This window comes from Halomonas sp. TA22 (genome assembly GCF_013009075.1).
Classification (GTDB): domain Bacteria; phylum Pseudomonadota; class Gammaproteobacteria; order Pseudomonadales; family Halomonadaceae; genus TA22.
Map to the genome: position 1 here is coordinate 1 of NZ_CP053108.1, position 55135 is coordinate 55135.

Sequence of the window (55135 nt, forward strand, 5' to 3'; positions counted from 1 at the left end):
ACCCTCCTGGTCGAAACCGGCAACGCTCTTCAGGAATTCCTGCACTTCAGGGGTATCGAAAATCTTCACGGTCATGGCGATTTCCTCAATCGTTTTGTCGTTGTGTCCCGCCTGGGGCGAGAATTGGCGTGATGATGCAACTCAGGTGTCGTCCTCACGGATGGACGACGGATGGCGACACAGCGGCTTGACGCTGATCTCCATGTAGGGAAAAAGGGGCAGGTTGGAGATGATCTCCTGCAGCTCGGCGTTATCCTCGACGTCAAACACGCTGACGTTGGCGTAGCTGCCGGCGACCCGCCACAGGTGGCGCCACTTGCCGGCGCGCTGTAGCTCCTGGGAGTAGGCTTTCTCGGTCGCCTTGATCTTGGCGGCCTGCTCGGCCGGCATGTCTGGCGGCAGTTTGACGGTCATTTCCACCTGAAACAGCATGTGATGCTCCTCCTCGTTCGGGCATCAGTCCTTGCGGACGTAATGCGCCAGCTTGTCTTCATCCAAGGTGATGCCGAGCCCGGGACCTTTCGGCAGATCGACACCGAACTCGCGATAGTTGAGCGGCTGGGTGACGATGTCGTCCTTGAGCAGCAGCGGGCCGAACATCTCGGTGCCCCAGGTCATCTCGCCGAGGGTCGCCCAGGCGTGCAGCGAGGCGGCGGTGCCGATGGTCCCTTCCAGCAGGGTGCCGCCATAGAGTCCAATCCCTGCGGCCTGGGCCAGGTGGGCCAGCTCCAGCGCACCGTAGAGGCCTCCGGACTTGGCGATCTTCAGTGCATAGGCGCCGCTGAAGCCGCCCGCCGCCAGTTCGAAGCCATCGCGGGCATCCTGTACCGCCTCGTCGGCCAGCATCGGCACGTTGAAGCGGTTGGCCAGGCGGATCAGGCCATCATGCTCGCGAGCGGGAAGCGCCTGTTCGATCAAATCGATGCCGGCGTCCTGCAGGGCCTGGATGCCACGTACCGCGGTGGACTCGTCCCAAGCCTGGTTGACGTCGACGCGTACACTGGCCCGGTCACCCAAGGCTTCCTTGATGGCCGCCACGTGCTTGACGTCGTGGTCGACCGGGTTGGCACCGATCTTGAGCTTGAAGTCGCAGTGACGACGGTCACTCAGGCGCTGGAAGGCCTCGTCGATATCGCGCTGGGTATCGCCGCTGGCCAGGGTCCACAACACCGGCAAATGATCGTGGCGCGCCCCCCCCAGCAGCTCGGCGACCGGCAAGCCCAGACGCTTGCCCTGGGCATCCAGCAGCGCGGTTTCCAGCGCCGACTTGGCGATCGTGTTACCACGCGCATGGCGATTGAGTCGCGCCCTTAGGACGTTGACGTTGCTGGCCGGCTGGCCGATCAGTAGCGGCGCCAGGTAGGCATCGATATTGCGCTTGATGCTCTCGGGACTCTCAGGCCCGTAGGCCAGGCCACCGATGGTGGTACCCTCTCCCAAGCCCTCAACGCCGTCGCTGTCGCGCAGCCGCACGATGACCATGGTCTGACAGGCCATGGTGGTCATGGAGAGCTTGTGCGGGCGGATGGTCGGCAGGTCGACCAGCAGCGTGTCGATGGCGGCGATGACGGCGGACATGAGAGATGGCGCTCCAGCAATCGGTTGGCGGTGACTGAAGGGCAGTCTGATTGCGTCTGGCCTGTACAACCAATATCGTTTGAGTGCTCAGCCATACTCAGGAGGTATCATGGAGCTTCGCCACTTGCGCTACTTCTGCATCGTCGCCGAGGAGCTCAACCTCACCCGCGCAGCCGCCAAACTGCACATGGCGCAACCGCCTTTATCGCGTCAAATCAAGCAATTGGAGTCTGAATTAGGTGCCGACCTTTTTCATCGCAGCCCGCGCGGACTGCGCCTTACTGCGGCGGGTCAGTTCTTTTATGAGCATACCCTGCAGATACTGGAGAAGGTCGAGGTCACCACCGCCGCGACACGCCGCATGGCACGCAGCAAGCGCCGCCTGTTCGGCATCGGCTTCGTGCCCTCGGTGTTCTATGGCCAGCTGCCGCTGCTGGTGCGCGATTTACGACAAAAGGATGATGTCGAGCTGACCCTCGCCGAGCTGACTACCGTGCAGCAGATCCAGGCGCTCAAGGCGGGACGTATCGATATCGGCTTCGGTCGCCTGCGCATCGACGACCCCGACGTGGAGCAGGAAGTGCTGTTCGACGAGCCGCTGATGGCGGCATTGCCCAGCGACCACCCGCTGGCCAACATCCGCCCGACCCTTGCCGAGCTCGCCGACTACCCGCTGGTGCTGTTTCCGGCTAAACCACGCCCTAGCCTGGCCGACATCACCCTGGGGCTATTCCGCCGCCAGGGCCTCAAGGTCAGCGTGGCCCAGGAAGCCAACGAGCTGCAGACCGCGCTGAGCCTGGTGGCGTCGGAAATCGGTATCACTCTGGTGCCGGAGCAGGTCAAGCGCGTGCAGCGCGATGGCATCGTATTCACCTACCTCGACGACCGCAGCATCACCTCGCCGGTGATCTGCAGCCGGCGCAAAGGCGAGCAACCTTCGCCGATCATGCACCAGGCGAATGCCATCTTGGAGGTGCTGGTGGAGAATCGGCGAACGGGGCGTTATCCGTGAAGGGGCATTATCAGAGCTTCTTCAAGCTGTCGTTATAGAGTGTCTCTTTTCTAGCTTTCAATCCTTGTTAACTTTGAGATCATGAAATTTTTCACCTCATTTAAAACTCATCCCTGTTGAGTTCATTGGAAATTTCATGGCGGTGGTCGTTAGGAAGCGAAGCCTGATCATCCAGATCGGTAATGGCTGTGCATACACCGAGCAGTGGGATCAGCCGATAACCACGGCGCCTCCCTGTTTATTTAAGTAGGCGAATGGCATGATCTTCAACATACTCAGAAAGCCCCGCCTCCCCGAACTCACGCCCTATGCCGCTAAGTTTGATGCCGCCAAATGGCATTCGAAGGTCCAGGGACTCAAAGGAGTGGGTGTTGACAAAAGTGCTTCCTGCCTCGATGCGAGAGGCCAGCTTCATCCCACGCTCATGATTAGTCGTCCAGATAGACGATCCAAGGCCATAGTCAGTATCATTTGCCCACTCGACGACTTGATCCTCATTATCGTAAGGGATCACTGGAATGATAGGTCCAAACTGCTCACAGCAACTCACTTCGTCGCTATGGGACGCACCTATAACGACATGCGGGAGCACATAATAACCATCATTTTTATCTACCCCCTCTGCCAAGCGACCCAGTTCAACAACACGGGCACCCGACGCCTTGGTGGAATCAATCAGCTTGCAAACATTGCGGTATTGAGCCTCAGTTGCAAGCGGCCCGAACTTGACTCCCTCCATCAAGCCATGGCCGACCACAAATTCTTCGACCCGGCTGCATAGGGCGTCGACAAAGCGGTCATGCATCGACGCTGGCACATAAATTCTCTTGACCGCAAAGCAGATTTGCCCAGAACGTGTAAAGATACCCGGGATCATACGATCCAACGTATTTTCGATATCGGCATCGTCAAGCACAATTGCCGGATCATTTCCTCCCAATTCAAGAGTGACGTTCTTGATTGTGCCAGAGGCGCTAGCCATCACCGAACGAGCGGTTGTCGTCCCTCCCGTGAACCCAACTTTGCGTACCAGCGGATGAGTTGTCAGGGCCTCGCCTACTTCTGCATCACCATGGACAACATTGATGACACCCGGAGGAAACAGAGCCGCCATACGCTGCAAGGCAATAGTCAGCGCAGCAGACGCGAATGGCGATGGCTTGAGTACCAAAGTATTGCCAGTCGCCAACGCAGGCGCCAACTTCATCATGGTGAGAACTACCGGCATGTTCCAAGGCACTATGGCCGCCACAACCCCGCGTGGCTGTTTTTCGATACGAATTGTGCACTGTTCATCGTCGATATTGATAGGCTCAAGAAATTTCTCGGCAAGGCTAGCCGTGTGCTGTAACACTCCTTTTCCAAGAGCAAAGTCAGTCTGAGCTTCCCAAAGCAAGCCTCCATGCTCACGAACCAAAAGTGGAGCCAGTTCTTCAGCACAGTCACCGAGAACTTCACCTGCTTTCATCATAAGATCGACCCGAGTCTTTGGTTCAATCTTTCTCCATGAAAGGTAAGCTTGATGCGCTGCGTGGATGGCTCTATCAGCATCTTCGGCGGTACCCACAGCCACTTTAGCCACAACATCCGAGAGTTTTCCCGGATCTATATGGTCTCGATATTTGCTAGTCTCCACAACATCACCAGCAATTAAATGACCAATCTTCACAACATCATTTTTTACAGAAAGCATGTAAAACTCCTTAATTAGCATCAGACATCACAGTTTCGCATGCAAAAGCCGATATGCTGTGCCAGGCATTTTCAGTATCACCTAAGACAAATCACTGCCAGCATCACGTTAATATCCTCTACTTAAGCCTTACAATCGGCTTAATGACAGAGCCATCTTTAGAATCCTCGAAGCCTTTATTTATCTCATCAATAGAATAAAATTTGACAAGCTTATCAAAAGGAAATCTCCCCTGCTTCCACAGGCTCACCAAACGAGGAATAAACTCTTGAGGAATTGCGCTCCCTTGGACCACAGTTTTGAAAGTCCAGCCTTTTACAAGAGAGAGTCCTACTTCAAAGGGAACTTCTGTTCCGGGCGCCGCCGCTCCAACCATTACCAATGTTCCACGAATCCCCAATGCTTCAGCAGCTTTCTTGGTAACTTCAGGAATGGCTGTTGTATCGACAGCATACTTAACACCGTCTCCTCGCGTAATTTTTTTAATCTCCTCTACAACATCTAACCCACTGGAGTTTACTGTATGCGTGGCTCCAATTTCTCGCGCAACATTAAGCCGGGAGTCATGAATATCTACAGCAATGACTGTGGTACAGCCTGCAATCTTAGCAGCCATTATAGCCGCTGACCCTACTGCCCCAACACCAAACACCACTAGTGATGTACCCGCTTCTGGTCTAATTTCGTTAAGAACAGCACCAGCCCCAGTTTGAAAACCACATCCCAAAGGCCCCATCATTTCTAAAGGGACGTCTTTATCAATAACCACGACGCTCTCCTGCACTACATTGGCGTGCGTCGCAAATGATGACTGCCCAAAAAAGTGAGATGATATAGATTCGCCGTGACATGACAGTGATGTTGTGCCATCTCGACGCCGCCCCCCAAAGTCCTCCGCAAACAGGTTTTCGCAATATGCCATTTCCCCTGCTCTACATTGCTTGCATTTTCCACAGTATGCGGCCGATAGCACGACATGGTCGCCCACTTCAATGTTGCTTACCGTACGCCCTACTGCTGTAACGACACCGGCCCCTTCGTGGCCTAACACAGCCGGCAATGGGGTTGGATAAATACCATCTCTCACGACGGCATCAGTGTGGCAGATTCCTGTCGCCACCATTTCTACCCGAACTTCGTTATCTTGAAGAGCATCCAGCTCAAGCGTTTCGACAGAGAGAGGCGCGCCGGTATCACGGGCAACAGCTGCAGTAATTGTCATTGTCATGGGTATCGCTCCTTTCGTATTCTTCAGGAAAACATCGAATTATGGCTTAAATTACCGGCGTCAAGGTTATCGGCATTGATGACTCGGATGAAGTCACGAGGTTCGTTCGTGCGTCAAACCCTGGCGGTAGCGGCCAGCTGGCTGGCCTGGTCCTGCTCGTCTTCCTTGGCTCGCGGACGCACCCTCCTGGTCGAAACCGGCAACGCTCTTCAGGAATTCCTGCACTTCAGGGGTATCGAAAATTTTAATCGTCATTGCGTATATTCCATGGTGGGTTTTATTAGGAATAATCCTTCAGTGCTGTGAATTGCTGAAAGCTATCAGGCAAAAGCAGTGAGAGACGTAGACTCCCAGGCCAGCCGCACTTTCGCGGCGAGTACGTCATCTTGCGGATCGTGGTTCCACAGCCAGTCGAAGCGGGTCTCCAACTCGGAAGCTACTTTTTCTTCGTCATCGCCAATACCGGGGGCGCTGAGCTCATAGAGGTCCCCCGCTTCGTGGGAGGTGCGCTGTACCTTGCAGGTACGCTCATGACGAACCGCCTCGAAGGACGCCAAAACTTGCTGGGAGTTGTGCCGGGTGCAGGCTTGATCGGTGAGCAGACTAGCCAGTACGTAGGCGTCTTCTAGGGCTTGGCCGGCCCCCGCCCCTTGGTGGGGTACCATCGCATGGGCCGCATCCCCCACGATCAGCACTCGATCGCGGTGATAGCGAGGCAGTTCCGGCAGTTCATGCAGCGCCCAACGGGTAGGCTCGGGAATGCACTCCAAGATCGCCTGAGAGGCAGCGCCCCAACCCTCGAATACACCCAGCATCTCCTCTTGGCTCACAGGCTTGACCCACGCTTCGCCTTCAGGAAGCGTAGGGGTGGCGGTGGAGCGGTCTGTGATAAAAGCCACCACATTGATCAGCTCGGACTGCTTGACCGGGAAGGTCAGGATGTGGCGATCAGGACCAAGGTACATCTGCGGTACCAGAGCCAGGCGCTTGTCAGCGCCCTTGGCCGCCATGGCCGCCTCCAGCTGCTCGGTGGGAATCATCCCGCGATAGGCATAGGTGCCGCTCCACAACGGGCCGAGGTCACCGTACTGCGCCGGAGGCAGCACATGCTCCCGAGCCGCCGACTTGATGCCGTCGAAGCCAATCAGGATATCGCAGCGATGGCGGCTACCATCCTCGAAAGCCACCTCGACGCCGTCTGCATCCTGCTGGACCTCGATACAGCGCTTCCCGAACTGAGCAATCCCTTCAGGCAGGTTGGCTACGATAGCATCCAGGAAATCAGCTCGGTGCACCGAGGACTGACCGCAACCCGGCGCCAGCGAGGCAGTCAGATAGGCATCGTCATGCCAGCGACGCCACTCGAACCAGACGTCCTCGTAGGGGGGCGGGGAGGAATCGGCGATGTGGCGATATGAACGCTCCAGACCGAGCAGTTGAATAGCCCGAACGGCGTTAGGTCCGAAGGAGACACCGGCGCCAATCTCGGAAAAATGCGGTGCCGCTTCGAAAAGTTGCACATCGAGCCTCGGATCCCGAGAGAGGGCAACGGCGAAGGCCACGCCCCCAATGCCGCCGCCGATGATGCCGATAGAAAAGCGTTCTGGTTGAGGGTCGGATACCATGGTCGTGCTCCCGTGAACTGGCCGGAGGATGTGCCCTCACGCTAGGCACGCGACTTGTCGGCGACCACACAACTCCCTGCATTCACTGCATAAGCAGGGCTAATAAGATTACAAAACAATTATTTAAAGAGTTTCTCGCCTATCGACACTCGACCTATGTCCCATGTGCCGATGGGCGGGAAACACCCCAAACGGATAAGAATGCCATGATCAAACTCTCGGAGATCGACGTGAACCTGCTAGTGGTGTTCGACCTCCTCTATCAGGAGATGAACACCCAACGAGTGGCCCTCCGCCTCGGCCTCACTCAGCCCGCGGTCAGCCACTCTCTGAAGCGGTTACGCACCCTCCTTGGAGATGAACTATTCGAGCGCACCTCTCAAGGGCTGATGCCGACTCCTCTGGCCACTCGTCTCCATATTCCCGTACACCAGGCTCTCACGCAGCTACAGGAAACGCTTAACCAGGCCGAGGATTTTGAACCAACAACCAGTAACCGCACCTTCAATTTCGCCATGACCGACATCGGTGAGATCGTCTTCCTGCCCCGTCTGCTCGAGCGACTGGCCCAAGAGGCTCCAGGCATCTCGCTGAGCACGGTGCGCAATCACAACGAGAAACTGAAGCAGGAGATGGAGGAGGGCCGAATCGACCTGGCGATCGGTCTGATCCCTCAGCTCGGCGCCGGTTTCTACCAGCAGCGGCTGTTCGATCAACGCTATGTCTGCCTGATGCGCGAGGGGCACCCCTGCAGCCAAGTCTCCTTCACCCTGGAAGCGTTCCAAGCCGCTCGGCATGCAGTGGTAGTAGCCAAGGGAACGGGGCACGGCCAGGTCGAGACTTGGCTGTCCAAGGCTGGGGTGAGCCGCCCCGTGCGACTCGAAGTACCTAATTTCGCCGCCGTACCCTATCTCGTCGCCGATAGCGACTTGATCGTGACGGTGACGCACAAACTGGCCGAGGTGACCCGGGAGCGATTCGGGCTATGCATGCGTCCTCCCCCCCTGGAACTCCCTCAGGTGCCCATCAATCTTTTCTGGCATCGGCGTTTTCATCGCGACCCCGGCAACCAGTGGCTGCGCCGTCAGATTTTCGAGATGTTTGCCGAAGAGTGAGCCTCGCCCTCGTCCCCTTATGCAGTCTCGAGGTCATCCACTAGGAGAAACGCTCGGCCCCGCATTGACGAGGCCGAAAAATCCGCTGTCGTGATGACGATTCAGAAATCGAAGAATACCGTCTCGCCTTCACCCTGCAGGCGGATATCAAGACGGTAGCGTACCTTGCCGTCGGCCTCCTCGCGCTTGGCGATCAAGGTCTGTCGGCGCGCCGGCGATTCGACGCGCTTGAGTACCGGGCAGTCGGCGTTGGCCTGCGCTTCATCTTCGAAGTAGAGGCGTGTGTTGAGGTGGATGTTCACGCCACGGGCGAAGATCGTCAGGTTGATGTGCGGCGCCATGGCCTGGCCATCGGCGGTTTTGACCACGCCCGGCTTGACGGTCTTGAGCGTGAACTCGCTGCCGTGATCGAAGGTGGTAGCGGTACGCCCGAAGCTGTTGAACGGCTTGTGCAGATCGTACTCGAGCTGATACTCGCCGCGGCTGTCGGCCTGCCACGCCTCGATGAAGGCGTCGCGCACCAGGTCGCCGTTGCCGTCGATCACGGTGCCGACCACCTCGATGCGCTCACCCTCGGCGTCCGCCTTGGCCATCTCGTTCCAGATCTCCTCGTCGCGGGTCGGGTTGCCGGCGGCGGCCAGGGCCAGGCCGATGTGCACATAGGGGCCGGCGGTCTGGGAAGCGGTCTCGCGCAGGATCATCTCGCTCATGGGAACGGTGTTGGGCTGTTTCATCTTTATTCCCTCCTCACTGATTCTCGAACCCGCTTACTGGTTTTCAAAAAAGGTCTGCAGCTCGCCGCGCACCACCAGGTCGAAGCGGTAGGCCAGGCAATCCATGGAGTTGCTGCGCGCGATGTCCAGGCGACCGATCATGGTCTCGACGGCCTCGGGGTTGCGCAGCGTCTGGACGATCGGGCAGATCGGAATCAGCGGGTCGCCCTCGAAGTACATCTGGGTGATCAGGCGGGTGGAGATCGCCGGTCCCATCACCGAGACGTGGATATGCGCGGGACGCCAGCTGTTGACATCGTTGGGCCAGGGGTACGGGCCGGGCTTGATGGTGCGGAAGCGGTACCAGCCCTGCTCGTCTGTCAGGCAGCGGCCCACGCCACCGAAGTTGGGGTCGAGCGGCGCCAGGTAACTGTCGTTCTTGTGACGATAGCGGCCGCCGGCGTTGGCCTGCCACATCTCCACCAGGGTATGCGGCACGGGCTTGCCGAACTGGTCGATCACGCGGCCGAACATGATGATGCGCTCGCCGATCGGCAGGCTGACCCGCTCGGGATCGCCGCGGAAGTTGAGCAGCAGATCGTTATCGTGGGGGCCCATGCGCAAGTGGCTGAAATCCGGGCCGGTGAGCTCGGAGGCGCTGGGCTTCATCAGGCTGACCAGTGCCTGCTGAGGCGAGCGCGCCACGGTGGTCTTGTAGCCGGGAGCGTAGGCGGGGGGGTGCCAGTCACGGTCGCGCTGCACGAAGCGCTTGTTATCGTGTGTCATCGATGAGGTCTCTTGTCGCCAATAGGGAGCCTTCAGGTGCCCCGAGTGTGGCGAGTTGCCTCAGGCCCGCCAAGTGAAGAGTCGTCTATCTGGCATAACCAAATGGTTATACCTAATACGACGTTAGTCTAGCGCTCTGCGGCAACCTCGCGCAGGGACTCGCAGAAGGCCTCTAACGCCAGCGAGGGCTGCATGCTGGCGTTGGTACAGATGCCCACCGAGCCCCCCTGGGCTTCCAGTGGCAGGGAAAGCTCGACAAGCTCGCCACGCGCGAGGCCGTCGAGTGCCGCTTCGCGGGGAGCGAACCACAGCGCGTCGCTGTGCCGGGCATAGTGGAGGCTGATCGGCAGCGAGAGCGTCTCCAGCAAAGTGGTGGGCAGCGCCAGGGAGTGACGCACGCAGAAGCTGTCGACCTGTTGGCGCAGGGTGGTCTGGGGTGGTGGCAGTGCCCAGGGAAATGCCTCCATCCGTGCGGCAGCAAGCGGCGAGACGTTGGCCAGCGGGTGGCCTTTGCGCGCCACGATGACCAGCGGCTCATAATAGAGATGCTCGAAGTTGAGATCGCGGATCTCGCGAGCCTCGGTCATGCGCCCTACCACCAGATCGAGCTCCCCTGCGCGCAGCCGGGAGAGCAGGAAGGCGCTTGAGCCGGTCATCACGTTCACCCCCACGCCGGCCGCCGGCCAGGCATCCTGCCAGCGCCGAATCGATTCGGGCAGCAGCCGGCTCTCCACCGTGGAGAGCGCACCGATGCGCAGCCACTGCGCCCCCTGGTGGGCATCGCCCACCGCCATGATCCCCTCATCCAGCGCGCGAATCGCCGGCCCGGCATGACGCAGCAGTGTCAGCCCCGTCTGGGTCAGCGCCACCCCTTGCGGCATACGTTCGAACAGCGAAGTGCCCAAGGTCTCCTCGAGCTCACGAATGGTCTTGGACATGCCCGGCTGGGTAATCGCCAGGGCCTCGGCGGCGCGGGCAAAGCTGCGCCGCTTGGCGACCTCGAGAAAGGCCTGCAAGTGGCGCAGCTTGATTCTGGGATTGAGCATGGCGTTCGGTCGGCAGCGGGTTGGCTCTACCTTCGCTCATTGGCGGCCAAAACGGAACCGCTGCGCTAGCCTCGGCACTGCTCGCGCAGCGCAAGGGCGCGCTCGTACACCTCCCGGGCATTGTCGATGCCGCGTGCCTCGAGACGCGCCAGGTAGCGCTCGGTGCCCTCCCGCAATGGCGCCGACCAGGCGGGATCGTTCAGTGCATCCTCCACCTGGCGGATGGTGCCGCCCTGGGCCAGGGCCTCCTCGCGCCCCTCCCGGTCGAGCCGGTCGTAGACCTCGCCGGCACGCTGTGCCCAGGCCATGCCCGAGTGGGAATCGATCACCGCCTGCATCTCTTCGGAAAGACGCTCATAGGAGCGCCGGCTCATCACCGCCACCGCCACGCCGCTGTAGTAGGGCAGCTCGAGATGGTAGTTGGCCAGTTCGTTGATGCCGAAGACCTTCATCGCCTGCCAGGGGAAGCTCAGACCATCCATCACCCCACGCTGCAGCGAGGTATAGATATCGGGTGCCGGCATGCCCATCGGCTGGGCTCCCATGCTGGCGAGCATCTCCCCCGCCACGTCGCTGGGCCGGCGGATACGCAGGCCACGCAGGTCGTCCGGCGACTGCAGGTCGTGTTCGCGGGTATGCAGGTAGGCCGGGCCGGTGGCGAACAGATAGAGCACCTTGACGTCGTCATACTCGTGGCTGATGTGCCCTTCGTCGAACAGCGTCTGCAGGATGCAGGAGCCCTGCGGCGAGCTGCCCGAGACGCCGGGCAGCTGGACGATCTCGGAGAGCGGGAAGCGCCCCGAGGTGTAGCCCTGCATGGTGATGGCGATGTCGGAGATGCCATTGATCGCTCCTTGGTAGGCCTGGTCGGCCTTGCCGAGGGTCTCCGATGGGAAATTCTGCACATTGAGCTCGCCGCCGGAGGCCTCCTCCACGCTCTGGGCCCAGGCTTCGAAGATATCCTTGTTGTTGCTCGACCCCGCCGGCCAGAAGTGCGCCATGCGCAGGGTGGTCTCGGCCAGGGCCGAGAGGGGCAGGCTCGCTACACAGGCGGCGAGCATACAGCGAGAGATGGCGTGTTTCATGGGGGTGACCTCGTTGTCGTTATGTCATCTAGCATTGCTTGCGCTTCAGGTCTGCAGGGTGGGTACCTCGATCAGCAGCGGTCGATCACTCTCGAGGCCCTCGCGCAGGGCGGCCTCCAGGCGCTCGCGGGTATCGGCCAGTCGTGCCTCGACGCCATAGCCTTGGGCCAGGGCGCAGAAGTCCATGCCGGGCACATCGAGCCCCGGCGCGTCGTCCACCGCCATGTGACGGGCGAAGCCGCGCAGGGCACCATAGGTGCCGTTCTTGAGGATGATCAGGATCGCCGGGATACGGTACTGGGCGGCGCTCCACAGCGCAGTGATCGCATAGTTGGCCGAGCCGTCTCCGATCACCCCGATCACTTGGCGGCCGGGCTGCGCGAGCTGCACGCCGAGCGCCGCCGGCAGGCCGAAGCCGAGCCCGCCGGCGGCCGGAAAGAAGTAGCTGCCGGGATGACGCATCTCGACGCGCTCCCAGAAGATCTCCACGGTCGAAGTGGACTCCTTGACGTAGATGGCATCCTCCGGGGCCAGCGCATCGAGCGTCTCGAACACATTGGCCGGGGCCAGCATCCCCTCGCCATCCTCCACCGGACCGGGCCTCGGCGACGTCTCGGGCATCGCTCGGTCGCTCTGTGCGATCTGCGGCACCAGGGCGGCGAGCGTGGCGTGCACATCACCCACCAGGGCGTCGCCCATCGGCGCACGGGCCGCCTCGTTGGCATCGCCGGTGACGTGCACCAGGCGCGCCCCCGCCGGCAGGTAACGTCCCGGCGCATACTTGTGGTAGCGAAATACCGGTGCACCGATCACCACGATCAGGTCGTGCCCCTCGAGCTGCGCGGTGATTCCGGCGATCGCCGCCGGCAGCACGCCGCGAAAACAGGGGTGACGGTTGGGGAACGGGCAGCGCGAGGCCGAGGGCGCCACCCACACCGGCATGCGCAGCCGTTCGGCCAGCTCGACGGCAAGGGCGTTGGCACCGCGCGCATCGACCTCCGGCCCCAGCACCAATACCGGACTCGAGGCGCCGTTGAGGCGCTCGGCGAGTCGTTCGAGTTGCGCCGCTGAGGGGAGGCCAGCGTGCACGATCTCGCGCTCGATCACCAGTTCGGCATCCTCCCCGGCCTCGCGATCCCAGTCGTCATGCGGAATCGAGACATAGACCGGCCCCCGCGGCGGCAGGCTGGCGCTGTGGATCGCCTGGCTCAGCGCCCGCGGCACGTCCTCCGGGCAGGCCGGCTCATAGCTCCACTTGACCAAGGGCCTCGGCAGCTGCGGGGCATCGACATTGGCCAGCATCGATTCGACGCCGATCATCGAGCGCGCCTGCTGGCCGGCGGTGATCACCAGCGGCGAGTGGGAGTACCAGGCGTTGGTCAGCGCCCCCATGGCATTGCCGGTGCCCGCCGCGGCATGCAGGTTGACGAAGGCGGGGTGTCCCGTGGCCAGTGCATAACCGTCCGCCATACCCGCCACCACCCCCTCATGGAGGCCGAGGATGTAGCGGAAGTCCTCGGGGAACCCCTTAAGGAAAGGCAGCTCATTGGAGCCGGGGTTGCCGAAGATGGTGGTCATTCCCTGGCGGCGCAGGAGCGAATAGGTGACGGCGTGAACGCTGGCCATGCGGGTTCCTTGTGGTATCTGGTTAGCCCACACGCTAGTCGCCCCTGCTATAATCGATCAAATAAATACTATCTCTATAAAAAATAGATGAGGCTTATATGGCGCATGTCGACCTCAATCTGCTGCGCGCCTTCGTGCTGCTGTTCGAGACACGCAGCGTGACGCTGACCGCCGATCGCCTGTTCGTCACCCAGCCCTCGGTGAGCTACGCGTTGAGCAAGCTACGCGAGCTGTTCGACGATCGCCTGTTCGTGCGCTCCCGCCAGGGCATGGAGCCGACCATGACTGCGCGCCAGCTCTACCCGTCGCTTCGCGATGCGTTGCGGCAGCTGGAAGCTACCATCGAGAGCGGTCGCGACTTCGACCCGGCCAGCTGCCAGAGGCGTTTCCGCCTGGCCCTGACGGATCTCGGCGAGATGTCGCTGCTGCCGGCGATCCTACACCGGCTACATGCCCAGGCGCCGGGCCTCGAACTGGAAGTGGTGCCGCTCGAGATCGCCAGGGCGGAGGAGTGGTTGACCAGCGGCACGGTCAATGCAGTGATCTGCAGTCGTCCTATCGATACCCCGGGGATCGAGCGGCGCATCATTCTCAAGGACCGCTACGTCTGCCTGTTCGATCGCACACGTTTCGGTGACGGTAAATTGACCATGGAGCGCTTCACGGCAGGGCGGCACGCCATGGTCGCCTCATCGTCGGGTCACGGACTTGCAGAAGAGGTGCTCAATCGCCTCGAGGTGCCGCGTAAGATCAGCCTCGAGGTCTCGCACTTCTCGATCCTGCCGCGCATCCTTCACGGCAGCGACCTGCTGGCAATTCTGCCCTGGCAGATCACCACCGCCTTCGCCGAGGCACCCCTCGAGTGGTGCGAGCTGCCCTTCGCCGTGCCCGAGTTCGATGTCGCCCTCTACTGGCAGGCGCAGGCCTGCCGCTCGCCCTCCCAGCGCTGGTTCTGCGACACCATCATCGAGGCGGTGGCCACCGCCTAGCAGGACATACGCAGAAATGGCACACGCAAAACACCGGAGGGATCGGCCCCCGGTGTCATGCTCATCTCAATCGCGATATCGCGTGTCGCGTCAGATCGGTCAGTGGTGCGTTAAATGGGATAGTGGCGCGGCCCGGTCTGCAGCGTCATCCAGCGCAGCTCGGTGAACTCGTCGATCACCGCCTTGCCGCCGAAGCGCCCGTAGCCGCTATTCTTGACGCCGCCGAAGGGCATCTGCGGCTCGTCGTGCACGGTGGGGGCGTTGATATGGCAGATTCCCGCCTCGATACGCCCGGCCACGCGCAGGCCGCGCGCGCTGTCGCGGGTGAATACCGCCGAGGAGAGCCCGTATTCGCTGTCGTTGGCCACACGGATCGCCTCCTCCTCGCCGTTGACGCGAATCATCGCCACCACCGGTCCGAACGACTCCTCGCGGTAGAGGCGCATCTCCTCGGTCACGCCATCGATCAGAGTCGCCTGCATCACCATGCCATCGGCCTTGCCACCCGAGGCGAGCCGCGCCCCCTTGCTCAGCGCATCGTCGATCAGTGCACTGAGCTTCTCGCCGGATTCGCGATTGACCAGCGTGCCCAGCGCATTGTCCTGCTCGCGTGGGTTGCCGGCCTTGAGTGTGCTGGCCTTGACGGCGAGCTTCTCGGCGAACTCGTCAGCCACCGACGCATCGACGATCAGCCGCTCGGTGGACATGCAGATCTGGCCCTGGTTGAAGAAGGCGCCGAAGGCGGCCGCTTCTACTGCAGCGTCGATATCGGCATCGTCGAGCACCAGGAACGGTGCCTTGCCGCCGAGCTCGAGCAGCACCGGCTTGAGCTGCGTGGCGGCCTTCTCGGCGATGATCCGCCCTACCGTGGTGGAGCCGGTGAAGTTGATACGCCGTACCGCGGGATGCTCGACCAGCGCCGCCACTACCTCAGGGGCATTGTCGGGGCCGTTGTGGATCACATTGACGATGCCATCGCCAAGACCCGCCTCGATCAACACGCGGCCAATCAGGCCATGGGTGTTGGGACACATCTCCGAGGCCTTGAGAATCACACTATTGCCACATGCCAGCGGCCCGGCGATGGCTCGGGTGCCAAGGATGATCGGGGCGTTCCATGGGGCGATACCCACCACCACCCCGCACGGTACGCGCACCCCCATGGCCAGGCTGTGGGGTACGTTGGAGGGGATGATGTCGCCTTGGATCTGGGTCGTCAGCGACGCCGACTCGCGCAGCAGGCCGGCTGCCACCATCACGTTGAAGCCGGCCCAGCCCAGCGTGGCGCCGGTCTCGTCGACCATCGAGTCGATGAACTCCTGCTGACGCGACTCCATCAACTCGGCGGCCTTGAGCAGCTTGGCGCGACGCTCGCCCGGGCCGGTCTGCGACCAGGCGGCGAAGGCCTTGTGGGCGGCTTCGGCAGCCCGGTTGGCATCTTCAACGGTTGCCGCTGCCGCTTCGGTCACGGCCTCACCACTGAACGGGTTGTAGCGTATGGCCGTTGCATTGCCCGTCGCCGGGCACTCCTGCCCCCCGATCAATAACTGAACTGGCGTCATGACGATTTCCTCTCCTTGAGTGGCTTATTATTGATGTTGCGTTATTCAATCCATCCCAGAACGATCTTTCACTCTCCCCAGCCGAGCTTCTTGGCTAGTGCGAAGGCGTGATTGGCTGCGGGAACGCCTCCATAGATAGCAACATGCATCAGCACCTGACGCAATTCGGCCTCGGAAAGCCCGATGCGCTTGGCGGTCTTGAGGTGCAGCTCGAGCTCCTCGCGACCCAGCGCTGCCAGGACGGCGGTGGTGATCATGCTGCGCTCACGGCGAGTCAGGTCGTCGTTGCTCCACAGCTCGCCCCACGCCAGGCGGGTGATCATCTGCTGGAAGGGCGCATCCAGGCTGGTGGCAGACTTCGAGGCACGCTCGACATGCTCTTCGCCAAGTACCTGCTTGCGCGTCTCGAGGCCTTCGGCGTAGCTCACCCCTTGCTCGCCGACCGCCACTCCATCCTTGGTCATCCACAGCAGCAGGCGCTTGGCCAGCGCCTGGGGAGCTTCCACCGAGGGCACGTGGGCGATCCCCTCGAGAATCTCCAGCGGTGCGCCGTTGCACTCCTTGGCAAGGGCGGCCAGGGTATCCGGCGGCGTGGCCAGGTCCTCGCTGCCGCCCAGCAGGTGCACCTTGACGTCCGGGTGCTGAGCCAACGACGCCTTGAGCTTGCCGCAAAAATCGGTCGTGCCGAGCATCTCGCACAGCCGCGCGTAGGATTCTCCGTCGGTGCGCGCCATCTGCACCTTCCAGCCCGCCGCCAGCGCCGGCTGCGCCTCGATCAGCGCGGGGGCGAACCAGCGCGGCACGATCTCGCCGGCCATTGCCGCAAGCCCTTCGCTGCGCACGCGCCCGGCACGGGTCGTCCACAGATCGGCGTTGCCGATCACCGCCCCGGTATTGGTCAACGTCGCCGAGTAGAGGCGCTCGGCATGCTCGGCGATCAGGTGCTGGCCGACCACCCCGCCGATCGAGGTGCCGACGAAGTGAAAGCGCGACGCCCCGGCCTGATCGGCCAGTGCCAGCGCCTCATGGGCGAGTGTAGCGGGAGTGATCTCGCCGCCCTCCACTGGCCAGGCCTGGCTAGCGCCGTGGCCGGGCAGGTCCCAGGTCAGTACACGATAGCGCGGCAGCAGCGCCGACAGGATGTCGTCCCATACCGCCTGGGTCATACCCAAGGGATGGGCCAGCACGACCAGCGGCAACGCCTCGGCGCCCAGCAGACGATAGGCGACGCTGCGACCGTTGTATTCGATAAATGCCATAAAGCCCTCCGTCAGACGCGCTCGATCAGCGTCGCGATCCCCTGCCCCACGCCGATGCACATGGTGCACAGTGCGTAGCGCCCCTGCTTGATCTCGAGTTCATGCATGGCGCTGGTGATGATGCGCGCTCCGGACATGCCGAGCGGGTGCCCCAGCGCGATGGCGCCACCGTTGGGATTGACGCGCGGGTCGTCGTCCTTGATGCCGAGTTCGCGCAGGCAGGCCAGTGCCTGGGCAGCAAACGCCTCGTTGAGCTCGATATGGTCGAGCTGGTCAACGCTCATGCCAAGACGCTTTAGCAGCTTCTGCGAGGCCGGCACGGGGCCGATGCCCATGATGCGTGGCTCGACGCCGGCGGTGGCCATGCCGTGGATGCGTGCCATCGGGGTGAGGTTGTAGCGCTTCACCGCTGCTTCGCTTGCGACGATCATCGCCGCCCCACCGTCGTTGACGCCGGAGGCGTTGCCTGCGGTAACCGAGCCCATCACGCTGGAACCGGCGGCGCGGAACGGCGTGGGTAGGCTTGAGAGCTTCTCCAGAGTGGTCTCGCGGGGATGCTCGTCGATATCGAAGACCAGCGGCTCCTGCTTGCGGCGCGGAATCTCGATCGGCACGATCTCACGGGCCAGGCGGCCGCTCTGTTGAGCACGCTTGGTCTTGACCTGCGAGTCGTAGGCGAACTGGTCCTGATCCTCGCGGGAAATCTTGAACTGCTCGGCGACGTTCTCGGCGGTTTCCGGCATCGAGTCGACCCCGTAGCGCTCGCGCAATAGCGGGTTGATGAAGCGCCAGCCGATGGTGGTGTCTTCCATGGTCTGGGTGCGTGAAAACGCCGTGCCGGCCTTGCCCAGTACATAGGGTGCCCGCGACATCGACTCCACACCGCCGGCGATCATCAGCTCGGCTTCGCCTGCACGCACGGCACGCGCCGCCGTACCGATGGCGTCCATACTCGAGCCGCACAGGCGGTTGATGGTGGTGCCCGGCACGCTGGTCGGCAGGCCCGCCAGCAGCAGCGCCATGCGCGCCACGTTGCGGTTGTCCTCGCCGGCCTGGTTGGCGCAGCCCATGATCACGTCATCGATGGCCGCCGGGTCGAGATCCGGCGTGCGCGCCAGTAGCGCTTCGAAGATGCGCGCGGCGAGATCGTCGGGGCGCATGCTCGAGAGCGCACCGCCGAATTTGCCGATCGCCGAGCGGACCGGATGACACAGATAGACATCGTTCATTGCGCTTCTCCCTTATTCACCGGCGTGGTGGCGATCGGTGCGTGCTTTCAATTCACGCAGCACCTCAAGCTCCCGAGCGTTGGGCTCCGGCGTGCTTTCGAGCGACTCGGCAAAGCGGATCTCCCAGCCGGTGGCTTCCTGTACCTGCTCGAGGGTGACCCCCGGATGCAGCGAGGTCACGACGAGCTCCCGGGTCTCGGGATCGGGTTTCATCACGCACAGATCGGTGATCACCCGGGTCGGCCCGCGACCGATGTTGGGCACGCCATCGCGGCCCTTGCCGTCACGGCCGAAACCCAGAGTGGTGATGAAGTCGACATCCTTCACGAAGGTGCGCTTGGAGTGCTTGAGGGTGATGAACACCTCACCGGCATTGGTGGCGATCTCAGGCGCCCCGCCACCGCCCGGCAGGCGCACCTTGGGCGATTCGTAATCGCCGATCAGGGTGGTATTGAGGTTAGCGTAGCGGTCGATCTGGGCGGTGCCCAGGAATCCCACGCTGACCTTGCCGCCCTGTAGCCAGTAGCGAAACATCTCCGGAACCGAGACGGTGGTCAGCGCCGATTCGCACAGCTCGCCGTCGCCGATGGAGAGCGGCAGCACGTCGGGCTTGGTCTGCAGGGTGCCGGACTCGTAGATCAGCACTACCTCGGGGGCATGGGTCAGGCGCGCCAGGTTGGCGGCCTCCGAGGGCAGGCCGATGCCGACAAAGCAGGTCATGCCGTTCTCCAGCGCGCGGGCGGCGGTGACGGTCATCATCTCCGAGGAAGTGTAGTCGGTGCTCATCAGGCGGCGCCTCCTGCGTTGTAGACGTTCTTGTCGAGCCAGGCATTGAAGGCCTCGCGATCCCGGGCGATGGTGTCCCACTCCTTGTAGAAGCGGTTGCTGCGCGGGTAGTAGCCGTGCGTGTAGGAGGGGAAGGCGCCCTTCTCGGCCACCGCCACGGCGCTGATCGCCCAGCCGGGGATCACGCAGGCATTGGGGTGGTAGTCCTGCTGCGTGGTCAGGTCGTCGACGATCTCCTCGACGGTGACGATGCTGTGCCTGGCGGCCAGCACCGCCTCCTTCTGCACGCCCACGATGCCCTCCACCAGCACGTTGCCGGCGCGGTCGGCCTTCTGGGCGTGGATGATGCTGACATCGGGACGGATCGAGGGCACCGCAGCGAGACGCTCGCCGGTGAAGGGGCACTCGATGAACTTGATCTGATCGTTGACCTTGGGCAGGTCGCTGCCCACGTAGCCGCGCAGCACGGCCAGCGGCAGGCCGGCGGCACCGGCCTCGAAGGCGCAGGCCATGGTTGCGTGGCTGTGCTCGAGAATCTCGATCTTGTGCGGCCAGCCCTTCTCGACGGCATCGCGCAGGCGGTGCAGCGAACCCACGCCCGGGTTGCCGCCCCACGAGAAGATCAGCTTGCTGGCGCAGCCGGCGCCGATCATCTGGTCGTAGATCAAGTCAGGCGTCATGCGAATCAGCGTCAGGTCGCGCTTGCCCTGGCGGATCACTTCATGACCCGCCGCAAAGGGGATCAGGTGGGTAAAGCCTTCCATGGCCACGGTGGCGCCGTCTTCGACGTAGCGCGCCACTGCGTCATGCAGGCTGAGGAACTCGGCCATCGGTCTGCCTCTCCTGTTGCATGTGTCTTACCATTTGTTCGTCATGTGAACATAGGTTTGTGATACGAACAACAGTAATTCGCGCACAACGGCTCGTCAAACCAAGAAAAAAAGGAGCGCATTGCGCTCCCCTCTTGGCATACCAAAGACAGATTTTAATAACAATCACTTAGCCGCCTATCAGCCACGCCTCGGCACGCTCCACCTGCTGCCTGGCACTACCAATGTATAAGGCGGGCTCCGATGCCTGCTCCAATGCGCTGGGCTCGACTCTCCCCTTCAACTCCGCATGTCCCGCCAGTACTTCGGCATAGGGCCGACGCTCGAGGCGTGCCGTCTCGGCAGCCTCGGCGCTGATGCGCTTGGCGGCGTCCTGCCCGACGATGGGTGCCAGCAGCCGCGATACCGGCTCGGCCATGATCGCTCCGCCGGTGATGTCCAGGTTACGGCGCATGGCGTCGGGATTGACTTCAAGTCCCTCGAGCAGTACCGCCGCCTGCTCGAGCGCCCCCTCGAGCAGCAGGACGCTATCGACGAGCGGCGCCCACTCGGCATGCCATTCCCCCAGGCCACGCTCCAGCGGCTGGGCGGCGGCGTTGAGGATCACCGTGGTGTGGCCATGGATCTGGCGACAGGCGCCCCGGATCAGCGCGCAGCGCACCGGGTTACGTTTATGGGGCATCGAGGAGGACTCGCCCATGCCCTCGCCGCCGGGCTCGGCGACCTCACCGACCTCCGTCTGGGTCAGCAGCGAGAGGTCCAGCGCCAGTTTTTCAGTGGCACCAGCCATGGCGTCCAGCGCCGTCATCAGTGCATGGATGGGCTGCCGATCGGTGTGCCAGGGCAGCACTGGGGAGGCCAGCTCGAGACGTTCGGCCAGGTCGTCCATGAACTCGAGCCCCAGCTCGTCCCAACCAGAGTGCACCCCCACGGCGCCACCAAACTGTACCGGCAGGCCGGAGAGCTTGAGTGGCGCGAGACGTCGACGTGCCTGCTCGAGCCCCAACGCCCACTGCGCCACCTTGACGCCGAAGGTGGTCGGCAGCGCCTGCTGCATCAGGGTGCGCCCCACCATCACGGTGCCGGCGTGGGTCTGCATGAGAGTCACCGCCGCCTGGCGACAGCGTCCGGCCAGCGCGTCGAGCGTCGCCAGGCGCGGCTTGAGCAGCAGCATCAGCGCGCTGTCGACCACGTCCTGACTGGTCGCCCCCTGATGCCAGTAGCGCTTGAGCTCGTCGGGTAGCGCCGCACGGCCCTGCTTGACGAAGGGGATGGCGGCATTGCCGCCACTGGCGATGCCGTGCGCGATGGCATCGATATCGAACGCATGGCCACGCAGGTACTCGGCCATGCGCAGGCTGACGCCCTCAGGCAGCGCGCCGCGAGCTTCCTGTACCTCGGCAAGGCCCAACTCGAAATTCAGCATCGCCTCGACCATCGCTTCGGCGTTACATTCGGCAAGCCCCCCCTGGCTCATGAAGGGGTACTGGATAAGCTCGGCAGGCATCGCGGAATCTCCCTATGGCCGGTAAGGCCTTCGTCTTAAGTCGCACAATTGTTCGCACTTCGAACATTATGCTAGATTCTACGCATTCAGAGATGCAACTCGGCAAGGATAAAGACTCAATGGAAGTCCCCGTGCAGGAAGAGACACTGAGCCCGGATGATCGCGACTTCGTCACCGCCCTGGCGAGCGGCCTTGAGGTGATCCTGGCCTTCGATGGCGCCAACCCGCGCATGACGCTGAGCGAGGTAGCCACCCGTACCGGCATGAACCGCGCCCGGGCCAGGCGTTTTCTGCTGACGTTGCATGCCTTGGGCTATGTACGCAAGCAGAACCGCCACTTCGAGCTGGCCCCCAAGGTGCTGCAACTCGGTTACGCCTTCCTCTCGGCCAACAACTACCGCAGCGTGATCCAGCAGTATCTCGAGGACATCACTGCCGAGATCGGCGAATCCTCGTCGCTCGGCGTGCTCGATGGCGACGATGTGATCTATGTGGCGCGCTCGGCGGCGAGTCACCGGCTGATGGCGATCTCCCTATCGGTCGGCACCCGCCTGCCAGCGGCGCACACCTCCATGGGGCGGGTATTGCTGGCACAGCTCACCGATGCAGAACTCGACGCCTACCTCGAGCGCGTGGTTCTGGAGCGCTATACCGACAAGACCGTGGCCGACAAGCAGGCGCTGCACAAGTGCATCCTCAAGGTGCGCAAGCAGGGCTACGCGATCTCCGATCAGGAACTCGACTCCGGGCTGCGATCGCTGGCGGTGCCCGCCTTCGATGCCAACGGAAGGCTGCTTGGCGCGATCAATATCAGCACCAATGCCGCGCGTATCGACCTCGACACCCTGACCGGCAGCTTCCTGCCGCTGCTTCAGCAGAAGGCGCAGCTGATCCGCACGCATATCAGTTGACCTGGCCGGTGAGAAGACTCCTTGCCGGTGCGTCCTACCACTCTCAGCACAGGATTTTACCATGGCTCGCAGCTTGATCGAGCGCACTCTCGGCGTTCTGGAAGCGCTCTCCAGCGATGCCCGCGGGCTACCGCTGCAGAGCATCGCCGAGCGTCTGGAGATCCCCAAAAGTGCCGCACACCGTATCTGCAACGAGCTGATTCGCTTGGGTTACGTGCGTCAGGATCCCGCCAGTCACTACTATCTGCTCTCCACTCGGCTGATGGCCATGGGCTTTCACTACATGGCGATCAGCGGGACCAGCGACATCGTCCAGCCGATCCTCGACCACCTCGCAGCCGAAAGCGGCGAGATGGTCCGCCTGGGCGTCATCGAAGGTAACCGGCAGATCTGGATCGCCAAGGCACAGGGCGCGCGCAGCGGACTGCGCTACGACCCCGACATGGGGCGCGAGGCACCGCTCAACTACACCGCATCGGGCCATGCCTGGCTGGCAAGCCTAAGCGATGAAGAGGCCATCGACCTGGTCGAGGCGCAGGGTGTCGGCAATCCCGATGACTATGGGCCCAATGCCGTACGCAGCCATGCCGAGCTGCTCGAGCGTCTCGAGCAGGCCCGGACCAACGGCTACAGCTGGCAGGTGGACAATGCCGCGGCAGGCACCTCGGCGCTGGCGGCTGTCGTGCGCCATCCACGCGATGGGCATGTCATCGGTGTATTGAGCATCGCCGGCCCCAGCGTGCGCCTCACCAAGACGCAGATGCACACCCTGGCGCCGCTATTGCTCAATGCCGCGGCGGAACTCTCCCAGACCAGCCAGGCATCGAAGGTCTTCTCGTGAGTCGGCCATGATCGCTGCCCGCTACATCGCAAGGAGGCTCGGTTGCTAGAGATTCTCGGCATTACCACGCCAATCTTTCTGTTGATCGGCCTGGGCTACCTGGCGATGCGCCTGCGCCTCACCACCCGCGAGCAGCTGCAAGGCGTCGGCAGCTTCGTGATGTATTTCGCGCTCCCCGCCCTGGTCATACGCGCCCTGAGCGAGCACCCGCTGGATGAGGTCATGCACCTTGGCTATCTGCTCGCCTATGGCCTGGGCTCGCTGGCGGTCTTCCTGCTGGCCCTGGCCATCACTCGCTGGCAGCGCAAGCCACTCAATGCCGGCGCGCTGTATGCCCTGGGCATGGCCGCCTCCAATAGCGGCTTCGTCGGCTACCCGGTGGCCTTCATGGTGCTTGGCTCACCGGCGGCCATCTTCCTTGCCTTGAACATGCTGGTCGAGAACCTGTTGATCATTCCCGCCGCGCTGATCCTTGCCGAGCTTGGCAGTCAGCGCGGTGCCACACTGCGTGCCACGCTGCAGCAAACCGCCTCACGGCTGGCCAGGAACCCGATCATTCTCGGCCTGCTGGTCGGGGTAGGCCTGTCGTTGAGCGATCTGAGCCTGCCCGGGCCGATCGCCCAGACCATCGGCATGCTGGCCACCGCCGCGGCCCCGGCCGCGCTGTTCGTCATCGGTGGCTCGCTGTATGGCTTGAAGACACGCGGCATGGCAAGCGATGTCGGCTTGATCGTCATCGGTAAGCTGATCCTCCATCCGCTGGCCGTGCTTGCAATGCTGCTGATACTGCCGCCGATGGACCCGCTGCTGATGGCCGGTGCGCTGCTCTTCGCCTGCGCTCCGATGATCAGCGTCTATCCACTGTTCGGCCAGCGTTACGGCGTCGGTGAGATCAGCGCCGCCGCACTGATGGTCGCCACGCTGGGCTCCTTCTTTTCCCTGAGCCTGGCAATCTGGCTGATGAGCCTTGCCCGCCTGCTGCCAGGCTGAGCCCCGTTGCTTTCCTCGAATCCGGATTACTCCGGCAGCGCCTCTCGCCAGCGATCCCAGGGCGGAACAGGATCCAGCGACTCGAACAGGTAGTCGAGAAACGCGCGGACCTTGCGTGAGCGAAGACGCCGTTCGGTGGTCAGCACGTGGATGTCGCGGCGCCCCGGCATGACCTCGCAACGCCAGGATTCGAGCAGCGCGACCAGCGCGCCGGACTCAAGCTCGTCGGCAATCAGCCAGGTCGGAAACATCACCAGCCCCTGACCCAGCAGGGCGGCCTGGGCCAGGCTTAAGGCATCGTTGCTATAGAGATTGCCGGAGACCTCGAAAGGCGTGGCACTGGATTGATCCGGTGCCTGAAAGTACCAGCGCTGGCGGCCCATCTCGCCCTGATAGAGTAGACAGTTGTGATTGGCGAGCGCCTGCGGCGACTCGGGCTCGCCATGCGCCTGAAGATAGCTCGGCGCCGCGGCGGTGACGTAGTTCATCGGCGCCAGGCGGCGCGCAACCAGCGACGAATCCGGGAGATCCCCCACGCGGAAGGTGACGTCGTGCCCTTCGCGAACCGGATCGATCACGCGGTCGTCAAGCTGCAGTTCGGTCTTGAGCGAGGGATAGCGACACTGAAAGCGGTGCAGCAGTGGCACGATCTGGCGCTGGCCGAAAGCCACCGGCGCGTTGATGCGCAGCATGCCGCTGGGCTCGGCGTCTGGATGCGCCAGCGCCTCCGTGGCGAAGTCGAGCCGCTCCAGGATATCGCGGACCTCCTCGTAATAGCGCCAGCCCGCCTCGGTGAGCGTCACGGCACGGGTATGTCGATAGAGCAGCGGCTGGCCCACGGCCTCTTCCAACCCTCGAATCTGCCGGGAAATGGAGGAGACGGCGCGCTGGAAGTGGCGGCCGGCGGCAGTGAAGCTTCCCGTGGCGGCGACCCGCTCGAAGACGCGCAGGGCGTTGAGGTCCATCGAACTGATATCCCTTGAGTTGCGTTTCATGCAATAAAGATTTGCACTCTTTTCGATTGTAGCAATGAACGAGCGTGACCAGAATGCCTGCATCGGCTACTCGCTTTGGGAGCCAGACAGCACTCACGAAAGGAGACAGTACATGCGCAAAGGTACCGCACTGGTCGTCGGCGCCACCGGGATTACCGGTGGCAATCTGGCGTCCTACCTGGTGGCCAGTGGTTGGACGGTCTACGGGCTTTCTCGCCGCGCGACCGAGCAGAGCGGCGTGATGCCGGTTGCCGCGGATCTGCTTGACGAGTCGGCGACCCGAGAGGCGCTGGCCGGCCTGCCGATCACCCATGTCTTCTACTGCACCTGGATCCGTCGCGACAACGAGAAAGCCAACGTCGAGGCCAACAGCGCCATGATGCGCAATCTCTTCGCGGCGCTCAGTGACGCCGATCTGCAGCACGCCTCGCTGGTCACGGGAACCAAGCAGTATCTCGGTTCGTTCGAAGCCTACGGCAGCGGGCGCACCGAGACGCCGTTCCGTGAATCCGAGCCTCGCGTCCCCGGCGACAACTTCTACTATGCGCTGGAGGATGTCCTGTTCGAAACCGCTGAGCGTCAAGGCTTTGCCTGGAACGTGCATCGTCCGCATACGGTGATCGGCTACGCCCGCGGCAACGCCATGAACATGGGCACCACGCTTGCCGTCTACGCATCGATCTGCAAGGCGACCGGCAAGCCCTTCGTGTTCCCAGGCTCGCAGATTCAGTGGAACGCGCTGACCGATATGACCGACGCGCTGGTGCTGGCGCGCCAGATGGAGTGGGCCGCGACGACGCCGGGGGCGGCAAACCAGGCATTCAACACGGTCAACGGTGACGTCTTTCGCTGGCGCCGCATGTGGCGCGAGATCGGCGAATACTTCGGTCTCGACGTGGCGGACTGCCCCGACACGCCCCAGCCGCTGGAAACACAGATGTCCGGGGTCGACGTGACCTGGCGTGAAATTGCCGAGACGCATGATCTGGTCGAGCCGGACGTCGCCAAGCTCGCCTCCTGGTGGCACACCGATGCCGACCTGGGTCGCGACCAGGAGTGCGTCAACGACACCACCAAGTCACGCGATTTCGGTTTCGACCATTTCCGCGAGACCCGCGGTGCGTTCTTCGACCTGTTCGATCGCCTGCGTGCCGAGAAGCTCATTCCCTGATCGCGAAAGCTCGGCAAGAGCGGAAGCACTTAAGGCAAGACTCGGCGTCGACAGGCGCCGGGGCTTGTCGTTTAGGGTATCCGGCCGGTTTCACGTGCCGAGCCCTGCTCCCACGAACAGTGCCCAGATGGCGACGTCGCCACCCAGGGCAAGCGCCGGCAGGATGGCGAGGGCATAAGGCAGTAGATAGAGTCTTGCTAGGCGCACCGGGCCCAGCTGGTCCACCCAGCGCCCACCGAGCAGGGCGCCCGGCAGCTTGCAGAGTTGGGGCCGCTCGGCTATCACACAGCGGTCGAGGCTGCACTGCGCCTGATCGAAGAGAACGGTCAATTATAGTGCGAACTTCTGTACGGCTTGCAAACATGGCGCGACTGCCATAATTTATTAGAACAAAGTTCCAAAAATGAAATCAGCATGCCCTCACTCGCTATTGACGTGATCGGTGCCGGGGCAATGGACCACCAACTGGAGCATTTCATCGATGTCGCGCATGGCACCTCTGCCCCCAGAGTCAGCGCCCTGGATGCCGGGCGCACCCTGGCATTGGTCGATGCCGTGGCACGCGCAGCCGATAGCGGCCAATGCGTGACGCCTACTGCACTGGGAGACGCTTGGCATGACCACGCAGACATGCACTTTTGATTTGGTGGTAGTGGGCTCCGGCGCCGCCGGGCTTGCCGCCGCTGTCAGCGCCGCCCACCAGGGGCTAGAGGTCGCAGTGGTGGAGAAGGCCGAGACCCTGGGCGGTGCCACCGCTTGGTCCGGTGGCTGGATGTGGGCCCCGCTCAATCCCCTGGCCCGTGCCGCCGGCATCAAGGAGGACCCTGAGACGGTACGCACCTATCTGCGCCATGAGCTGGGCGAACGTTATGATCCGGCCAAGATCGACGCCTTCCTCGCCACCGCGCCGCAGATGGTCGCGTTCTTTCACGACAATACCGCCCTGCAGTTTGCCGACGGCAACGCCATCGCCGATATCCACGGCGACACCCCCGGCGCCGGCACCGGCGGGCGCTCGGTGATCGCCGCCCCCTTCGATGCCCGCGAGCTGGACCGCGCGACGCTGGCCAAGCTGCGCCGGACCATGCCCGAGACCGCCTGGATCGGCATGCCGATCCAGGCTGGGCCGGACCTTGCAGCGTTTCTCAACGTCAGCCGCTCGCTGAGTTCCTTCATCCATGTCGCCAGGCGCGTCAGCCGCCACCTGTATGACCTGGCCCGCTACGGCCGCGCCATGCAGCTAGTCAACGGCGTGGCGCTGATCGGCCGGCTAGCCAAATCCGCCGCCGCGCTGGGCGTAGAGCTGCGCGTGGCCTCGCCGGCGAAACGGCTGCTCCATGATGGCGAGCGGGTCAGCGGCGTGGTGGTGGAAGCCTCGGACGGCGAGCTGATCCTCAACGCCCGGCGTGGCGTGGTATTGGCCGCCGGCGGCTTCCCCTGGGACGTCGAGCGCCGCCGCGAGCTCTTCCCGCGCACGCCCACCGGTGAGGAGCACTGGCCGCTGCCGCCGAGCTCCGCCAGCGGCGACGGCCTGCGCCTGGGCGAAGCCGTCGGCGCCAGCGTCGATACCAGCCTCTACTCGCCAGTGGCCTGGGCACCGGTGTCACTGGTGCCGTGGCGTGATGGTCGGATCGGCCACTTCCCCCACATCATCGACCGCGGCAAGCCCGGCATCATCGGCGTGCTCAGCAACGGCCAGCGCTTCGTCAACGAGGCCAGCGGCTACTATGACTACATCGATGCCATGCTCAAGGCGGTGCCGGAAGATGAGGAGGTCTGCTCCTGGCTGATCTGCAGCCACCGCTTCCAGCGCCGCTACGGCCTCGGCATCAGCCGCCCGGCACCGCTGCCCTTCCGGCACTGGGTCCGCAAGGGCTATCTCAAGCGCGGCCGAACGCTTGCCGAGCTGGCCCAGGCATGCGGTATCGACCCCGCAGGACTCGAGCGGACCGTGGCGGCCTACAATGCATCAGCCCGACACGGCGAGGATCCCGAATTCGGCCGCGGCACGACCCCTTATAACCGCAAGCAGGGCGACCCGGCCCACGGCCCCAATCCCTGCGTGGCACCCCTTGAGCGCGGGCCGTTCTACGCCGTCAAGGTGGTGCCCGGCTGCTTCGGCACCTTCGCCGGCCTAAGGACCAACGAGCACGCCCAGGTGCTGGATGCCCAGGGCCAGCCGATCGTCGGCCTCTATGCGGCGGGCAGCGACATGGCCAGCATCATGGGCGGCCACTACCCGGCTGGCGGCATCAATCTCGGCCCGGCCATGACCTTCGGCTTTATCGCCGGGCGCCACGCCGCCCAGACATCCCTGTCAGCGAGGCCTGACCGATGACCCCGCCGTTTTCTCTCGCCGCTCTCACCGTGCTCGAGCTATCGCCCGTGGAGATGGTCGAGGTCGCCGCCCGTGTCGGCTATGACGGGGTGGGCCTGCGGCTGATCCCCGCCACGTCGGAGGAGCACCACTATCCGCTGGCCAGCGATGCCGGCCTGCTGCGCCGGACCCGCCAGCGCCTCAGCGACACCGGCCTCAAGGTGGTGGATATCGAGATTCTGCGCCTCACGCCGAATAGCGAGGTGACTCGCGACTTCCAGCGGGTGCTGGAGGTCGGCGCCGAGCTGGGCGCCAGCGAGGTTCTGGTGGCCGGCAACGATGACGATGCCGTACGCACCCTCGACAACTTCATGGCGCTGTGCGAGCTGGCCCGCCCGCTGGGTCTGCATCCGCACCTTGAGTTCATGCCCTGGACCGGCGTCAAGGACCTGCCCCAGGTCCAGCAGCTGGTCGCCGCAGCCCGCGAGGCGGGGCACGACAACGCCTGCCTGCTGGTCGATGCCTTCCACTTCAACCGCTCGCGCAGCCGCCTGGAAGACCTCACCGAGGTGCCCCACGCCTGGCTGCGCTACCTGCAGCTGTGCGACGTGGCGGGCCCGGTACCCGACGACATGGATGAGATCTTGCATCAGGCGCGCCAGGCCCGCTGCTTTCCCGGCCAGGGCGATATCGACCTCACCGCAATGCTGGCAGCAATGCCGCGCGACATTCCCCACAGCCTTGAGATCCCTACCCAGGCGCTGCGCGAGCGCGGCGTCAGTGCCCTGCAGCGGGCCAGCCGAGCGCTAGAGGCGGCACAGCGTCTGGTGGGAGTAGCGCATTAGTCGACATATCGTTAGTCTGCTAGGGTTAAACCTCACTTCCCTCACTTCTTAACCGGGAGCCTCATGGCGACACCCTCCAGCCTCAGCGCACCGCTGCCCGGCGACCGCCCGCTACATGGCATTGCCTTCATGCTGGCCGCCGGGATTCTGTTCGTGATGCTCGATACCGGCGTCAAGCTGCTTGGCCAGGGCTATTCGCCGGTGCAGGTGGTCTGGGCGCGCTATGCCGGGCACATGGTGCTGCTGGGGGGGTATCTTGCCACACTAGGGCTGCCGCGCTGTCGTGCGCTGATGGTAACGGAGTCGCTCGCCGGCCAGGTGCTGCGGGGCTTGCTGCTGTTCGCCGCCAGCACCTTCGCCTACCTGGCACTGCGCGACCTGCCGCTGCTGCAGGTCTATGTGGTCAATTTCAGTGCTCCCCTGCTGGTCACCCTGCTGGCCATTCCCCTGCTCAAGGAGCGGGTCAGCCCGGCCCGGGGCATGGCCGTGGCGATCGGTTTCGTCGGCGTCATCATCGCCGTGGGGCCGATCGACTGGCGAGCCCAGCCCGCCGCGTTGCTGCCGTTCGGCATGGCCCTGTGCTTCGCCCTCTACCAACTCTGCACGCGACGCTTCGGGCGTGCCGACCACCCGCTCACCTCGCTGTTCTACGCAGGCCTGGCCGGCGCTCTGGTGAGCTGCGCCGTCGTACCCTGGTTCTGGACGCCCATTGCCCTCGGCGATGCGCCACTGTTCCTGGCCGTGGGCGTGCTGGGCGCGGTCAGCCAACTGGCGCTGATCATGGCGATGCGCTGCGCGCCGGCCTCGCTGGTCTCGCCGTTTCTCTATCTGCAGATCGTCTGGGCGTCGGCCGCCGGCTACCTGGTGTTCGGCGATGCGCCGCAACTCACGACCTACCTGGGCGCCGTACTGATCATCGCTGCGGGAATCTTCCTGGCGACCCGCAAGCACGCCCCTTGAGCGGCTTCATGAACGACAAAGGCCCTCGCGAGGAGGGCCTTCGGATAGCGGACTGACGATTATCGGCTCGCCTTTATCACGGCATCCAGTGCGGCTTGGTAGCCTTGGCTGCCAAGCCCGGCGATCACGCCATCGGCACGCAGCGAGACGTAGGAGTGATGGCGAAAGCTCTCGCGCTTGTGCACGTTGGAGAGATGCACTTCTATCACCTTGCCCTCAAAGGCGTTGAGTGCGTCGAGGATCGCCACCGAGGTGTGGGTATAGGCCGCGGGGTTGATGATGATCGCCACGGTGCCGTCGAGACGCGCGGCATGAATGGCGTCGATCAGCTCACCCTCATGGTTGCTCTGCCGCGATGTGATGTCCCAGCCATTGATCGCCGCTTTCTCGTAGAGGCTGTTGTTGATGTCATTGAGCGTCTCGTAGCCGTAGATTTCCGGCTGGCGCGTGCCCAGCAGGTTGAGGTTGGGGCCATGCAGCACCAGCACCTTGCCTGAACTCATGCGTCGTTCTCCTTGAGCAGTTCGCGCTTGTAGTGGGCAAACAGCGTCGCCGACTGTTGCTCTGCCGCAGCGCGCTTGTCGGCATCCTCGCAGAACAGCTTGAAGGCGTCCACGCCCTGGAACACGAACAGGCTGACGCCGCTCATCACGCTCGCCCCTGCCGCCTTGGCGGCGGCGACGAACTCGGTCACTGCCGGCACGTAGACGGCATCGAATATCCAGTGGTGTGACTGGATCAGCGCCTTGGGCAGCGGACAGCCGGGGCTTTTCTCATGCCCGATCGGCGTGCAGTTGACCAGACCGTCGCACGTGGGAATGGTCTCGGCCAGTTGAGCGTGGGAAATGGCCGAGGCCTTGAACCCTTGCGCCTTGAGTTCATCGGCGAGCTGTCGCGACTTGGTCTCATCGAGATCCATCAGGATCACCTCGTCGGCCCCCAGCTTGCCGAGGCCAAAGGCTGCCGCCTTGCCCACGCCGCCGGTGCCGATCAGCAGCACACATCCGGGCTGGCGCTCGCCGAACGTGGCACGAAACCCACTCATGAAGCCGGTATAGTCGGTATTCTCGGCGACGATGCCATCACGTTCGAACACCAGGGTATTGGCGGCGCCAACCATGCGCGCCCCTTCGGAGGGACGATCGGCGAGCTTCACCGCCTCCTCCTTCCAGGGGAAGGTGACATTGACGCCGCGATACCCCTCACTGATCACTTTGCGCACCTGGCTTTCCAGTGACTCGATGGGCTGTTCGTTGGCATCGAACAAGTCGTAGGTGGCGGGAATGCCGGTGAGCTTGCCGAGCCGCACGTGCAGGTCGGGCGAGCTTGAGTTCATGATGGCCTTACCGATCAAGCCAAGACGCATGGGGTTCTCCTTGTCTGCTCTGTGCTGTCATGTCAGCAATGGCTAACGCTGGGTTGCTTGCGCAGCCAGGCGAATGCCGGCATTGGCGGCGCCGAACTGGTGGTAACCGCCACGTCTCTCGACGATCTCGAAGAAAAAGCGTCCCGAGAAGGTTTCGGTATAGGCGTGGAAGAATTCGCCCTCGTCGCTGCGGTCATACAGGATGTTACGCGTGCGCAGCGCCTCCAGCAGCGCCTCATCGAGCCCGTAGCGCGCCTCCAGATCGTCGTAGTAGTTGCGCGGAATCTTGAGCAGCGGCAGCCCGCGGGCCAGCAAGGTATCGACGGAGGCGAAGATATCATCGCTCTCGAAGGCAATCTGTTGCACGCCGCCCTGAAACTGGCTGAGGAAGCGTCCCGGCAGCGTCTCGCTGGCCTGGGAGATGGTCAGTGGAATGCGGATCGAGCCATCCGGGCTGGTCACCGCCTGGCTGACCATCAAGCCGCGTGGATCGACGATCTCGTGCTCCGCCTCGGCATCGAAGCCGAACACCGTGCGGTAAAAGAGCTGCCAGCCCAGCATCTGAGTCGCCGGCAGCACGTAGGAGAGATGGTCGACCCGCTTGAGCCCAGCCTCGTCGCGGCTCGCCTGATCGAACAGCTCGAAATCGGTGCGCCACTGCAGGTCGCTGGCGGCCTCCTTGTCGACCAGGTAGACCAGGCTGCCCTCGATACCACGCAGCGCCGGGATCTCCATCTCGCCCTCGCCGATCTGGCTGCGGAAGGTCTGGGCCTGAAAAGCCTTGGCACGCGCCAGGGAGGTCTGCAGATTGTCGACCTGGAAGCCCACCGCACACACCGAGGTGCCGTGCAGCAGACGAAAGGTGTGCGCGAAGCTGTCGGTCTCGAAGTTGAGCACCAGGTGGATGGCGCCCTGTTTCCACAGCTCGACATTCTTGGAGCGGTGACGGCCGACGTGGCGAAAGCCCAATGCCCCGATGAATTCGCCAAGCGGCGCGGCGCTCTCCTCGTCGAGGGTGAACTCGATGAAGTGGATGCCGGCATAGTGCGGCGGCGGGGGAATCTCGCCCGCCCAGCGGCCCTCCTCCACCAGATTCTCGAGCAGGATCAGCGAGCGCAGGCCGTCGCGAGCGGTGGCCTGGGCGGGCCCGGCGCGGAAGGCGTCGTTGAATATCTCGAGCGATAGCGGGCCGTCATAGCCGGTCTTGGAGAGCTCGGTCATGAAGGCCTTGAGCGGCAGGCGCCCCTGGCCCGGAAAGCAGCGGAAGTGCCTGCTCCACTGCAGAATATCCATGTCGAGTTGCGGCGCATCGGCAACCTGCACGAAGAACAGCTTCTCGCGCGGGATTTTGGCGATGGTGGAGAGATCGTGGCCACGCGAGAGGATATGGAAACTGTCGAGCACGATGCCCAAGGAGGGATGGTCGGCCCTGCGCACGACCTCCCAGGCGTCGCGGTAATCGGAAATATGCCGCCCCCAGGCCAGCGCCTCGAAACCGATGCGAATGCCGCGCTTGGCCGCGCGTTCGGCCAGTTCGCGCAGGTCCTCGGCGGCCCGGTCCAGGCTATCGATGCACTGTGGCGAGACGTTGCTGCACACTAGCAAGAAATCGGTGCCGAGCTCCTCCATCAGGTCGAACTTGCGCTCGGCACGTTGCATGTTGCGGCTGCGCTGGGGCTCCGGCATCGCTTCGAAATCGCGAAATGGCTGGAAGGCGATGATCGCCAGATTGAGTGACTTGCACAGCTCGCGCAGCTCCGCGGGGGGGCCACCGAAGGAGAGCAGGTCGTTCTCGAATATCTCCACGCCCTCGAAGCCGGCACGTGAAATGGCTTCCAACTTGGATCTCAGATCCCCACTCAGGGAGACGGTGGCAATGGCGCGCATATTGTTCTCCGCATGGAGCATGTTGATGAGGGGCGCCCTTGTCGAGACACCCAGCGTAGCGAGGCTGTTCTATTTATTTTGCCAACCCCGTCCCGGCCGACCCGCTTGGCAGCGTCGCTGCTGACGGTTACCACCTTGCGAGGCTCTCCTATTACACTAGCGCGTCCCGGCTAAGCCGTTGGAGTAGACCTCGGCTCTGCTCGAAGCCAATAGAGCCTTACTACCTTGGTCGCAACGGGACAATGATGCATTGACAGTTTTGGAAAGGAATTCTAGTTTGTTCGCTATCAGCACGCAAGTTCGTTAGCCGAACAGAATCACTGCACAATTCAATACCAAAAGGCGTCGACAATCGGTCAAGATCGGCTTAATCAGACAATAACCAGACGCCCCCGGAGGACACTATGCCAAGATTGACTCTTACCGGCCTGACGCTCGCCATCGCCTCGCTAGGCATGGCGGGCAGTGCCATGGCCGACTATCCGCAACGCAACATCCAAGGCACCATCCAGTGGGGTGCCGGTGGCGCCACCGACAACATCATCCGCAGCCTGACCCCGCATGTGGAGGAGGAACTCGGCACCACCCTGGTACTGACCAACCGCCCCGGTGGCACCGGCGTGATCGGCATGAATCACGTGATGCGCCAGCGGTCGGATGGCTACAACCTGCTGTTCGGCGCCGAGAATCCCCAGCTCTATCCGGTGATGGAGCTGGCCGATTTCACCTATGACGACATGCATACCGTCAATATCATCGGCCAGGGCCTGGTGGTGATCGCTACCCATCCGAACAGCCCCTTCGACACCTTTGCCGAGTTGCTCGAGTACGCCCATGAGAATCCGGGTGAGTTGCGCATGGGGGGTACCGGTGCCGGTGGCTTGCCAAGCACCATTCACGCCATGATCAACGCGGTGGACGAGCTCGACGTGCGTACCGTCACCTTCGGGGGCGATGGCCCAGGCGTTACCGCCATGCTCGGCGAGCATATCGACTTCATGCCACTGAGCCTCTCCGCTGTCGCCGAGCAGATCCGTGGTGGCCGCCTCAAGGGCCTGGCCGTGATCAATAGCGAGGAAATCGAGGAGCTGCCTGGCGTGGCGCCGATCACCGAGGCGCTGCCGGCGATCGAATCCTTTCTGCCCTGGGGGCCGTTCTGGGGCGTCTTCGTGCATCAGGACACGCCTGACGAGATCAAGACGCGCCTCGAGGAGGCCTACCAGAATGCCGTGGCGACAGACGAGTTCCAGTCGTTTCTCGATAACTTCGGCGCCGCGTCGCTGAACCTGCGCGGCGAAGAGGCGCAGGAGTATCTAAATAGCTGGCAGTCGGTGTCCGCCTGGTCGATGTTCGACGCAGGTGCCGTCGAGGTATCGCCGGAAGAGCTGGGCATTCCACGCCCCTAAGTCACTAATTGCCACAAGGCGCGAAGGGCATGCTGTCCCTCGCGCCTTGGAGTCTTGCATGAACAAGCGATTCGAACGAGTCCAGGCGGGTGAGAAGCTATTCGACTGGTTGCTCTGTCTCTTCAGTATCGGGGTGCTCATCGAGGCCTACCGTATCGATGGTGCCTTCAGGCTCAACTCCGGCGGCTCCTTTCCGACCGGGCTGGCCCTGATCATGCTGGCCGCCTCGGCGGTCATTCTGGTCAGCCACCGCCGCAAGCGGCGCGATCCCGAGATCACCTCGTTCACTCAGGAAACCAAGGTGTTCCTCAAGGAGCACTTCAAGCCACACATCGTGGTCTTCTCGCTCGTGTCGATGGCCTACCTGGCCGCCATCAACTGGTTCAGCTTCTTCGTCAGCACCTTCATCTTCCTGGCGGTGCTCTTCATCTACTACCGCGGTGGCAAGATACTCAGCTCGCTGGTCATCACCGGCGTGGCCATCGCGGTGATCTATGTGCTGTTCACCATGGTATTCCGCGTCTATCTTCCCTGACCTTCGAGGCACCCAATGAGTGATACGCTCTCCTATCTGCTCATGGCCTGGCTGGACCCGGGCCTGCTTGGCCTGACGGCACTCGGCGTCCTGGCCGGCATCTACATCGGTGCGATACCGGGTCTCTCCGTGACCATGGCCGTCTCGATCCTGATCTCCTTTACCTTCTCGTGGAACATCGACAGTGCCCTGGCGCTGATGGTGGGAATCTACGTGGGCGGGGTCTACGGCGGCTCGCGCACCGCCATCCTGCTCAACATTCCCGGTGCTCCATCGGCGGTGACCACGGCCTTCGACGGCTACCCCCTGGCCCTGCGTGGCGAAGCGGGTCGCGCCATCGGCCTGAGCACCATCATGTCGGTGATCGGCGGGCTGATCGGGGTGGCGGTACTCGCCGGCACCGCGCCCTACCTCTCGGATCTCGCGCTGCAGTTCGCCCCTCGTGACTACTTCCTGATCGCCATACTCGGCCTGCTGCTGGTCAGCTCGCTCTCCGGCAAGTCGTTGGCGCGCGGCATCTTCGCCGTGGCACTGGGTGCCATCATCGGCCTGGTGGGCATGGATCCGATCACCGCCCAAGGACGCCTGACGCTTGGCAACATGGAGCTGCTCGGCGGCATTCACTACGTGGTGGTGATGATCGGGCTGTTCGGGGTGGCCGAGGCGTTCTATCAGCTGCATAACATGACCAAGGTCCCGGTCAAGCAGAAGGTCAGCAAGATCCTGCCGCCGCTGAGCATGGTGCTGAAGTTCCTGCCGCTCTCGATTCGCACCTCATTGATCGGGGTCGTGGTCGGCGCGCTCCCTGGCACCGGCGGCGACATCGCCTCGCTGTTCGCCTACGACCACGCCAAGCGCACGGTCAAGAATCCCAGCAGTCCGTTCGGCGAAGGCGCCTACGAGGGGCTGGTGGCCCCGGAGACTGCCAACAATGCCGCGGTCGGCGGCGCCTACGTGCCGATGCTGACGCTAGGCATGCCGGGTGACGCCGTGACGGCGGTGATCATCGGGGCGCTGGTGATTCACGGCCTCAATCCCGGCCCGATGCTGATGATCGAGACGCCGCATATCTTCTGGTTCACCGTCGGCAACCTGGCGCTGGCCAACATCTTCCTGCTGGTCTTCGGCCTGACCGGCATCAAGATCTTTTCCAAGATCGTCGAGGTGCCCAAGGCGATACTGATCCCGCTGATCCTGGTGCTGTGTGTGGTGGGGACCTACTCGATCAACAGCAATATGATGGAAGTCTACTGGATGCTCGGCTTCGGCATACTCGGCTACTGGCTCAAGGTATTCGGTTTCCAGATGGGGCCGATCATCCTCGGTGTGATCCTTGGCCCGCTGCTGGACGAATCCTACCGCCAGGCGATGTCCTCGGTCGGCGACAATGCCACCAGTTTCCTCTCGGCATTGGTCACCAACCCCTTGTCGCTCATATTGACCAGCGTGATCGTGCTGGTGCTGCTCGGCAATACGCCACTCAAGGGGTGGATCAAGGCAAGAGTGGGACGCAGCTAACGGGAGAGCCTGCCCCTCCGCCATGGTGGGGCGAGGCATTATCTGGAGCCCTGATGTGACGGTCTTTCCCCCCTTTCATGCCTTGGTATTCGATTTCGACGGCGTGATCCTCGACTCGGCGAGCCTCAAGCGCGAGGCGTTCGCCGCGCTATACGATGATTACCCGAGCGCCGATCGGCAGGCGATTCGCGCCTATCTGGGCCGCCGTGGCGGCCAACCCCGCGAGGTCAAGTTCCGGCACATCGAAGGACATATCCTGGGACGAAGCGTGAGCGACAAGGATATCGCCGAGCTGTGCCGACGCTTCAAGCACTCCGTCGAGGCACGCATCCTCGAGGCACCCGAGATCGCCGGCGCCCGCGCGTTCCTGGAACGCTGGCATGGCCGCCTGCCGCTCTATCTGCTCTCCGCCACGCCCGAGGCGGAGCTGCGTGACATCGTCGAAAAACGTCAACTGGCCCCGCGCTTCGATGAGGTGATCGGCGCACCGCCGGACAAGGTGACCGGCATGCGCAACCTCCTGGCTCGCCGCGGCCACGCTGCGCGCCATACGGTGATGATCGGCGACTCCTACAACGACTACCGCACCGCCAGCGGCAATGGCACCCGCTTCGTGGGCATTGCCGCTGACCTAGCGATCTCCCCCTTCCCCGCCGATGTGATCACCAGCTGCGATCTTGACGGGCTGGAGCGTGCCCTGCACGCCCTGGCACAAGGGAGCGCGCAAGAACCGTAATTGCCGCCCGGTATCCACCTCTTCCTGCAACAGCTCGGCTGCGCCGTCCTGACGCACCAGCCCCGCCCCTACGGCAAACATCACTTTTCCGGCAAATGCTAATGGATAATTTTTAGCAGGCTAAATATTATCCATTCACAAGTGTGCTGCCTAGCTCCTGCCCCGGGTACGCCAGCTCAACCTCTGGCTGTGCGTCACCTTCGCGCTGGGCGCGGCCTTCATCGCCATGGAGCTCTACGAGCTCCATCACCTAATCGGCGAGGGCTTCGGCCCTCAGCGCAGCGCCTTCCTGTCGTCCTGCTCGCTCATTGCTCCTGTCAGCGCGACATCGCCTGGGGCAGGTAGAGCGCGATCTCCGGGAACCAGTACATCAGCGCAATCGAGAGCAGCATCAGCAGGAAGAACGGTAGCGTCGCCTTGGTGATGGTGAGGATATCCTTGCCGGTCAGCCCCTGGATGACGAACAGGTTGAAGCCCACCGGTGGCGTGATCTGCGACATCTCGACCACGATCACCAGATAGATACCGAACCAGATCAGGTCGAAGCCCGCAGCGCTAACCAGCGGCATGATGATCGCCGTGACCAGCAGGATCAGCGAAATCCCGTCGAGGAAGCAGCCCATCACCAGCAGCAGCAGGGTGAGCGCGACCAACAGCAGCATGGGCGACAGCCCCAGCTCGCCAATCGCCCGGGCGAGCTGCATCGGCACCTGGGTGAAGCCCATCGCCGAGGTCAGAAACGAGGCCCCGGCGATGATGAAAGCGATCATGCAGGCGGTGCGTACCGCCGCGAACAGCGATTCGCGGAAGATGGCGAGACCGAAGCTGCCGTTCCACCGGGCGATTGCCATCGACAGCACCACCCCCACCGCGGCGGCCTCGGTGGGCGAGGCCAGCCCGCCATAGATCGAGGTGATGATGCCGCCGATCAGCAGCAGGATCGGCACCAGCGCCAAGGTGTTGCGCAGCTTCTCGCCGATCGGCATCGAGGACTCGTCCTGGCCGGTGAGCCCATCGCGATTACCCTTGAGCAGCGCCCAGACGATCAGGTAGCTCATGAACAGCGCAAGGATCATCAGTCCCGGACCGATGCCGGCCATGAACAGGCGCGAGATCGACTGTTCGGTGACCACGCCGTAAACGATCAGCACGATCGACGGCGGAATCAGCAGCCCCAGAGTCGAGGCGCTGGCCAGGGTGCCGATCGCCATGTTGCTGTCGTAACCGCGCCGCTCGAGCTCCGGCAGGGTCATCTTGCCGACGGTGGCGCAAGTCGCGGCCGAGGAGCCGCAAACGGCGGCGAACATGCCGCTGCCGATGATGTTGGTGTGCAGCAGCCGCCCGGGAAGGCGGTTGAGCCAGGGCGAGAGGCCGCGGAACATGTTGTCGGCAAGTCCCGAGCGGAACAGGATCTCGCCCATCCAGATGAACATCGGCAGGGCAGTGAGATCCCAGCCGTAACTCGCGCTCCAGAAGTCCGAGGCGAGGATAGGCCCCGGCGAGAAGGGCGTGAAGAACTGCAGGGCGACCCAGGCGGTACCGATCAGCGCGAAGGCGATCCATACGCCGCTGCCGAGCAGCAGGGCCAGGGTAATGACGGTGGCCAGACTCAGTATCAGCACGTGAGTGTCTCCAAGAGGCGGTAGGGGCTGGAACAGGGCTCAGCGTGGCTCGGAATCGTCCACCGCCGCGGCTTCGCGGAAGCTCGATGGGTCGCGGATGGCGATGCGCAGGGTCATGAGCAGCGCTTCGACCAGCGCCAGGCACAGCAGAGCCACCCCGGTGGCCAACACGGTCTGGGGGATCCACAGCGGAATCGACAGAAATCCGGAGGAGACGTCGTTGTATTGCAGGCTCTCGCGAGCCAGCTCGATCAGGCCATAGCCGAGCAGCAGGCTGATCACCAGACCGATGAGCAGGGTGAACACCTCGAACCACGCCCGGATGGCCGAAGGCAGGCGCGAGATCAACAGCGTGACGCGGATATGGGCGTGGTGCACGAAGGTGTAGGCCAGGCCCAGAAAGGTGGCGCCCACCAGCAGATAGGCGGCGATTTCGGAGACCCCGGTGATGCTGAGGCCCAGGCGGCGCAGGCCGACCAGCACCAGCGCCGCATCCACCACGCGAAAGGTCACCTGCAGGGCGATCAGCGCGCAGATGATGATCATGCAGGCGGCCGCGCCCCAGGCGCCGAGGCGATAGAGCTTGTCGAATTTGAAGGTCATGACGCAGTCTCGCGGAGGGCTTGAGCGGGGAGGTGCGGTGGCTGACAGCCACCGCACCATCGGGTCACGGCAAGCGCGTCATGCCCTACTCGGCAGACGTCTGCGCGCGATACTCCTCCAGCACCTGCTTGGCCTCGTCACCGGCACGCTCTTGCCACTCCTCGTAGAGCGTATCGCCTGCGGCCTGCAGCGCTACGGCGACCTCCTCGTTGGACTCGGAGACGGTAATGCCGTTCTCCTCCAGCGCCTGGCGACTCGCCTCGCTGTCGTCGCGGCTCATCTGCCAGCCGCGCTCTTCGGCACGCGCGGCAGCGTCAAGCAGCGCCTCCTGGGTCGCCTCGTCGAGCCGGTCGAAGGAGCGCCGGTTGATGAAGATGATGTTCTTGGGTAGCCACAGGTTGGCATCGGTGAAGTGCGAAACGTAGTCCCAGGCGGTCATGGAGTTGCCGGTGGAGACGGAGGTGATCATGGCGTCCACGCGGCCGGTACTGAAGGCGGTGGGAATATCGGACTCCTCCGTCTCGGTGGGGTTGCCGCCGAGATTGCGCACGAAGCGCTGGGTATTGATGTTGGGCGCCCTGACTCGCAGTCCCTCGAACTGATCGGGGTCGCTCAGTTCGAAGTCGGTATAGATGCCCTGAGATGGCCAGGTCACCGCATACAGCGGCATCAAGCCCTCCGCGGCGAAAAGTTCGGTGATCAGTGGCTTGGTGGCCTGCCACAGCGCGAAGGCCTCCTCGTAGCTGCCCGCCACCCCTGGCAGGGTATCGACCTCGAAGATCGGATCGTCATTGGAGAGTACCGACATGAACACTTCGCCGGCGTCGATGGTGCCGCGACGCACGGAGGGCTTGATCTCGCCGTGCGCGACCAGCGAACCACCGCTATGCACATTGATGGTCAGCTCGCCATCTGTCGCCGCGGCGACATCCTCGGCAAACTGACGGGTATTCTGGGTGTGGAAGCTGGCATCGCCATAGGGAGTGGCCATGTTCCATTCGGCGGCCTGTGCCGTTGCCGCAGCGGCCAGAGAGCAGGCAGCGACCAGCAGCAGAGGAGAAAAGGGAGTGCGCATGGTGGTATTACCTCGTTATTGGTGTTGTAAGTTCAAACTGACATTACTCGGCGGAGGGTGAACCGCTCAGCCGGAACCAGGTGGCTTCAAGCTCAGCTACGGCCATCTGGACGGTACGTTCCTGCATGTAGTGTCTCGAACACTCCCTGGCGATGGCGGCCACGCCACGACAGAAGCGGGGGTGGTTGGCCACGCGCCATATCACGTCGTAGTGCATGGCCGGCAGTGGCCGTTCGAGCTCGATGCGCGAAAGCTCATGGCGACGCAATTCATCCGTTCGGCATGCACGAAGAACTCGCGGCCACGCATGGTCGGCTGTATCGGACGGGCTGAGCGCTCCAGGAGCAGCTCGCCCACCGTACTCTCCAGGCGCGAGATTCGCTCTGAAACCGACGGCTGGGTGAGGTGCAGGCGCACGGCGGCCTTGCGAAACGACCCCAACCGCACCGCCCACACGAAGGCCTCGAGTTCCTTGAAATCTAGCATGACGTCACGCCATGGCCCGCTCAGGCCATGGCTTGCAAGCCTTGGCCATCACTTCTTGAAGAGCTGCTCGTCCCGGTTCTTGAACGCCTTGAACTCCAGCGCATTGCCGGAGGGGTCGTAGAAGAACATGGTGGCCTGTTCGCCGGGCTCGCCCTTGAAGCGGATGTAAGGCTCGATCTCGAACGGCACATGGTGGGCGCGCAGCTTGTCGGCCAGCGCCTCCCAGGCCTCCATCTTGAGCACCACACCGAAATGGGGCACGGGAACCCCATGGCCATCGACCGGGTTCTTGTGATTCTCGACCGAGCTCTCTTTGAGCTTCGGATTCAAGTGACAAACGAACTGGTGACCGAAGAGGTTGAAATCTACCCAGCTTTCCGATGAACGCCCTTCAGGACAGCCAAGGAAATTGCCATAGAACTCTCGGGCTTCGTCGATATCTCTTACCTGAACGGCAAGATGGAACGGGTCGGATACGCTCATGGTCACTCCTTCGTTGAATTTATGTAAGACCATCTAAATAACTTGATAAGCCTCCCGCTTGTCACAGTCAACCGTTTTCCCGGTGCCTTTAGATTCGATCGGGCTGGCCGATTTTCAATATCGCCAAAAACGATTGGAACTTGCCGGAGCGCTTCTTATATTGTTAATCCACGATAAGAAAAACATGGCTTTGCCAAACAGGAGCAGCAATGTCCATTCCCCTATTGAATTGCGATATGGGCGAAAGCTTCGGCAACTGGACGATCGGCCTCGATGAAGCGGTCATGCCATTTGTCGATTGCGCCAATATCGCCTGCGGCTTCCACGCCTCTGACCCCCATGTGATGCGCCGCACCGTCGCGCTTGCTGTCGAACACCAAGTGAAAATCGGCGCTCACCCCGCCTACCCCGACCTGGTAGGCTTCGGCCGCCGCTCGATGGCCTGCTCCCCCGCCGAAGTCGAGGATATGGTGCTCTATCAGATCGGCGCGCTGGCCGGCATCTGCCAGGCCCAGGGATCCCAGCTGAGCTACGTCAAGCCGCATGGCGCGCTGTACAACGACATGGCCCGCGACCCACAGCTGCTCGAGGCGGTCATGCGTGCGGTCAGGCTCTACGACGCTTCGCTACCGCTGATGCTGATGTCCACCGCCGAACCCGAGCCGGTGCGACAACTAGCCGCCAGGGTGGGGATCGACATCTGGTTCGAGACGTTTGCCGACCGTGCCTACGATGCTGACGGCCATCTCGTCTCCCGCCGCTTGCCCGGTGCCGTGCACCACGACCAGAACGTGATCGTGGCGCAAGCCGTGAAGCTGGCCCGAGGCGAGCCGCTGCTGGCAAGCGACGGCAGCCTGCTGACCCTGCCTTCGGACAGCATCTGCGTGCATGGCGACAATGCCGAATCGGTGGCCTCGGTACAGGCGATCCGCCAGGCATTTGCCGAGCTCGACGGCGCGTGAAGGTACGCCTCGAAACCGCCGCCATGGATAACCTGATGGTACGGCTTTTCGATACCATCGACGAGGACAACATGCCGTGGATACTGGCCGCCGACAGCGCCTTGCGGGAGGCGCTCGGCGATACCCTGATCGATCTGGTGCCCTCTTACACTACGCTACTCGTCCATTACGACTGCCGGCAACTCTCTCATGGCGAGGCCAGGGCACGCATCGAACGCTCCCTCGAGGGGCTCACCCCTGCCGACACCAGCGAGGGGCAATGCCACGACGTACCGGTCTGGTACCACGAGAGCGTGGGGCCCGAGCTGCCCCGCCTGGCCAAGCGCATCGGGATCACCACCGATGAGCTGATCGCCCGCCACTGCGCTCACGACTACCATGTCTTCGCGCTGGGCTTCGCACCGGGCTACGCCTTCATGGGATTGGTCGAGGAGGCACTGGCCACTCCACGCCTCAAGACGCCACGCCAGAAGGTGGCCGCCGGCAGCGTGGGCATCGCCGACCGCCAGACGGCGATCTATCCGCTGCGCTCGCCGGGGGGGTGGAACATCCTCGGCCGCTCGCCGGTGGTGCTGTTCGATCGCACCCGGGGAGAGAGCCTGATGCGCCCCGGCGACCGGGTTCGCTTCACGGCCATTTCGCGCCACGAATTCGAAGCGCTGGGTGGCGACACCGCGCCGCTGGGAGAGCGCGGATGAGCGGCACTTCATTGATAGGCATGGTGGTCGAGCGCGCCGGCCCCCTCGCCCTGGTGCAGGATGGCGGCCGGCAAGGGGTTCGGCACATGGGCGTGACCCAAGGCGGCGCGGCCGACTGGATCTCGTTGGGCTGGGCCAACTGGCTGCTTGGCAACCCCGTCGGTAGCGCCGGGCTTGAGATCGTGCTCGGCGGCGGGCTGACCCTGCGCGTAGAGCGCCAAGCACGCCTGGCGCTTACCGGCGCGGACCTGGAAGCGACGCTGGATGACACCCCCCTCACCCCCGGCACCAGCTTCCAGGTGGTGCCGGGGCAGCGGCTCACCTTCCGCCAGCCGGTATTCGGGCTGCGCGCCTACCTGGCCTTTCCCGGCGGCCTTCACGCCCCCACGGTGCTGGACAGTGCATCCACCGTGGTACGTGAACAGCTGGGTGGCTTGCATGAGGATGGCAGCCCGCTGAAGGCGGGCGACGGCCTCGCCTGGCGAGGCGGCGAGACACCACAGCGCCACCTGCCAAGGGCCCCTTTCACCATGCCCTCACCAGGCGTGGCACTCTCTCTGGTACCTGGCTCGCAGATCGGCCGGTTCCCCGGTCACAGCCTGTTTCTGGCCTTCAACCGCACATGGCAGGTCGACAACCGCGCCGACCGCATGGGGGTCAGGCTGCTGGGCCCGATGCTGCGCAGCAAACAGCGCAGCATGGTCTCCGAAGGCATCCCGCTGGGGGCCGTTCAGGTGCCCCCCGACGGCCAGCCCATCGTGCTGCTCAACGACCGCCAGACGATCGGTGGCTACCCGCGGCTCGGTGCATTGACCCCCGAGGCCTGCGCCAGCCTGGCGCAATGCTTGCCAGGACATGAGGTAAGGCTACGCGCCATCACCCCTTCGCAGGCCCGCGAAAGGCATTTGCGCCTGCTGGCGGCCTGGCAATGACCGCGGGTTCGTGCTCGACGTTCAGTCACTCGCCGCGAGATACCTTGCGCTGCTTGTTGCGACGATAGAGCCGCACCAGGGCGATAGCCAGCGCCGATGCAATCATCAGTGCCAGTGTCATGCCCTGCCAGGGCCGGGCGGCATCGCCCAGCACGGTTTCCAGAGTAATGATCGCGATGAACCCCAGCGCCTGACTGGCAATGGCCAGGGCACGCAGCGTATCGAAGGCAGGCTTGGCCATGCAGGCTCCCCAACGTCTATGGCTTACGGCAGGCAATCAGGTGACAGCCCAAGGCCGTAACAGTAGGCTTGGAGCCTAGTGTAACGCGGCCAGCCTCGGCCGCCGAGCCCGTCACAGTGGAGCCCCGATACCCAATGGATGCGATTGCCCTCGGCCCGGTCCTGATTTCGCTACCTCGGCTGTATACCTTTGCCGCGGCCTTGACGCTGTTACTGGTAAGCCTCGCCCTGCTCGGCCTGCCGCGCAGTACCCATGCGCGCTGGTTCAACACCCTGCTGATCGTCTGGTTGCTGGGTGCACGTCTAGGCCACGTGTTCACCCATTTCGAGGCCTATGCCGCCGCACCACTGGATATCGTCAAGCTCTGGCAACCCGGTTACCACGGGCTGTGGGGGCTACTGGCGGCGCTGATCTGGACCGGCTGGGCGCTGCGCGAGCATCTGCTCAAGATGGTCAGCGCCATGGGCTTGCTGATCGGGGTCTCGGCGCTGTGGCTGGCCCTGGTCACCCTTGCCCCGCTGGGCAGCGGTGCCGCCCTGCAGGAGCTGCCCGACCTGACGCTTGAGAACCTCGACGGCGAATCGATCAACCTGCGCGAGCTGACCGGCGAGCGGGTACTGATCAACCTCTGGGCCACCTGGTGCCCGCCCTGCCTGCGCGAGATGCCGCTACTGGCCGAGGCCGACCAGCGTGACGACGTGGCCGTGGTGATCGTCAACCAGGGCGAGGATCTTCTCCAGGCGGCCCGTTACCTTGACGAGCAGGGTCTCGATTTTCGCTATGCGCTGCTCGATCCTCGCCAAGAGCTGATGGTGCTCACCGAGTCGCCCGGCCTGCCCACCACTCTGCTGTTCGACACCAACGGCCGGGTACTTGAGCAGCATGTCGGTGAGCTGTCGCGTGCCCAGCTCGACAGCTGGCTATCGAGACACTGACGGCAGCCCTCAATCTTCCGCCAGCGCCGGCAGCAGCACCTTGACCTTGCGGGTCAGGGTGTTGCGCCCCCAGCCCAGCAGCTCCGCCGCCTCGCCCTTGCGCCCCCCGGTGTGCTTCAGCGCCGTCTCGATCAGGATGCGTTCGAAATCCGGCACCGCCTCCTCCAGCAGGTGGGTATGGCCGGCCGCCAGGGCGCGATCGGCCCAGTCGCGGAAGGCCGCGCGCCAGTCACCGGAGGCACTCTCGGTGCCTTCGGTGCTGCGCAGCTCCGGCGGCAGGTCGTCGACCAGGATCTCGCGTCCGGAGGCCATCACCGTCAGCCAGCGGCAGGTATTCTCCAGCTGGCGCACGTTGCCCGGCCAGGGCATGCGGGTCAGGTGCTGTTCGGCCTCCTTGGTCAGCACCTTGCCTTCGGTGGAGAGCTCGCGGGCGGCCTCGGCCAGGAAGTGCTGGGCTAGGCGCGGAATGTCCTCGCGGCGCTCGGAGAGACGCGGCAGGTGGATACGGATCACGTTGAGGCGGTGGAAGAGGTCCTCGCGAAAGCGCCCATCCTGGACCAGCGACTCGAGGTTCTGGTGGGTGGCAGCGATGATACGCACGTCGGCTCTGACCGAGACATGTCCCCCCACACGGTAGAACTCGCCATCGGCCAGCACGCGCAGCAGGCGTGTCTGGGTATCCGGCGGCATGTCGCCGATCTCGTCGAGGAAAAGGGTTCCCCCATCGGCCTGCTCGAAACGTCCGCGGCGTTGGGCGGTGGCGCCAGTGAAGGCGCCCTTCTCGTGGCCGAACAGCTCGGACTCCATGAGATCCTTGGGGATCGCCGCCATGTTGAGCGCGATGAACGGCTTGCCGGAGCGCGGGCTGTGCTGATGCAGCGCCTGGGCCACCCGCTCCTTGCCGGTCCCCGACTCGCCGTTGATCAGCACGGTGATGTGCGACTGGGCCAGGCGCCCAATGGCGCGGAACACCTCCTGCATGGCCGGCGCCTCGCCGATGATCTCCGCCGACAGCCCCTCCGGTGCCACCGCCGGACTCTGCCGCTCGCGGGCATGGGCCACGGCGCGGCGCACCAGTGCCAGCGCCTCGTCGACATCGAATGGCTTGGGCAGGTATTCGAAGGCGCCGCCCTGATAGGAAGCCACCGCACTGTCGAGGTCCGAGTGCGCGGTCATCACGATCACCGGCAGGTCGGGATGCGCCTCGCGCACTTTGGCCATCAGGTCCAGGCCATCGAGCCCGGGCATGCGGATGTCGGTCACCAACACATCGGGAGGCCGCTTGATCAGGCTATCCAGCGCGCTGTCGGCGCGCTCGAAACTCTCCACCTCGAGATCCGGCTGCGCCAGGGCGCGCTCCAGTACCCAGCGAATGGCACGGTCGTCGTCGACGATAACGATACGCGCGGGATCAGTCATGCGGGCCTCCTGCGGGCGTCAAGATAGGTAATGGCGAGATAGCGAATGGCGCTGGACATCAGGTGACCTCCAGCGGCGTGAGCAGGCGAAATTCGGTACGCCCAGGTTCTGAGTCGCACTCGATCAATCCATGATGTTGATACAGTATCGACTGGGCGATGGAGAGTCCCAAACCGCTGCCTTCGGCGCGTCCAGAGACCATCGGATAGAACAGGGTCTCGCGCAGCGCAGGGGGAATACCCGGCCCGTTGTCGATGATTGCCACTTCGCAGACCAGCCGATGGCGATCGGCCCCCAGGGTGAACTGGCGACGGGCGCGGGTGCGAAACACCAGCTGCGGGGCCTCGGTGCCGCTCTCGGTCATCGCCTCGACCGCATTGCGCGCCACATTGAGCACCGCCTGGATCATGCGCGGCTCATCACCGATCAAGTCGGGCAGGCTGGGGTCGTAGTCGCGCACGATCTCGACACTGCTCTGCTCGGCGATCAACAGGGTGCGTACTCGCTCGAGCACACGGTGAACGTTGAGCGGTGCATGGCGCGCCACTTGATTGGGTCCAAGCATGCGATCGACCAGATCGCGCAGCCGGTCGGCCTCCTCGACGATGATGCGGGTGAACTCGACGAGCTGGGGGTTGGGCAGGTCGCGCTCAAGAAGTTGTGCCGCGCCTCGAATTCCCCCCAGGGGATTCTTGATTTCGTGGGCGAGTCCTCGGGTCAGGGTCTTGATCGTCTCCTGGCGCGCCACCAATGCCTCTTCGCGGGAGATTCGCAGCAGCCGGTCACGCGGCTCGATCTCGAGCAGCAGCTCATCGTCTGAAAGCGGCGTCACGGTAAAGTCGACGGTAATGGTCTCGCCCCCCGGCACCGGCAGCAGCGCCTCACGCTGGGTGAAGGGATGAAACTCGACACGCGCCTTGATCAGCACCTCAGCCACCGCGCCATCGATCCCCTCCAGCGTCTCCAGGCGCGTCCCCTGGACTCGGCCAAGACTCACCGCCAGCAGCGCCTCGGCGGCGGGGTTCATCCACCTCAAACGCAGGGTACCGTCGAGCAGCAGCACCGCCGTGGTCAGATGTTCCAGCAATCGTTGATACATGGTGCAGCCCACACTCGCGATTTTCACTATTCATGTGCAAGAAGCGCGCCAAGCGGCTCAATGCGTGGCACTGACGTTCCAGGGGGGTGCAGAAACCCTGAACGCACTATTTTGGTGCTTAAGCGGGGAGAAGGGCAATCATTGGAGTGCAAATGTGACTTCATCACCGTCATTACATCGCCGAGGTTCAGTGCCAAGAAGCGAGGTCAATGAAGTGGGCGAAGACAACAGGGGAGAGGCTAGTTGGGGTTATTGGGGTTATTGGGGTTCTGCGGCAGGTTGACGCTGGCACGCTGCACGTAGAGGGTCACGGGCGCACTGCGATGGCGCACCTGGCCGCGACCATCAAGTAGTTCAGCCTCGAGAATGTGCTCGCCACGATCCAGATTGGTGAGCATGAAGACATCGCTATGTAGTGCCGATTGGCTCACCTGATCGTTCACCAGCAGCCGGATCTGATGATCGTCGCGTAGCGCAGGCTCGATACCCACTTGCACCTGGACGTTACCAGCATGCCCGGTCTGCAGCGTCTCTTCGTTGCGGGGAGTCACGATACGAAAGCTGGAGTATGGCATGAATGGGGCCGATACCGCGCCCTGCCGAGAGGCGGCGGGCGCCTGTAGCTGTGCCGGCGCTGGACGCAATTCCGGCTGGCGTGTCGGGATCACCGTCAGCGGATTGAGCTCGATGCGCTCGCCACCTTGCCTGGGCTGGTCGCTGAAGATCACGTTACCCTGGGCATCGGTGGAGCGATAGATGGACGTCGCCTGAGATACCACCGGGCAGATCAGCATCACGAGTATCACGAGCATACGTATCGACATCACCGCTCCTTGCGGAAAGGCCATGGAAAAGGCGGCATGAGCGCCAGGCAAGAACAGATATGGCCATGTGTCATATCAAGATGAATAGTGACACGCAAAAAAGGGTTCCGCCATGGCGGAACCCTTTGCTACTGCCGTCTCGTACTGGCTGCGACGTATCAGCAGCTGTAGTACATGTCGAACTCGATGGGGTGGGTGGTCATGCGCATGCGCTCCACGTCCTCGCCCTTGAGCTCGATGTAGGCATCGATCATGTCGTCGGTGAACACGCCACCCTCGGTGAGGAAGGCACGATCCTTGTCCAGTGCATCCAGCGCCTGGTCGAGGCTGACGGCCACGGTCGGCACCTTCTTGCCCTCTTCCGGCGGCAGGTCATAGAGGTTCTTGTCCATGGCATCGCCAGGATGAATCTTGTTCTTGATGCCGTCGATACCGGCCATCAACATCGCCGAGAATGCCAGGTAGGGATTGGCGGTCGGATCGGGGAAGCGACACTCGACACGCTTGCCCTTGGGGCTCGCGGTGTAAGGGATACGGATGGAGGCGGAGCGGTTACGCGCACTGTAGGCGAGCATGACCGGCGCTTCGAAGCCTGGCACCAGACGCTTGTAGGAGTTGGTAGAAGCGTTGGTGAAGGCGTTCAGGGCACGTGCATGCTTGATGATGCCGCCGATATAGTAGAGCGCCATTTCCGACAGGCCCGCGTACTGGTCGCCGGCGAACTGGTTGGCACCATCCTTCCAGAACGACTGGTGTACGTGCATACCGGAACCGTTGTCACCCACCAGCGGCTTGGGCATGAAGGTCGCAGTCTTGCCGTAGGCATGAGCCACGTTGTGGATGACGTACTTCATTTCCTGAACTTCGTCGGCCTTCTTCACCAGGGTGTTGAACTTGACGCCGATCTCGTTCTGGCCGGCGTTAGCCACTTCGTGGTGATGCACTTCGACGCTCTGGCCGATCGCTTCCAGGGTGTTGCACATCGCGCTGCGGATGTCATGAAAGCTATCCACTGGCGGAACCGGGAAGTAGCCGCCCTTGACGCGCGGACGGTGGGCCAGGTTGCCTCCTTCGACGGCACGGTCGGTCGACCAGGCACCCTCTTCGGAGGAGATCTTGTACATGGCGCCTTCGATGTCGGCCTTCCAGTGCACTTCGTCGAAGATGAAGAATTCGGGCTCCGGGCCGAAGAAGGCGGTGTCGCCAAGGCCAGTGGACTGCAGATAGGCTTCGGCACGCTTGGCGATGGAGCGAGGATCGCGTTCGTAGCCCTGCATGGTGGCAGGTTCGATGATGTCGCAGCGCAGCACCAAGGTGGCATCTTCGGTGAACGGGTCGAGGAAGGCGGTACCGTCTTCCGGACGCAGGATCATGTCGGACTCGTTGATGCCCTTCCAGCCCTCAATGGAGGAACCATCGAACATCTGACCGTTTTCGAAGAATTCCTCGTCGACAGTGCGAGCCGGAATCGTAACGTGCTGCTCCTTGCCCTTGGTGTCGGTAAAGCGCAGATCAACCCATTTGATGTCGTGTTCTTCAATCAGGGCGAGGGTCTTCTCAGACATGATGTCCTCCACTATATGAGCATTTTGCTCGAATCGTTGGCTTGCGTGTCCAGCACCGTTTTTAGCATGCCCCGGCAACATTGCCCATGGCAGCATTAACGAATGGATACTTTTACACTCTGCACTCTTTAATGCAGACAACGTGCCAAAATGGCGCAAGACCATGGAAACTAAAAGCTAAATATATGAAATATTAATGTTTTTTAGCCATGTCAAGATCGATATAAGTCCATAACCATGCCGCAAAATGGTGCTCACTACCTTCCAAAGCACCTCAAAAGTGCATAAAAAATCATGAATGATCCTTATTGGTGCAAGATTGCCATGTCACTTCTCACTTGAAGCAGCATGGTGCTCCCCATGATTGCCACAGGAGAATCGGACTCAATCGCAGCATGGCTAAAATCATCAATGTAAACCATTGATACTTTGACACACCGAAACGATACTCTTAATTACAAATCGGGAGACCGCTCTGTTTTCCCTCGCTACCCATGCAAGCACTCGTCATCAGACCGACAGGAAATGTAAATGGCCATCGCTTCCAGGTCTTGTGTAGAGCACGACCAAGGGACAAGCGCATCGATGGATGCCTACTTTGTCATTATCGATTCTCACTGGATGGCATCTCGTTTGCCTCGCAGCCTGGCCATGCTGCAAAACGCCACCAGTAGCTATCCAGGCATCATCGAAGTACAAGTCGTCGCCATCAGCGAGAACACTTATCTCTCCTCCCTGAGTCGACGCTACGGCGCTCGCTTTTCCACGATTGCGCTTCCCTCGATAGGCGCACGCAGCAATGAGATCGCTCGGCGCAGCCGAGGACGCCACCTGGTCTTCGCTACCCCCCGCGCCAGGCTGAGCAATGACTGGATCATCAAAGCCGACCAGTGGCTGAGCAAAACTTCCTGGGATGCAGTGATCCTACGCCCGAAGCGGAAGATCGCCACACAAGGCCTGACACGCGGCTTGAGACGACTGTGGCCGATGCCGCCACGCCCCGGCGTGTTGTGTGTCGCTTATGAATGGTTCGAGCGGATCGGCGGCTTTGACCCTGCCCTTGACGATACCGCGCATCAGGATCTCGTGACGCGCCTGCGCGCCTGCCAGGCACGCGTTCTCGAGCTGGAATTATAAATGTCATAAGCCGCTATAATAGGATGGCGCCTTATAAGGAAACACTGGCAAGGAATGCCATCCCGCGGATGCACGAAAGGGGCATGCCCCGGGAAAGGAGGCTTGATGAAAGGAGAGGGATTGGTCAGGGATATCGCGCAACGCCTGCGCGGTCATTGGCGACGCAGCTTGGCGGAGCCGCTCCAGGGCCGCAGCGCCATTCTGGTACTGCATCGTGTGCTGCCTGACGAGGAGGCGGCCCGCTTGCCACACCGGGCCCCTTATTGCCTGGGGCCGGAGAGCTTCCATCATCTGCTGATGAGCCTGGTGGAAGTGTCGCGGATCGTCAGCTTGAACACCGCCCTCAAACCCCATCACGATCCTCAGGCATGTATCGCGCTGACCTTCGACGATGGCTGGCGAGACAATGCCGAGGTTGCCGCCCCGTTACTGGATCACTATGCCCTGCCCGCCAGCATCTTCGTGACCACCGGCCTGCTGGGCCGCCCACGGGGCTTCTGGTGGGAGGTGATCGGCGAGGGTCTTTGGTCACGCCAAAACCCTGAGCGCATTCGTGATGCCTTGGGCGACAATGGCCTGCCGCTGCCACCGATGCCGCCGCCTCACCCCGACCACGCTTACAGCAGTGCGCTGCTTGGGTACATGACGCAACTGCGCCAAGCCGACCCCATCCTGCTCAACCAGGTCGCAGAAACACTTCACGCGCTTCTCGATCAGCCACCTCACGGTCTCGATCCCTTCAGCGTCAGACGCTTGGAAAACGGCGGTCTGATGCGCTTCGGGGCGCATGGGGTATTGCCGGAGTCGCTTGAGCCACTCAGTGATGAACGCATCTGCTGGCATATCCGCCGCTCGAGAGAGGATCTCAAGCGGCTCTGCCACTCTCCTCTGGAGGCATTCGCGTTTCCTGACAGCACGCCTTCGCCTCGCCTCAGACGCCTGGCCCACCGCTGCGGTGTGCAGCTCGCCCTGGCCGGCAGCGGCGGCTGGTTGACTCCCGACCAGGACCCTCTGGCCATTCCGCGCATTCCAATCAGCCAGCCAGTGGCACAAAGCCCTGGGCGGCTCTACGACTGGTTGCTGGGCCGCTGGCAAGCGCCGTCCGCAAACTGACCCCATTCCGTTTAAATTTCGTAGACTCTTCTCCTTGAGGCGACGAAATCATCCCGATAGTTTTGCAGGGCGCTTAACTAAATAACGAATAATTATAGGTGCTCGTGATTCAGCGTCTCAGCCACCCTTCGCCCATGTACTCCTTATCGCTGCGCAGCACCAGCCGACGGATCGGGACAGCCTCAACATGATACGCATGAATTTCTGGTCAGGGTTAGGTGTCAGCCTGCTCGCTCTTGTGCTACTCGCTTGGATAATCCCTCTCTATGGTGGCAGTGGCGCCGCCTTCGGTCTGCCTCCACAGCTGCTCGCCACACTCGGCGCCTGGCTGATGCTCGGTTGCGCGCTTGCACTCACAGTGCTGAGCGGTATTCAGTTACGTCGCTCGCAAGAACCTCTGTTCAACATGCCGGGCGCAGAGCAGCTCTGGCAACTCCTCTGGCCGTTCCTGTACGTGCTGACATTCATCCTGCTGTCGATCCTCCTCCCTCTGACTTACATCGCTCCCCTGCTGATCGGCGCCCTGCTCCTGATCCTTGGCGAGCGACGCTGGTACGTGCTGACGTTGAGCGCCATGTTACCGACGGCGGGACTCTATGTGCTAACCGTCTATCTGATGCGTATCGGGGTGGTGTGAGATGATTGGATTTGATGCGATTCTCAATGCCTTCGTTGCCGCCCTGGGCTTCAATGCCATCATGGTAGTGCTGGGCGGGGTGGTACTGGGCTATTTGGTGGGTGTGATTCCCGGTCTTAACCGCTCGGTGGCGATCGCCATCGCCATCCCGCTGACCTTCTACATGTCCGCCTACGCCGCCATTGCCTTTCTTATCGGTCTCTCCAAGGGAACCGCTGCCGGCAGTGCCGTCTCGGCGATTCTGCTCAACACCCCAGGCGAGGCCTCCTCGGCGGCGACCTGTCTTGATGGCTACCCCATGGCGCGGGCAGGGAAGCCGCGCAAGGCGCTCAAGATCGGCCTGCTCGCCTCGGTGATCGGCGACCTGCTGGCCACCCTGCTGCTGATCGCCGTCGCGATTCCCTTCGCCGCCGTGGCGCTCAAGTTCGGCCCTTACGAACTCACCGCCATCCTGCTATTCGCCCTGGTCTTCATCGCCGGCATGGCGGGGGGCTCCTTCCTCAAGGGACTGGCCGCCGGCGGTATGGGCATCATTCTCGGCACGGTGGGGCTAGACCCGGAAACCGGCGCCATGCGGTTGACGTTCGGCTTCGCCGAGCTGATGGAGGGGGTCCCGATCCTGCCGTTGGTGATCGGCACCCTGGCACTGTCGGAGATGTTCGTGCAGCTCGATCACTATCGCCGCAATCGCGACGAGAAGCCGATAGGCCTCGGCAAGGACCGCAAACAGGATGACTTGAGCTGGCAGGAGTTCAAGACCATCCTGCCGACCATTCTTCGCGGCACCGGCATCGGCGCCTTCGTGGGCGCCCTGCCGGGCCTTGGCCCATCGGTGGGCTCGTTCATGTCCTATGGCCTGGCCAAGCGCTCGGCCAAGGATCCCGAGAGCTTCGGCAAGGGCAACCCACGAGGCATCGCCGCCTCGGAATCGGCCGACAATGCGGTGATCCCCGCAAGCTACATCCCGCTCTTCGGTCTGGGCATTCCCGGCAGCGTCTCGGCGGCGCTGCTGGTGGGTGCCTTCATGATCCACGGCATTCAGGTCGGCCCGTTGATGCTGCGCGACCATCCGGAAATGCTCTTCACGCTGTTCTCGGGAATGATCGTGGCCAGTATCCTGATGCTTGGCGTAGGCTGGTATGGCCTGCGGTTGTTCG

General features: G+C 62.9%; 56 protein-coding genes and 1 pseudogene (1 of these 57 cut by a window edge). 25 read left to right on the plus strand and 32 right to left on the minus strand.

Features of this window, described 5'->3' with window-relative positions:
* Positions 1–141: 141 nt before the first annotated feature.
* Both catC and HJD22_RS00010 read right to left on the minus strand, forming a co-directional pair.
* The gene (gene catC / locus HJD22_RS00005; protein WP_208653699.1) at positions 142–432 is read right to left on the minus strand and encodes a muconolactone Delta-isomerase; all 291 of its coding nucleotides are present in this window, start codon (positions 430–432) and stop codon (positions 142–144) included.
* Positions 433–456: 24 nt separating this feature from the next.
* Entirely contained in the window at positions 457–1578 is a 1122-nt protein-coding gene (locus HJD22_RS00010) for a muconate cycloisomerase family protein (protein WP_208653700.1), read from the minus strand.
* A 109-nt stretch (positions 1579–1687) separates the two neighbouring features.
* On the opposite strand from HJD22_RS00010, the gene HJD22_RS00015 reads away from it, so the two are divergent.
* Positions 1688–2590, plus strand: a complete 903-nt coding sequence (locus HJD22_RS00015; protein ID WP_208653701.1) for a LysR family transcriptional regulator — start codon at positions 1688–1690, stop codon at positions 2588–2590.
* A 238-nt stretch (positions 2591–2828) separates the two neighbouring features.
* On the opposite strand, the gene HJD22_RS00020 is transcribed toward HJD22_RS00015, so the two are convergent.
* Positions 2829–4283, minus strand: coding sequence for an aldehyde dehydrogenase family protein (locus HJD22_RS00020; protein ID WP_208653702.1), 1455 nt, complete (start codon positions 4281–4283; stop codon positions 2829–2831).
* Between the two features lie 118 nt (positions 4284–4401).
* Positions 4402–5511 carry an NAD(P)-dependent alcohol dehydrogenase gene (locus tag HJD22_RS00025; RefSeq protein ID WP_248730031.1) on the minus strand — a complete coding sequence of 370 codons (1110 nt, stop codon included), beginning with the start codon at positions 5509–5511 and terminating at the stop codon, positions 4402–4404.
* Between the two features lie 108 nt (positions 5512–5619).
* Here HJD22_RS00025 and HJD22_RS00030 point away from each other — a divergent pair, with 108 nt between their 5' ends.
* Positions 5620–5817: a hypothetical protein gene (locus HJD22_RS00030; protein ID WP_208657036.1), complete on the plus strand. Its 198-nt coding sequence runs from the start codon at positions 5620–5622 to the stop codon at positions 5815–5817.
* Between the two features lie 14 nt (positions 5818–5831).
* Here the strand turns inward: HJD22_RS00030 and salA are convergent, their stop codons facing one another.
* Positions 5832–7136, minus strand: coding sequence for a salicylate 1-monooxygenase (gene salA / locus HJD22_RS00035; protein ID WP_208653936.1), 1305 nt, complete (start codon positions 7134–7136; stop codon positions 5832–5834).
* A gap of 206 nt (positions 7137–7342) precedes the next feature.
* Between salA and HJD22_RS00040 the strand changes: the two genes are divergently transcribed.
* Positions 7343–8251: a LysR family transcriptional regulator gene (locus HJD22_RS00040; protein WP_208653935.1), complete on the plus strand. Its 909-nt coding sequence runs from the start codon at positions 7343–7345 to the stop codon at positions 8249–8251.
* Positions 8252–8352: 101 nt separating this feature from the next.
* Here HJD22_RS00040 and pcaG read toward each other — a convergent pair whose 3' ends face one another.
* From pcaG to mdlC, 5 genes are all read right to left on the minus strand, one after another.
* On the minus strand, positions 8353–8961 hold the full coding sequence (gene pcaG, locus HJD22_RS00045) for a protocatechuate 3,4-dioxygenase subunit alpha (protein ID WP_208656718.1): 609 nt from the start codon (positions 8959–8961) through the stop codon (positions 8353–8355).
* A 57-nt stretch (positions 8962–9018) separates the two neighbouring features.
* Entirely contained in the window at positions 9019–9750 is a 732-nt protein-coding gene (pcaH, locus tag HJD22_RS00050) for a protocatechuate 3,4-dioxygenase subunit beta (protein ID WP_208653934.1), read from the minus strand.
* Between the two features lie 128 nt (positions 9751–9878).
* On the minus strand, positions 9879–10796 hold the full coding sequence (pcaQ, locus tag HJD22_RS00055; protein ID WP_208653933.1) for a pca operon transcription factor PcaQ: 918 nt from the start codon (positions 10794–10796) through the stop codon (positions 9879–9881).
* A 65-nt stretch (positions 10797–10861) separates the two neighbouring features.
* Positions 10862–11881, minus strand: coding sequence for a TRAP transporter substrate-binding protein (locus HJD22_RS00060; protein WP_208653932.1), 1020 nt, complete (start codon positions 11879–11881; stop codon positions 10862–10864).
* A gap of 45 nt (positions 11882–11926) precedes the next feature.
* Positions 11927–13507 carry a benzoylformate decarboxylase gene (gene mdlC, locus HJD22_RS00065; protein WP_208653931.1) on the minus strand — a complete coding sequence of 527 codons (1581 nt, stop codon included), beginning with the start codon at positions 13505–13507 and terminating at the stop codon, positions 11927–11929.
* A 98-nt stretch (positions 13508–13605) separates the two neighbouring features.
* Between mdlC and HJD22_RS00070 the strand changes: the two genes are divergently transcribed.
* Complete coding sequence (locus HJD22_RS00070) at positions 13606–14496, plus strand: LysR family transcriptional regulator (protein ID WP_208653930.1); 891 nt, start codon at positions 13606–13608, stop codon at positions 14494–14496.
* Between the two features lie 110 nt (positions 14497–14606).
* Here HJD22_RS00070 and HJD22_RS00075 read toward each other — a convergent pair whose 3' ends face one another.
* The 6 genes from HJD22_RS00075 to HJD22_RS00100 all read right to left on the minus strand — a co-directional run bounded on the left by HJD22_RS00075 (position 14607) and on the right by HJD22_RS00100 (position 21669).
* Positions 14607–16058, minus strand: a complete 1452-nt coding sequence (locus HJD22_RS00075; RefSeq protein ID WP_208653929.1) for an aldehyde dehydrogenase — start codon at positions 16056–16058, stop codon at positions 14607–14609.
* Positions 16059–16126: 68 nt separating this feature from the next.
* Positions 16127–17317: an alpha/beta fold hydrolase gene (locus tag HJD22_RS00080; RefSeq protein ID WP_208653928.1), complete on the minus strand. Its 1191-nt coding sequence runs from the start codon at positions 17315–17317 to the stop codon at positions 16127–16129.
* Positions 17318–17328: 11 nt separating this feature from the next.
* On the minus strand, positions 17329–18546 hold the full coding sequence (gene pcaF, locus HJD22_RS00085) for a 3-oxoadipyl-CoA thiolase (RefSeq protein WP_208653927.1): 1218 nt from the start codon (positions 18544–18546) through the stop codon (positions 17329–17331).
* A gap of 12 nt (positions 18547–18558) precedes the next feature.
* Positions 18559–19332, minus strand: a complete 774-nt coding sequence (locus HJD22_RS00090; RefSeq protein ID WP_208653926.1) for a CoA-transferase subunit beta — start codon at positions 19330–19332, stop codon at positions 18559–18561.
* On the minus strand, positions 19332–20162 hold the full coding sequence (locus HJD22_RS00095; protein ID WP_208653925.1) for a CoA transferase subunit A: 831 nt from the start codon (positions 20160–20162) through the stop codon (positions 19332–19334). Before HJD22_RS00095 ends, HJD22_RS00090 begins: the two co-directional genes overlap by 1 nt.
* A gap of 169 nt (positions 20163–20331) precedes the next feature.
* Complete coding sequence (locus tag HJD22_RS00100; protein ID WP_208653924.1) at positions 20332–21669, minus strand: adenylosuccinate lyase family protein; 1338 nt, start codon at positions 21667–21669, stop codon at positions 20332–20334.
* Positions 21670–21788: 119 nt separating this feature from the next.
* Here HJD22_RS00100 and HJD22_RS00105 point away from each other — a divergent pair, with 119 nt between their 5' ends.
* From HJD22_RS00105 to HJD22_RS00115, 3 genes are all read left to right on the plus strand, one after another.
* Positions 21789–22580: an IclR family transcriptional regulator C-terminal domain-containing protein gene (locus HJD22_RS00105; RefSeq protein ID WP_208653923.1), complete on the plus strand. Its 792-nt coding sequence runs from the start codon at positions 21789–21791 to the stop codon at positions 22578–22580.
* A 61-nt stretch (positions 22581–22641) separates the two neighbouring features.
* Positions 22642–23421, plus strand: a complete 780-nt coding sequence (locus HJD22_RS00110) for an IclR family transcriptional regulator (RefSeq protein WP_208653922.1) — start codon at positions 22642–22644, stop codon at positions 23419–23421.
* Positions 23422–23463: 42 nt separating this feature from the next.
* Complete coding sequence (locus HJD22_RS00115; protein WP_208653921.1) at positions 23464–24411, plus strand: AEC family transporter; 948 nt, start codon at positions 23464–23466, stop codon at positions 24409–24411.
* A gap of 26 nt (positions 24412–24437) precedes the next feature.
* Here HJD22_RS00115 and HJD22_RS00120 read toward each other — a convergent pair whose 3' ends face one another.
* Positions 24438–25376: a LysR family transcriptional regulator gene (locus HJD22_RS00120; protein WP_208653920.1), complete on the minus strand. Its 939-nt coding sequence runs from the start codon at positions 25374–25376 to the stop codon at positions 24438–24440.
* Positions 25377–25518: 142 nt separating this feature from the next.
* On the opposite strand from HJD22_RS00120, the gene HJD22_RS00125 reads away from it, so the two are divergent.
* Positions 25519–26577, plus strand: coding sequence for an SDR family oxidoreductase (locus HJD22_RS00125; protein WP_208653919.1), 1059 nt, complete (start codon positions 25519–25521; stop codon positions 26575–26577).
* A 90-nt stretch (positions 26578–26667) separates the two neighbouring features.
* Here the strand turns inward: HJD22_RS00125 and HJD22_RS00130 are convergent, their stop codons facing one another.
* Positions 26668–26907: a hypothetical protein gene (locus tag HJD22_RS00130; protein ID WP_248730032.1), complete on the minus strand. Its 240-nt coding sequence runs from the start codon at positions 26905–26907 to the stop codon at positions 26668–26670.
* A gap of 84 nt (positions 26908–26991) precedes the next feature.
* On the opposite strand from HJD22_RS00130, the gene HJD22_RS00135 reads away from it, so the two are divergent.
* From HJD22_RS00135 to HJD22_RS00150, 4 genes are all read left to right on the plus strand, one after another.
* Positions 26992–27219, plus strand: coding sequence for a hypothetical protein (locus HJD22_RS00135; RefSeq protein ID WP_208653918.1), 228 nt, complete (start codon positions 26992–26994; stop codon positions 27217–27219).
* Complete coding sequence (locus HJD22_RS00140) at positions 27194–28915, plus strand: FAD-dependent oxidoreductase (protein ID WP_208653917.1); 1722 nt, start codon at positions 27194–27196, stop codon at positions 28913–28915. The genes HJD22_RS00135 and HJD22_RS00140 overlap by 26 nt, the downstream gene beginning before the upstream one ends.
* Positions 28912–29739, plus strand: a complete 828-nt coding sequence (locus HJD22_RS00145; protein WP_208653916.1) for a sugar phosphate isomerase/epimerase — start codon at positions 28912–28914, stop codon at positions 29737–29739. Before HJD22_RS00140 ends, HJD22_RS00145 begins: the two co-directional genes overlap by 4 nt.
* Positions 29740–29802: 63 nt before the next feature.
* Positions 29803–30699, plus strand: coding sequence for a DMT family transporter (locus tag HJD22_RS00150; RefSeq protein ID WP_208653915.1), 897 nt, complete (start codon positions 29803–29805; stop codon positions 30697–30699).
* 59 nt (positions 30700–30758) lie between these two features.
* Here HJD22_RS00150 and aroQ read toward each other — a convergent pair whose 3' ends face one another.
* From aroQ to HJD22_RS00165, 3 genes are read right to left on the minus strand one after another with little or no spacing between them, the layout of a single operon-like run.
* Positions 30759–31202, minus strand: coding sequence for a type II 3-dehydroquinate dehydratase (gene aroQ, locus HJD22_RS00155; protein ID WP_208653914.1), 444 nt, complete (start codon positions 31200–31202; stop codon positions 30759–30761).
* On the minus strand, positions 31199–32065 hold the full coding sequence (locus HJD22_RS00160) for a shikimate dehydrogenase (protein ID WP_208653913.1): 867 nt from the start codon (positions 32063–32065) through the stop codon (positions 31199–31201). Before HJD22_RS00160 ends, aroQ begins: the two co-directional genes overlap by 4 nt.
* Before the next feature lie 42 nt (positions 32066–32107).
* Positions 32108–33952: a bifunctional sugar phosphate isomerase/epimerase/4-hydroxyphenylpyruvate dioxygenase family protein gene (locus HJD22_RS00165; protein ID WP_208653912.1), complete on the minus strand. Its 1845-nt coding sequence runs from the start codon at positions 33950–33952 to the stop codon at positions 32108–32110.
* A gap of 404 nt (positions 33953–34356) precedes the next feature.
* Between HJD22_RS00165 and HJD22_RS00170 the strand changes: the two genes are divergently transcribed.
* The 5 genes and pseudogenes from HJD22_RS00170 to HJD22_RS17720 form a co-directional block, all read left to right on the plus strand.
* A complete protein-coding gene (locus tag HJD22_RS00170) occupies positions 34357–35358 on the plus strand; it encodes a tripartite tricarboxylate transporter substrate binding protein (RefSeq protein ID WP_208653911.1) in 1002 nt (333 codons plus the stop codon).
* 58 nt (positions 35359–35416) lie between these two features.
* Positions 35417–35893, plus strand: a complete 477-nt coding sequence (locus HJD22_RS00175) for a tripartite tricarboxylate transporter TctB family protein (protein WP_208653910.1) — start codon at positions 35417–35419, stop codon at positions 35891–35893.
* 15 nt (positions 35894–35908) lie between these two features.
* Positions 35909–37411 carry a tripartite tricarboxylate transporter permease gene (locus HJD22_RS00180; protein WP_208653909.1) on the plus strand — a complete coding sequence of 501 codons (1503 nt, stop codon included), beginning with the start codon at positions 35909–35911 and terminating at the stop codon, positions 37409–37411.
* 55 nt (positions 37412–37466) lie between these two features.
* Positions 37467–38147 (plus strand): HAD family hydrolase, encoded by a 681-nt coding sequence (locus HJD22_RS00185; RefSeq protein ID WP_248730033.1) that lies wholly within the window; start codon positions 37467–37469, stop codon positions 38145–38147.
* Positions 38148–38310: 163 nt separating this feature from the next.
* Positions 38311–38445 (plus strand): annotated as a pseudogene (locus HJD22_RS17720) (cytochrome o ubiquinol oxidase subunit III); the annotation flags it as partial.
* 19 nt (positions 38446–38464) lie between these two features.
* Here the strand turns inward: HJD22_RS17720 and HJD22_RS00190 are convergent.
* From HJD22_RS00190 to HJD22_RS00210, 6 genes are all read right to left on the minus strand, one after another.
* The gene (locus tag HJD22_RS00190; RefSeq protein WP_208653907.1) at positions 38465–39769 is read right to left on the minus strand and encodes a TRAP transporter large permease; all 1305 of its coding nucleotides are present in this window, start codon (positions 39767–39769) and stop codon (positions 38465–38467) included.
* 39 nt (positions 39770–39808) lie between these two features.
* Positions 39809–40372, minus strand: coding sequence for a TRAP transporter small permease (locus tag HJD22_RS00195; protein ID WP_208653906.1), 564 nt, complete (start codon positions 40370–40372; stop codon positions 39809–39811).
* An 85-nt stretch (positions 40373–40457) separates the two neighbouring features.
* Positions 40458–41447, minus strand: a complete 990-nt coding sequence (locus tag HJD22_RS00200; protein ID WP_208653905.1) for a TRAP transporter substrate-binding protein — start codon at positions 41445–41447, stop codon at positions 40458–40460.
* Positions 41448–41490: 43 nt separating this feature from the next.
* Positions 41491–41640 carry a hypothetical protein gene (locus HJD22_RS17725; protein WP_248730034.1) on the minus strand — a complete coding sequence of 50 codons (150 nt, stop codon included), beginning with the start codon at positions 41638–41640 and terminating at the stop codon, positions 41491–41493.
* A gap of 8 nt (positions 41641–41648) precedes the next feature.
* Positions 41649–41933, minus strand: coding sequence for a LysR family transcriptional regulator (locus tag HJD22_RS17730; RefSeq protein ID WP_248730035.1), 285 nt, complete (start codon positions 41931–41933; stop codon positions 41649–41651).
* 48 nt (positions 41934–41981) lie between these two features.
* On the minus strand, positions 41982–42416 hold the full coding sequence (locus tag HJD22_RS00210; protein ID WP_208653904.1) for a VOC family protein: 435 nt from the start codon (positions 42414–42416) through the stop codon (positions 41982–41984).
* A gap of 209 nt (positions 42417–42625) precedes the next feature.
* On the opposite strand from HJD22_RS00210, the gene HJD22_RS00215 reads away from it, so the two are divergent.
* Genes HJD22_RS00215 through HJD22_RS00225 form a run of 3 tightly spaced genes read left to right on the plus strand, consistent with a single transcriptional unit; the run spans position 42626 to position 45008 of the window.
* Positions 42626–43378 carry a 5-oxoprolinase subunit PxpA gene (locus tag HJD22_RS00215; RefSeq protein ID WP_208653903.1) on the plus strand — a complete coding sequence of 251 codons (753 nt, stop codon included), beginning with the start codon at positions 42626–42628 and terminating at the stop codon, positions 43376–43378.
* Complete coding sequence (locus HJD22_RS00220) at positions 43375–44076, plus strand: allophanate hydrolase subunit 1 (RefSeq protein WP_208653902.1); 702 nt, start codon at positions 43375–43377, stop codon at positions 44074–44076. Before HJD22_RS00215 ends, HJD22_RS00220 begins: the two co-directional genes overlap by 4 nt.
* On the plus strand, positions 44073–45008 hold the full coding sequence (locus tag HJD22_RS00225) for a biotin-dependent carboxyltransferase family protein (protein WP_208653901.1): 936 nt from the start codon (positions 44073–44075) through the stop codon (positions 45006–45008). Before HJD22_RS00220 ends, HJD22_RS00225 begins: the two co-directional genes overlap by 4 nt.
* A 25-nt stretch (positions 45009–45033) precedes the next feature.
* Here HJD22_RS00225 and HJD22_RS00230 read toward each other — a convergent pair whose 3' ends face one another.
* Positions 45034–45249 carry a hypothetical protein gene (locus HJD22_RS00230; protein ID WP_208653900.1) on the minus strand — a complete coding sequence of 72 codons (216 nt, stop codon included), beginning with the start codon at positions 45247–45249 and terminating at the stop codon, positions 45034–45036.
* 134 nt (positions 45250–45383) lie between these two features.
* Between HJD22_RS00230 and HJD22_RS00235 the strand changes: the two genes are divergently transcribed.
* Entirely contained in the window at positions 45384–46184 is an 801-nt protein-coding gene (locus tag HJD22_RS00235; protein ID WP_208653899.1) for a TlpA disulfide reductase family protein, read from the plus strand.
* Positions 46185–46193: 9 nt separating this feature from the next.
* Here HJD22_RS00235 and ntrC read toward each other — a convergent pair whose 3' ends face one another.
* From ntrC to glnA, 4 genes are all read right to left on the minus strand, one after another.
* Positions 46194–47603 (minus strand): nitrogen regulation protein NR(I), encoded by a 1410-nt coding sequence (gene ntrC, locus HJD22_RS00240; protein WP_208653898.1) that lies wholly within the window; start codon positions 47601–47603, stop codon positions 46194–46196.
* A 58-nt stretch (positions 47604–47661) separates the two neighbouring features.
* A complete protein-coding gene (glnL, locus tag HJD22_RS00245) occupies positions 47662–48702 on the minus strand; it encodes a nitrogen regulation protein NR(II) (protein WP_208653897.1) in 1041 nt (346 codons plus the stop codon).
* 239 nt (positions 48703–48941) lie between these two features.
* Positions 48942–49526, minus strand: coding sequence for a DUF4124 domain-containing protein (locus tag HJD22_RS00250; protein ID WP_208653896.1), 585 nt, complete (start codon positions 49524–49526; stop codon positions 48942–48944).
* Between the two features lie 158 nt (positions 49527–49684).
* Entirely contained in the window at positions 49685–51091 is a 1407-nt protein-coding gene (gene glnA / locus HJD22_RS00255) for a glutamate--ammonia ligase (RefSeq protein WP_208653895.1), read from the minus strand.
* Between the two features lie 585 nt (positions 51092–51676).
* On the opposite strand from glnA, the gene HJD22_RS00260 reads away from it, so the two are divergent.
* From HJD22_RS00260 to HJD22_RS00275, 4 genes are all read left to right on the plus strand, one after another.
* A complete protein-coding gene (locus HJD22_RS00260) occupies positions 51677–52228 on the plus strand; it encodes a hypothetical protein (protein WP_208653894.1) in 552 nt (183 codons plus the stop codon).
* Positions 52229–52333: 105 nt separating this feature from the next.
* A complete protein-coding gene (locus HJD22_RS00265; protein WP_208653893.1) occupies positions 52334–53341 on the plus strand; it encodes a polysaccharide deacetylase family protein in 1008 nt (335 codons plus the stop codon).
* Between the two features lie 187 nt (positions 53342–53528).
* Positions 53529–53978: a hypothetical protein gene (locus HJD22_RS00270; protein ID WP_208653892.1), complete on the plus strand. Its 450-nt coding sequence runs from the start codon at positions 53529–53531 to the stop codon at positions 53976–53978.
* 1 nt (position 53979) lies between these two features.
* Positions 53980–55135: the 5' portion of a tripartite tricarboxylate transporter permease gene (locus HJD22_RS00275; RefSeq protein ID WP_208653891.1), read on the plus strand. The gene runs 356 nt beyond the window's last position; 1156 of the gene's 1512 nt are visible here — the first part of the coding sequence; its start codon is at positions 53980–53982; its stop codon lies off the right edge, out of view.

Bases quoted from the DNA above. Each gene is read 5' to 3' on its own strand.
- catC (WP_208653699.1), bottom strand. From the start codon at position 432: ATGCTGTTTCAGGTGGAAATGACCGTCAAACTGCCGCCAGACATGCCG.
- HJD22_RS00010 (WP_208653700.1), bottom strand. From the start codon at position 1,578: ATGTCCGCCGTCATCGCCGCCATCGACACGCTGCTGGTCGACCTGCCG.
- HJD22_RS00015 (WP_208653701.1), top strand. From the start codon at position 1,688: ATGGAGCTTCGCCACTTGCGCTACTTCTGCATCGTCGCCGAGGAGCTC.
- HJD22_RS00020 (WP_208653702.1), bottom strand. From the start codon at position 4,283: ATGCTTTCTGTAAAAAATGATGTTGTGAAGATTGGTCATTTAATTGCT.
- HJD22_RS00025 (WP_248730031.1), bottom strand. From the start codon at position 5,511: ATGACAATGACAATTACTGCAGCTGTTGCCCGTGATACCGGCGCGCCT.
- salA (WP_208653936.1), bottom strand. From the start codon at position 7,136: ATGGTATCCGACCCTCAACCAGAACGCTTTTCTATCGGCATCATCGGC.
- HJD22_RS00040 (WP_208653935.1), top strand. From the start codon at position 7,343: ATGATCAAACTCTCGGAGATCGACGTGAACCTGCTAGTGGTGTTCGAC.
- pcaG (WP_208656718.1), bottom strand. From the start codon at position 8,961: ATGAGCGAGATGATCCTGCGCGAGACCGCTTCCCAGACCGCCGGCCCC.
- pcaH (WP_208653934.1), bottom strand. From the start codon at position 9,750: ATGACACACGATAACAAGCGCTTCGTGCAGCGCGACCGTGACTGGCAC.
- pcaQ (WP_208653933.1), bottom strand. From the start codon at position 10,796: ATGCTCAATCCCAGAATCAAGCTGCGCCACTTGCAGGCCTTTCTCGAG.
- HJD22_RS00060 (WP_208653932.1), bottom strand. From the start codon at position 11,881: ATGAAACACGCCATCTCTCGCTGTATGCTCGCCGCCTGTGTAGCGAGC.
- mdlC (WP_208653931.1), bottom strand. From the start codon at position 13,507: ATGGCCAGCGTTCACGCCGTCACCTATTCGCTCCTGCGCCGCCAGGGA.
- HJD22_RS00070 (WP_208653930.1), top strand. From the start codon at position 13,606: ATGGCGCATGTCGACCTCAATCTGCTGCGCGCCTTCGTGCTGCTGTTC.
- HJD22_RS00075 (WP_208653929.1), bottom strand. From the start codon at position 16,058: ATGACGCCAGTTCAGTTATTGATCGGGGGGCAGGAGTGCCCGGCGACG.
- HJD22_RS00080 (WP_208653928.1), bottom strand. From the start codon at position 17,317: ATGGCATTTATCGAATACAACGGTCGCAGCGTCGCCTATCGTCTGCTG.
- pcaF (WP_208653927.1), bottom strand. From the start codon at position 18,546: ATGAACGATGTCTATCTGTGTCATCCGGTCCGCTCGGCGATCGGCAAA.
- HJD22_RS00090 (WP_208653926.1), bottom strand. From the start codon at position 19,332: ATGAGCACCGACTACACTTCCTCGGAGATGATGACCGTCACCGCCGCC.
- HJD22_RS00095 (WP_208653925.1), bottom strand. From the start codon at position 20,162: ATGGCCGAGTTCCTCAGCCTGCATGACGCAGTGGCGCGCTACGTCGAA.
- HJD22_RS00100 (WP_208653924.1), bottom strand. From the start codon at position 21,669: ATGCCTGCCGAGCTTATCCAGTACCCCTTCATGAGCCAGGGGGGGCTT.
- HJD22_RS00105 (WP_208653923.1), top strand. From the start codon at position 21,789: ATGGAAGTCCCCGTGCAGGAAGAGACACTGAGCCCGGATGATCGCGAC.
- HJD22_RS00110 (WP_208653922.1), top strand. From the start codon at position 22,642: ATGGCTCGCAGCTTGATCGAGCGCACTCTCGGCGTTCTGGAAGCGCTC.
- HJD22_RS00120 (WP_208653920.1), bottom strand. From the start codon at position 25,376: ATGGACCTCAACGCCCTGCGCGTCTTCGAGCGGGTCGCCGCCACGGGA.
- HJD22_RS00125 (WP_208653919.1), top strand. From the start codon at position 25,519: ATGCGCAAAGGTACCGCACTGGTCGTCGGCGCCACCGGGATTACCGGT.
- HJD22_RS00135 (WP_208653918.1), top strand. From the start codon at position 26,992: ATGCCCTCACTCGCTATTGACGTGATCGGTGCCGGGGCAATGGACCAC.
- HJD22_RS00140 (WP_208653917.1), top strand. From the start codon at position 27,194: ATGACCACGCAGACATGCACTTTTGATTTGGTGGTAGTGGGCTCCGGC.
- HJD22_RS00145 (WP_208653916.1), top strand. From the start codon at position 28,912: ATGACCCCGCCGTTTTCTCTCGCCGCTCTCACCGTGCTCGAGCTATCG.
- HJD22_RS00150 (WP_208653915.1), top strand. From the start codon at position 29,803: ATGGCGACACCCTCCAGCCTCAGCGCACCGCTGCCCGGCGACCGCCCG.
- aroQ (WP_208653914.1), bottom strand. From the start codon at position 31,202: ATGAGTTCAGGCAAGGTGCTGGTGCTGCATGGCCCCAACCTCAACCTG.
- HJD22_RS00160 (WP_208653913.1), bottom strand. From the start codon at position 32,065: ATGCGTCTTGGCTTGATCGGTAAGGCCATCATGAACTCAAGCTCGCCC.
- HJD22_RS00165 (WP_208653912.1), bottom strand. From the start codon at position 33,952: ATGCGCGCCATTGCCACCGTCTCCCTGAGTGGGGATCTGAGATCCAAG.
- HJD22_RS00170 (WP_208653911.1), top strand. From the start codon at position 34,357: ATGCCAAGATTGACTCTTACCGGCCTGACGCTCGCCATCGCCTCGCTA.
- HJD22_RS00175 (WP_208653910.1), top strand. From the start codon at position 35,417: ATGAACAAGCGATTCGAACGAGTCCAGGCGGGTGAGAAGCTATTCGAC.
- HJD22_RS00180 (WP_208653909.1), top strand. From the start codon at position 35,909: ATGAGTGATACGCTCTCCTATCTGCTCATGGCCTGGCTGGACCCGGGC.
- HJD22_RS00195 (WP_208653906.1), bottom strand. From the start codon at position 40,372: ATGACCTTCAAATTCGACAAGCTCTATCGCCTCGGCGCCTGGGGCGCG.
- HJD22_RS00200 (WP_208653905.1), bottom strand. From the start codon at position 41,447: ATGCGCACTCCCTTTTCTCCTCTGCTGCTGGTCGCTGCCTGCTCTCTG.
- HJD22_RS17730 (WP_248730035.1), bottom strand. From the start codon at position 41,933: ATGCTAGATTTCAAGGAACTCGAGGCCTTCGTGTGGGCGGTGCGGTTG.
- HJD22_RS00210 (WP_208653904.1), bottom strand. From the start codon at position 42,416: ATGAGCGTATCCGACCCGTTCCATCTTGCCGTTCAGGTAAGAGATATC.
- HJD22_RS00215 (WP_208653903.1), top strand. From the start codon at position 42,626: ATGTCCATTCCCCTATTGAATTGCGATATGGGCGAAAGCTTCGGCAAC.
- HJD22_RS00225 (WP_208653901.1), top strand. From the start codon at position 44,073: ATGAGCGGCACTTCATTGATAGGCATGGTGGTCGAGCGCGCCGGCCCC.
- HJD22_RS00230 (WP_208653900.1), bottom strand. From the start codon at position 45,249: ATGGCCAAGCCTGCCTTCGATACGCTGCGTGCCCTGGCCATTGCCAGT.
- HJD22_RS00235 (WP_208653899.1), top strand. From the start codon at position 45,384: ATGGATGCGATTGCCCTCGGCCCGGTCCTGATTTCGCTACCTCGGCTG.
- ntrC (WP_208653898.1), bottom strand. From the start codon at position 47,603: ATGACTGATCCCGCGCGTATCGTTATCGTCGACGACGACCGTGCCATT.
- glnL (WP_208653897.1), bottom strand. From the start codon at position 48,702: ATGTATCAACGATTGCTGGAACATCTGACCACGGCGGTGCTGCTGCTC.
- HJD22_RS00250 (WP_208653896.1), bottom strand. From the start codon at position 49,526: ATGTCGATACGTATGCTCGTGATACTCGTGATGCTGATCTGCCCGGTG.
- glnA (WP_208653895.1), bottom strand. From the start codon at position 51,091: ATGTCTGAGAAGACCCTCGCCCTGATTGAAGAACACGACATCAAATGG.
- HJD22_RS00260 (WP_208653894.1), top strand. From the start codon at position 51,677: ATGGATGCCTACTTTGTCATTATCGATTCTCACTGGATGGCATCTCGT.
- HJD22_RS00265 (WP_208653893.1), top strand. From the start codon at position 52,334: ATGAAAGGAGAGGGATTGGTCAGGGATATCGCGCAACGCCTGCGCGGT.
- HJD22_RS00270 (WP_208653892.1), top strand. From the start codon at position 53,529: ATGATACGCATGAATTTCTGGTCAGGGTTAGGTGTCAGCCTGCTCGCT.